Raw genomic sequence first — 57,671 nt, forward strand, 5'->3', positions numbered from 1 at the left:
TTTCACTATTATGTAAAAACCTATTATACGAGTTCCAGTCTATTTTGCGGGGTCACTAGCTTAGTGCTCTTAGTTTGTTTTTGGGCAGGAAAGAACAAGAAGGCGGTGAAGCAAAATGGCTAAAATAAGCGAAAGCGACATACGGCAGTTATTTGAGGACTGCGGCGACGTTAGCCTTGAACCTATCGGTGGTTTTCTGTTCATTTTCTGCCAAGGCATGTCCAATCGGGAGCAAATCAATGAAGTGAGCACATGCAGTGCAGACATTTTGAGGCAGCACCAAGCCACTTTAACATCGAATTGGAAGAATGAACTATCATTATATGTGTTTAGTGGCAACTTACTTCTCTTCGACATGGAAACGGAATGCTTTTATCTGCACTATGTCGCAGACCCGCCTCAAAGAGACCCGGAAGAGTCAGTGACGGAAACGTCCTCCAAGGGAGCACGCGACGGATTTACCGAAAGCATCAAGACCAATGTGGCGCTAATCCGCAAGCGATTGCTAACTCCGACACTCAAAGTGGAATCTTTTACAATTGGTGTCCGGAGTCAGACCGAGATATGTTTGCTCTACATCCGAGATATTGTTAATAAGGAGGCTGTCGATGAGGCTCGAGAAAGATTACAGAACATCCACATCGATGCGCTTATTACGAGCTCTCAGCTGGAAGAAGCAATTTCGGATAAGACTACGTCGGTGGTACCGCTTATTGACAATACCGGGCGGCCCGATTTTGCTGCTGAGTACTTGATCGGCGGCCGTTTCGTAGTTTTGCTTAACGGTTCGCCACTTGCCATTATCGCCCCCATTACACTTACATCGCTTATAAAATCACCGGAAGACGGCTATTTCCGTGCGGTGATCAGTTCTTTTCAACGGCTAATCCGAATGTTTGGCTGGTATTTGGCTTTGTTCCTGCCAGGATTCTACATCGCGCTAATCGGATTCAATTTTGAGCAGATTCCATTGCCTTTGTTAGCAACAATCGCAACAAATCGCATCGGACTTCCGGTTTCACTTCCATTAGAGGCAGTTATCGTGCTCATCTTGTTTGAGTTGTTTAAAGAAGCAGGACTGCGGCTCCCGAAATCTGTAGGCCCTACGGTAACCGTAGTCGGCGGTATCATCGTAGGCGATGCCGCCATACGAGCCGGTATTACGTCTCCTACAGTAACAGTCGTGGCCGCGACCACGGTAATATCCGGCTACACGCTGGTGAATCCGACGCTGAGCGGCATCGTATCAATTGCACGCATCGCCATTATGATCATCACCTCTTTTCTCGGGATGTTCGGGTTCTTCCTGTCTATCTTCTTCGTCATCGCCTATTTATCCGATCTCAAATCGTTCGGGATCCCATATCTCTCTCCGCTTTCACCGCCATCTTGGGCAGATATCACAGGAGCTCTGCTTAGGAAACCGGCGAATAAAATGAAAAAGCGTGCACAGAACTTACATTTGCAGGACGATACGAGGATGAGGGACGGAAAGTCATGAATAGAGTCTGGAAATCGACCTTGGTCGGCTGCATCATGTTATTCCTTTGTGGATGCTGGGACGGAAAGAACATTCAATACTTTAATTTCGTTAATATGATCGGCATCGATTATATCGACGGAAAATATAAAATCTATGCGCAAATAAATGATCTCGCGTCCATGGCGAAGCAAGAAGGAAGCGGAAACACCCCGAATCCGATTGTTGTTGGAGTAGGCGAAGGGGAAAGTATCGGGATGGCGATGTTCGATCTGCTGAAGGAAAGCCAGATGAGAATGGATTGGACACAGACAAAAGCGTTTATATTTAGCGATCGTTTGCTTGCTAAGGGGATTTTCAATATCCATGACGACTTGATGCGAACACGCGATCAACGTTATACACCCTGGGTATTTGCTACGAATGAAGACCTTAGAAAGATTCTAAGCACAAAGCCGATTACTGGAAACTCCTCGATTAACACAGTGTACTATCAACCAAATCTTTTATATAAGCAGATGCAATCCTCTTTTGAGCCATTGAATTATCAGAGGTTCATACGATCTTCAAGAGAGCCGTTCGAAACCATGCTGTTGGATCATATAAAACTCTCCGAGAGCTGGGACAAAGACGGTAAACCGTTTACGCTGCCAACCGTGGATGGTCTTGTTGCTTTGAAGAAGGGAAAAAGCGAAGTCAGATTCAACCGTAAAGAAGCTAGCGGAGTGAAATGGTTAAAAGAGAGAACATTACGCGGTATACTCCCCATCAAGGACGATCATGGCATATTTATTGGAACCGCAGCCTTAAAGAACAATAAGGTAAAGAAAACAGCCGCATATAAGAATGATAAACGAATCGTTAAGATTGAAATTAGCATGGACGCCTCCATTAGAGAGCAGAAGAAACCGCTCGAGCTGAATGAAATGAATATGTTGATTAAAAAAAACGTCGTAGATGAAATTACAAAAACCTATGAACTTGGCAAGAAACGATCTGTTGACATCTACTCCTTAAACGAAGTTTGCTATCGTAAAGGCTTGACCGTCAATGAAGATATTCCGGAGCTTGAGCTGGATATCAAAGTCAATCTCTTGGCTGCGAACATGTTCGAGTTACGGGACTAGTTCTTACGAAATGCCTCCACTTAGGCCCTCTTTATAATCAACGTCTGACTGTTTGGATATTATATTTCAACGTTGATTAAGTACAGATACTAATTTTACCATTTAATCCCTAAATTTATGACTGATGTTATTCTGATGACCCGATAACAAAAAACGAATCGTCTGTTTTGGTAGCCAGCGATCAAATATCATTACCAATGTAGTAAAAAAAGGTGGTCTCTAACAATATTCGAGTTATGCCCTCCCGCTTAGTTTATCGAGAGAGGGCATAAACCCGACCCGAAGTTCAAAATCAATTATTCGAGTATCTTAACTGCAACAATCGCAAGATCCAGAATGTCGATCTTATTATCCCCATTCAGATCTGCAGCTTTAGCAGTCACCCAATCTGCGCTTGTGGAATCCTTGCCATAATGGTAGGCAACCATCGCCAGATCTCCCACGTTTATACTTCCGTCATTATTCATGTCTGCGGACTTAATTACAGCAGCCTTGAAGTTATCCACTGCACTGCCCAGTGCTGTTGCGGCACTGTCAACCTGGGACTGTGTCGCACTTGCGTTGTCATTTACAGCTTTTGCTGCTTGGATGGCAACGCCTAACGCATCTTTGGCTGCCTGCGGATATTGACCAGGTTGTGTTCCAACCACTGCCGTGTCAAATTTTCATGTGTGGACGTGTAATATATTCATCAATGTTAAATTCGTTTAAGTGTAGAAACTGCGCTTCTTTTATTTCTTCTGCCTGCATTTCACTTCGCTGTCAGCAGAAAATAAAGTATTTTCTGGAGTTCTTGATTTAACGCCGTTATGTGGTTAGAAAATCGTCAGTTTTTGAAAAATAAGTTTTAGACTGCCCCTAGAAATTAAAACGGCGACAGCCAAGGACGAGAAAATAAAGTCCTAGACTGTCACCGTTTCATGCAACTCCATCGGTTCGCCGTTAGCTGAATGAACGTCTCTTTATGTAAAGATCTGTTCTTCAAGTTCAATACGAATCCTGTGTACCAAACAGCTTTTCCAAACTGTCTTCACTCGATTGATCTCATACTTTTTGCGTATTTCAACATCTCATTTTCATCTAAAATAAAAGATGTCATCTTACAAAGTGTATTTCCTTGTAACCACACAAGTACACCACCTTTTTACCCTTTTGAAGGAGCAACCCATTTTGTAAAGTATCCTTTATTCCCATTAATATCGACGATTTTCTCTTCAGTAAAATGCAAATTTGCACCAATTCCTACTTCTGAACTCGTTTCGATAATAGATATTATTAAATTTTCATTTTTGACATAGTGTATTCCCAAATCCTGAGGGTCATTTTCATGCTGCTTCTCATATGGATTTACAATTAGCTCCCATTCCGTATCAGTAACTTGCGGAACTAAAACCTCAAAAGACATTCTCCCTCCTACATCATCTAAAGTTGGTTCTGAACTGTTAAGAAAGTAAAAGGGTCTGCTTCAGCAATTTGTAGAGGGGCAAGAGCAAACAATAAAAATCCTATTATTAAATACTGTTTAACCATAAGGTAGCATCTCAATTATACATTTTCCTTACCTTTCCCGAGTTGTTATTCCTTATTCAACTAAACTCCCGTTAGCGCAATGAAGTTAGCTGAATCAATCATAAATTGACTTCATGCTATTTGTTTTTCCTATCCCGTTGCCTGGTTCTAAGTCATTAGAAAAATGCGATAACAAATTTTAATCCATGAACCAATACCACTTCCCGAATAACGGGACACAATAGTGAATGGATTCCTGAAAAGTGAACATTAAATATGTATTGTTCTGCTTCTTTGGAGAACATACCATTTTTTGTCCTTCTACGGAAACCTGTGCAACTTCTTGTCTTTCGGAAAGGACAAGAAGTTGTATCCATTATAATAAAAAACGCGTAAAGCGCGGCTTCTTATGCATATATGTTCTTGTCCTCCGACAACAATATATAGACGTTTTTTAAAATAACTAAGTTGTGTAATTTCGCATCAATATTCCTACTAAACGAAAAAGCAGCCGATCCTTTGGCCGGCGCCGCTGTCTTCACAGCTTTATCGCCATCAACAAGCAGATTTTCGACGACCACTCGGTCCGGTCTCTGGGGGGCAATCCGTGGCAACGGACGTCGATTTAATTAAAATCCTTTTCCTCCAAGCGGCCGAACAACCAGTGATGGCACAACTCGTTCAGAACTTGCTCTTGACCTTTAATCTTAACGGTCTGCTCCCAAATGCTCAAAGCTTAACTAGCGTTCCTCAGTCAACACAGACTTCACCGGTTGGAAATCAGCCTAAGCAAACGTATACACCGTCCAAACATACGAATACACCGGTACACGTCTATCACCGTCCTGCAAGATCTTCGGACAGAGAGAACCAGCAAGATAACTAATTCAATGAATATTGCCATAGTAATACTTTTACCATAGGCCCAAATGTTCGATACAGGCCACAAAAAAGCCTTGATTCTCTGACCTGAGAATCAAGGCTTTTTTGCTAGCAGGCTTATCAGTCTCGAGCACTTATACAAGTCTTTTTCGGCATATTAATAAAAGGACATGAATTTAGTGAAGAAAAGATGATGCAGGATATCCCTCGATTGCAGAGTTTCTGGAAGCAGCTTAAAAACGATACTTAGTTATGATCTAAACAAAAGAAAAGATAACAAGAAGCACGGATGAGTCGGAAAGGCACTATCCTTACGGACAAAGATCCTGTCGGGCAGCATATCTGACCTCCACCTCATGGACAGGTTGAATGAAGGAATGTGGGTGGGTTGACCGCCATGAGCGCATGTGGAGATCCAGAATGCCAGTTACGCGTAGTTTTTTAGTTTGGAAGAAGCTCATTTCCTTCTAATCTTTCCAGCTTGGAGAGCTTTCAAATACATATTTCTCAAGCTTTTAATTTTTCGATACATCTTTTTATCTTTGAGTTTATTAAACAGATCGTGAGATGGATAGTCAAAATTCACTTCAATGATCCATATTTTATGATGTTGATCGATACCAAAATCGATGCCAATTTGAGAAGAATATTTGTAGCGATTAAATCGATGACAAATGCGATGACTTAAATCGATTAGGTCTTTAATCGTTCTATGTTGCTGCTCATGGGTTAAACGTAGTGAAGTGTCTAACGCATGCTCAATTGGAATTACATATCCGCCTCCCCGATTTACGTTCGTAATAACACTAGACCGTCCAGCAACTTTGGCTAACATTCCTGTATACTGCCAGTTATTCTGTGAGTTTCGCATCATCATGACCCTGATATCAAAAGGCCTCGTTTTGATTTTGGCTAAATGAATCGTTTTTTGGACGATATATAGGTCTTTGGAAGTCTGTTTTTGTATCGTGTTATATGCGGACTTCAGATTCCGAAAGGATTTGACATCCCCCTTCACTTTAACGAATCGATACTCTTTATCAATAGACCAAGCTTTCATGATACCCTTGCCCATGTGAGACATATTCGGTTTTATGTAAACCGATTTATACCGTCTCATTAGGCGATAAAATGAATCCCGATTTAATACCGCTGTCGGCGGCAAATAAGCTCTGATATGAGGATCCTTTGAATAAAATAAGTGCAATCCTAACTTGCCAGGCATGCCATCCTCTCCCCCTCTTAAAGTATCTCGCGAGCCGTAATGTACCTACTTAACTAAAAAGGGCTAGTGATATCTACATTAAAGAGCCTATTGATTGACCTAAAACTCACGTATCGTTTTCCCTGGTCAGTAAGGAGGGGATCCATCCGGAAGTTAACTCCCTCTCTTCTGGCAATCGCTCTCTGTCGTGGAATAGATATGAATTCAGAACCATCAGTAGCAAACAGGAACCTGGCATTACCTCCTTTTAAATCATACTCTAGAATTTCCAATACATCGTCCAAGGCTAGGTAGCGAATTCCGTTTAGAAGGATAATTATTTAGTTTTTAAAAGTTTACGCGTATTTTCAAAAAAGCCTTTTTGTAAAATAACAATGTCAATCGTTTGTCTTTGTATAGTTTGCATAACAATCTCCACCTTTTAATCTCGGATACATCTTTATATTCCTAAAGGAAGGGATTTGAACCCTGGAAAACACCTAAAAAGAAAAGAAGAGGGTCGTTATTAACGTCCATCTTCCCGGGTTCATTTAGTTCGTATGTCTTGTCTACGTTTTCTTAGATTAAGACAATTGAAATGATTGAGTACCGTTTTTCCGGCAGAAACAATACTTCTCACCGTTTCGAACATCACACTTATCTAAACCATGTGCCCCCTGTAAATTTGTTCGCATATAATACCTCTAAATGAATGTGTAGGAGGTAGCTGTAATGAAGAAAGTGAAATACAAAATGGGCAAATTAGGCAAACATATTTTCATGCGAAACTATAGCAATATAAACACGTTATTACCTGACACAGAAGCAGCAACAAAATCTAACATCTTTAATATGATAAGTAAGTATGATTCGCTCTATTTAAAACCAGATGAGGGCACCGGTGGTCGTGGAATATATAAAATATCAAAAACCGAAAATGGGTTCGTTTTAAGAGGTGGAACTACCTCAAGAAATTATGATACCTTTAATGCGTTATACAGTTCTCTTCACAAGTTCTTATATAAAAACAAATATGTGGTTCAACAAGGTATTGATCTATTAAAACATGACGGTCGCTCATTTGATATACGGGTTATGGTGCAAAAGAACAGAAATGGACAACTGCAAACGACAGGTATAATTGGGCGGTTGGCTAAACCGAGCAAGATAGTAACTAACTTCCACAGTGGAGGCACACCATTAAAAATTGAGACATTACTCAAATCATATCTCAGAGGAGCCGATAGGACAAACTTTATAAAGAAGATTAAATCTTTAGGGAGAGAAGCAAGTATTGTTCTCGGAGAAAGTTATAGAAGAAAAAAAGCTTTCGGAGTTGATATTGCTATAGATTCAAATATGAAGCCATGGATTCTAGAGATTAATACTGGGCCGGATATGAGTATTTTTAATACGCTTAAAGACAAAACAATGTATAGAAAGATTTTAAGGTATTCAAGATTTTGAACGATGAATTCAATGAACTGAACCTATACGAATGGTAAATAATTAAGATTTTCTCCTTATCTAAGTGCTTGTGCCTATTTCAATAGCTTAAGTAGGTGCGTACTATAAATGATCTTGGAGGTGACTTTTGCAAAATGCACATAACTGAAAGTCTTTTAGCGAAAGACACGAAGTTCGAAACACCTTATTACTTGATCAAAGGTTCTTCAGTAGGGAAGAACGTAATTGTAACTGCAGGTATTCATGGTGATGAAATAGCAAGCATTCTCGCAGCTAAAAAATTTTTGGGTTTGATACAGAAGGATCTTATCCACATTAACAAAGGGAGTTTGATTATCATACCAATTGTTAATCAAAACGCCTATAAAAAGCGGATTAGGGGGATTCCTGACTTGAACCGGACTTTCCCGCGTAAACACAATCATTTGGCAAGTCATCCACTTTCGGCTGCCTTATTTAAATTGGCAAAGGAATTCCAGCCATCCTGGTATATTGACCTGCATGAAGCAAACGGTTTATCAAAAATCAACCCAAAGGTATTAGGACAAACATTAATTGTCAATCCTAAAAGCAAAATAATACCTTTTGTAAGACGAACTGTGCATCTTATGAATCTCACGATAAAACAAAAATCAAGACATTTTACGGTTCGCTTGCGGAATTTACCTACTGGTTCGGGTCGTAATGCTGCATACCGTTTATTAAATTCAAGAGCTATCACCGTCGAAACGAGTTGGAATTTACCCCTTTCTGATCGAGTAAATTATCAAACGAATATCCTTCGGAATATTCTTGATGAAACAGGCTTGCTATAAGAAGATATTTCTTGATTACCTCAACATAATGAGGAGCGGCAACCCTAAAGGGAAGGTTACCGCGCTTTCTTTGTTGATGCAGTATATGATAAGATGACTTCTACTCCATCTTTTTGGGTTGTTGTCGTCTTATTTGCATTTATACGTTCTGTTTGTTTAAGCTGATTCAACAGGACAAAGAAAGAGACGGTTACCGTGCTTTCGCTATGGCGTTAGCGAATACTACTTCATCATTATTCGTAACCGGGAAAGAGTCCTAGGTATACTATGCTCGAGGCAGGATCCGGCTATTATTGGCGTTGTACCAATCTCCAAGATGCCCTACCACAGGGGGATTCAACTAGCTACGTTCAGCAAGCCTCACCTTTAGGTGATTTGTCTAGTTTAAAAAAAATTGCTGAGGATAAACTAGGTTATGTAAATACAGGCAATTCCTCTGCTTCCAACTAGCATGGGCGAAGTCGCTTCTGACTACTTATTCGAGCACCTGAATCTTCTTATTTCAGCACCACTTAATGTTCTTATATTCATCGCTGCCATGGTCTTGCAATTCAAAGTGCGCAAATATTATCCTATTTGGAGCTAACTTCACTATGCATTCACAATTAAAAGTAACTATTTTCCTTGTTCTTAGCGTTATTTCTGTGCTTTGCTTTTTAGTGGTTGCTACCCTGTTAAAAGGGCAGCCGATTGCACATTTTGACAGCAGCGTAATCGCTGCGATTCAAGAAATGGAAAGACCCTGGCTGACTTCGCTAATGAAAGCTTTTACTTTCATCGGTTCAACGCCCGTTGTGGTTGTCATTACAATAGTCTGTTTATTCCTCTTCTTTAAATTCCTCCACCACCGACTAGAATTAGTTCTATTCCTGGTCCTTATAGCGGGCACCGCCATCTTGAATTTTATCTTGAAAATGATTTTTCAAAGGGATCGTCCGTCTCTTCACAGACTAATTCAAGAAACAGGGTACAGCTTTCCCAGCGGCCATTCCATGGAAGCTTTTGCGCTGTATGCCGCACTTGCTTTTCTATTGTGGCGACATGTCCCTACAAAACGCGGTCGAACGGCAGTCATTTTAATCAGTATTCTGATGATACTCTCGATTGGTATCAGTCGAATCTATCTCGGTGTCCATTATCCGAGTGACGTTGTTGGCGCTTATTTTGCTAGCGGATTCTGGTTCACTTTCAGTGTTTGGATCTTCCAATGGTACATGGAAAATCGCGCTAAAAGAATCCCCGCTTTCAAAGGCTTTAACTAGAAACTGACTACAAGTATGGTGAAACTTACAGAAACTAACCGTACTAACTCCGTAATCCTCTATAGAAAAATCCCAACGCATTTGAACAAGTTCATCTACATCGTCTAATGTTGCTAATCGTACAATTGCCATCTCTCATCCTCCTCGTCCTGGTCTAGGAATATTAAGAAGCTACTAGTACGGTCTCGCGGCAGCTTCTTCTGTATAGCATTAAACTATCGTTCCGCGTCCCTTGGTTTTAAGGGTTTATCTCACATATACTCACTCGTTCGCAGAATTCCATCACCTTAAATCAAGTGAATTTTAGGATAGAGAACAGGTAGACCGGTTGAGGGGGCGGGCAAGGCATGCGGAAATAGAGGACTATTAGGATGTTTCTGCAGTAATTCACTCATCCAACGGCTCAGTTTTTCAAACCCTTCAATACTAGTGGAAAACGAAAGATGACGTTTCGAAACCACTATTCCGCGGAAGTTTGTAGCTTGTGCGACATGTATTTCTTTCGCCATATCGATTCCTACAACAAGATGCGAGGTGGTATTTTGTTCGACCCGTTGATTTTGTGTATCTATTTACTTAAACTTCATTGTAAGAGCGCCTCCCTGATGTGTTGTCGACAAACCCAGAGGCGCTCCTTTTTTTACAAAGCTCATTTCTTAAGCTCTACAGGATTGTTTAGCGTAATGAACGCTGGTTCATTGTTTGCTTTAACCAATACCTTATACCTTTACCAGCTAAAGGCTCGTCCTCGAATCTAGGAATTACATGCAGATGAGCGTGAAATATTTCCTGTCCTCCAACTCTTCCACAATTCCACCCAAGATTATATCCTTGTGGAGCATATTCTTTATCTAATAACTCCTTGACCTGTTGTAATAGATCAAACGTTGCTTGCCATTCTTCAGGCGTTAATTCAAAAGCGGTATCTCTATGCATTTTTGGAACAATCAAACCAGAACCTATTAAGACTTCTTGGGGTTTTTGGACAAAGAAACAGTATTCATTATTTAGAACGATGCTCTGTTCACGGTCTTTTTCTGGAAAACAAAATGGACAACTCATCTTAAGCCCTCATTTCCATATCCTTATTCTCCTAAAATTCCCCTAAGCTTTTCAATTCTCATGCCAGTTACTAAAAAAAAACCAATTCACCAATTATTCGATAATCATTAGCTTTATATATTTCTCCTAGCGCCTCCTCAAATAATAAAATTTCCGATTCAGTTCTCATAAAGCGATTTAACTTTAGTGTCGCTATATTATCATCTAGTTTCACATATGCACCTTCCTTTGGATTCATTAATCCCCCAGTATCCCTTGTACACGTTGACTTAAATTATATCACTTATCATTAGCGTAATTTGCCCGTTAGGTGAGCGCGAAGCTGCCTCGTTCTTTTCAAGCTGCATAGGAGGATACAAAAACCCGTATGCCGAAATACAACCATATTTCTAATAAGGATTGCGGTTTGGAGAAATACTTTTATGGAATAAGACAGGAGGTGAACAATTAACATGAGTAAAACTAAAGACACTAGTAACCCGAAGCATGCCACGTCATCAGGTAAAACCGGAGAACAAAAGAAATCGAAGTAAAGCTATTTCGTACCGTCATCCCACTCTCTGCGCTTAAGCGAGCGAGGAGTTCGAACTATCAAAGCATTAACAAACCCGGTTTACTTGACCGGGTTCTTTTTTTGGAAATATAACAACAAGTCACTCCTGACGATGGAGTTGGTAAGAAACGGTAATTGCTTTTTTATGCCAGTTAATAAAAAAATAAAAAGGGGAGTTGCCGCGAAGCAAACTCCTTAACTATGGTTACCCCTTAGTTTAATCCCATGAGTATTTGTTTTGCATAAGAATCCCAGTCTGCTTTATCGGTGTTTATCTCTAAAGTGGGGATAAGCGATTGTTTAGTACACATACGAAGCTTTTCCTGATCCTCCAAAAACTTCTGACATGTCTCTGTTACTGTGGGGTGGTTTTTCATTACGTAGGATTTCCAAGCTTCGCCCCGACTTTCAATATATCTAGGCCCTACAACATCTTGGGATAAGGTTAAAAGCACACAATGTGCATTCAGCCTTAATAAACGTTTTTCCATCATTTCAATTTCTTCAGAATTTATAAAGGCCGCTCGATGATTTACATTGAACCTCTCTAAAAGAAAAAATACACCTTTGGATGGTTTCGTATGACCAAGTGAATCAATCCATGCGAATTGCTGCTCAAGATACTCAACATGACGACTTAATAGCTGAATATGTTCATCCTTGTTCATGGATCTTAATACACCTTGGTATGAATGTAAAACTTGCGAGTAGTGTTCACTAATTGCAATTAACGTCTTTTCATCATTGTTTGTTTGGCTGTGTAATCTCTTTATTGCAGAAAATACTGATGTTTTTCCTGTGGTAGACAATCCTTCAATAATTACTCCCCGAATCATACTTCACCTCACGCTATAACTTTATAAGTTCCACTATAATTGAAACATTCGATAATTGGTTAAACTATCCCGTCGTTATCTCAACGGGCAACGACAGCCAATCATATGCCAGCTGCCGTCATGTCCTTTTTGAACTGAACTGTAGTTCTTTCTATAGTTCAATTAAGTCGAATTAAAATATGAATTTTGAATATGGTTTAACACTATGTGTTATGTAATATTCGATTAAAAAATCTCGAAGCGTCTGAGGAAACTTAAGATCATTCTTTGCTTCGCTATGCTGTAAAGTTTCAATTACTGTTGATATATCCAACCATTCAAATCCAATCTGTGCAACGTCAATCTGTAAATGAGTTATCTTGTCTTCTGTTGAAAATGAACAGTTAAAGATGAATTCAATTGCATGTACTTGTTTAATTAAAAATGAATACTCGTGATTATTGGAGATATACTCCCTTACACACACCAATTCTTTAATAACCGTATATATATTTAATTCTTCTGTGCATTCACGTAGAATTGTATCATCAATCGTCTCGCCAGATTCTTGCCCGCCACCAGGTAATGTATAGTAAATACCTACATTATCAAGCTTTTTCTTAATTACCAGTAGCTTATTATCGTTTTCAATAATTGCTTTTGCTGTATTCCTAATCAAAAGCTCCCCTCCTGATGCTTGTGCCACACTACTAACGTTTATCGTTAGCTTCACGATGCCAATCCCAAAGTGTTTTAGCCTTATCAAACACCCAATTCAAGTCAATATAGCCTCGTTCCATATGAAGTAGAAGTGCATCTCCCCAAGCTAAATATTCAGCACTATTAACTTCGTTAGCCTAGTGAACAGGCTCATCCTGTTCCTCAATGGCTTCTAAAAGGAATAAGCGGACTTGCTTTCGAATGGTTAGTCCATTTTTTATGATAGGATATTCAACATCGCCAAGCGGTGAAAGAATTCTTGATTTATCTCTGTTTCTTCAAAGATTTCCCGGACTGCAGAGTCCTCCCAAATCTCTCCAGATTCCAGATGTCCTTTTGGAAACCCCACATGTCCATATCTATCGTGAATGAGTAGAGCTTGTAAACCTGTGTCTCACGAAGAACTAATCCCCCCGCAGCTCGTTCAATGAGATTCTCTGTCATAGTATACCTCCTTTGTCAATGCAAGCCGAAACCTATTATACTAAATGCTCAGATAGAATTTCATAAGAATTGAATTAAGCAGAACTGTCAGGTAACTTAAAGGAAGCTGCCGACTATGCCGGTAGCCTCCACTAGTTGTGTTTATTGCGCTATAGCTCCCCGTTTAACTAAATCGTGCAAGTCTTTCAAAAGGCCCGACTTATAACTTGTCCTCGATATTCTAATTGTATCTTGAGCCCTTGTTCTTTGGACCTCACTTAACTCAGATAAGGGCGACCATCTATATTCGGAATGTTCCGAACTAAGCTTTATTTCCTCGTTTTCAGGGAACGAACAGCGAAAAATTCCGACTTGTGCATTAATATTACTGTGATGGACTGTCTGTCATTTTTCCATTTATATCGTTGGAGGATTTTTCAAAACATAGATTAACCGTTCTTTCTTTAGACCAAGTACGATGCATAACATTACGTGGAATGGTGAATATACGACTTAATTATAATCATTCTAATTGCTTATCATTACTGCCCGATAGCTTAATGAGAGAAGGAGCAGCTGCCGCAACGGCAAACTGCTCCCTGGATCCTGTCCCTATAGCTTAATGACTTATTATTTAAACACTTACTTTGCCGTCATTCTCGTGTAATTGAGTTTACATTACCCAATTGAGCTAGGTCACAAATGTATTGCAAGCAACCTCGTCTCAAAACCCTTAAGTTCTGAATCCGATTCAAGTTTAAAAATCTCATTTGCACTGTCCAACGCGATCAAAATACAATAAGCTGCGGTCCTGAAGTCGGCCGCACCAAAAATCTGTGGTCCATTATCTAACTCAGTTACATTACCTTCTTGGTCAGTATTTAAGTATCTATTTAATGACCATATAGTCGTGTGTGCATCCTCACTGAGTTGCCTATAGGCGAGTTGATAAAAAGTTGTCATACCCGCTTTTTTAGCTAGGTCCTCGATCTTTAATTCAGGAATATTCTCTTCTTCAATCTCCTTTTTAAGACTATCCCTTATTCCCTCACTCACCTGATTCGCTATTTCTCCAAATGTATCGCTATCTTTGAGAATTACGTTTATTAATTTTTGTCGTTTACGCTTCTCATACCTAACAAAGTCCCAAGCAAAACCCTGTTCTTGGGCAATTAACTTGAGTGGAATTACTGTTTCCAATAATGAGCGTGTTAATGTCCCGCAATCCGCCGCCAGCCCTTTTCTGCTCAATAATATTACAGATTGAAAGGTGTTTGTTGCTTTAATTAGTAAAGCGGCAGTAACTACTTCTGCCAAGTTATCTTGATTGATTGCCATACGGATTCGAAGATTATTTGCAAATTGATTTAGTTCATACATGAGCTTATACCAATCTGCGTTCTGTTCAAGAATGGGCTCCATCAATTCATCAATCTGTTTGCCAAGGAAACTCATTAAGTCAAAGTCCATTGTTTCTCTCCCAAGAGATCCTCATATTGATTAGAATCAATTACATTTAAACCATCCAGTTCAAGACTGGTAGTGCATGGTGGTCACAACTGACGTATTAGTGAAGTATAGTTCCCCGTTACTTTAATGGCATTTCGTTTTGAAATAAATCCTACCGGACATACGTTGTTTGTGTGCAAGCGATTATGCGTCGTATATCATCGATATCTAATTTCATCTAACACCATGAAGGTTGAGATGATCTTCTATTGTATTTTTCATGATCCCATCGAGTACAATTTTACCGTCAATTTCACGATTGTGTAGATAATCCAGGATATCTTCTATGGTTACAATAGCATTGGTTTGAATGCCATAGTCATCATTTAATTCCTGAATCGTCGTTTTATTGCTCAGTCCTCTCTCTAGTCGGTCGACTGAAACGATTAAATTTGTAATCTTTACATCTGCAATGTTACTCAGTAAATTTATACTTTCTCTTACTGCTGTACCCGCAGTTATCACATCTTCAATGATTGCAATACGGTCGTTATTCTGAGGTATATAACCAATGATTTGTCCTCCTTCACCATGATCTTTTTTCTCTTTTCTATTAAATGTTATTGATATGTCTCTATTATACTTATTGTATAAAGCAACAGAAGCAGCTACCGCCAAGTGGATGCCCTTGTAAGCAGGACCGAAGAGAACATTTACGGATTTATCCACATTTGAGTTTAAACAATCAGCGTAATATTCGCCTAAAATAGCAATTTGTTTCGCAGTTTGAAAGTTCCCTGTGTTAATCATGTATGGTGTCTTTCTACCACTCTTAGCTACAAAGTCGCCGAAAATAAGAGCATTCGATTTAACCATAAATTCGATAAAATTTCCTTTTTTGGTCATTCCAACACATCCCCCATAAATATAAATACTTCTCTTGTATCTTAACACATATTGGAAGTAACCTGCCCGATACTTCAATAAAACAAGGGACAGCAGCCTGCCACGGCGCTCTGTCCCTTGTTTTGCACTATAATTTTACGTTAGAATAAAAAAGTTTATATTGCCGTTAAAATTTGATTTTTGTGATGGTTGTCGTGGTCGTTAAATTCGTGAATGATGTAAAGCAAGGAATATGGTGTACCAGTGTGAGGGCAAATCTCTACTCCGTTCGCGGTGACATGTTTCGCAACAATGTCAGGGTTGGCTAAGAGCATATCCACCAGTTGTAAACGGGTTGACTTAAATTCATCGAGCAGACTAGCTTTAGAGACTCCCGATCTGGCATATTCATAAGCTACTTGGTTAAACGAATTGAAGTCCGGGAATATCATGCCTTCGTCATTATTGATTGCCGGGATAATTGTAGAGATAATGTAAGTATCCCAGTTCTTAAGATGTGAAATGATTTCTCCGGCTGATGCTTTTCCTTCAGCAAGCGGTTGCAACCAAATGCTCTCGTGTAAATCACGTAGGGTATCCGTCCACTCTGTAAATTCTTTATATCGAAGAATCGTATTTTTATCCAAGCTAACAGCCATAATGGAATCCCCATTTCCTACGAATAGTAACCCACTAATAGTAACAAACATATGTTCGATAGTAAACATTGATTTTATGAAATTATGAAAAAGGGAGCAGCTGCCAGCCGAGGCGATCTGTACCCTAATTGTTCAACTATCGTTCCCAGTTAGCGCAATGAACCCGTGCTGATCTAATAACTGTATATGGTATTATGTGACATACCTACTTACGTCTCACTTTCAATGCTATCTTCAATTGCAATTTCTTTTATGATAGCTTCTACAGTATCCAGTTTAGTAATAAATGCATTCTGAATCCAATTCTCACCTTGTTTTGATGTGAAATAGTAATTATTTTTAAATAAACTTTTCTTTTTAACGTAGCTTTGAACCCACTTAATTTCATTTTCTGGATCTGTTATTCCTAAATAATATAAAGGTTTTATTGCAATTTTCATTAATGTCTTTTCAAGATCAGATCTAAAGAAGCAAAGATGAGAAATAATAGAGAAATAACCTAAAGCAGCTCCCTCACAGTTTCATTATTCGGGAGATGCTCATCCAATTCCTTCATTAGCGTAATCTGCCCGTTTAATCATTTGGAAAATACCCCCTTGGCCTTCCGTCGGGAATGAGATAAAGTTCTTGTCATTTGGTTTTGACAAGAACTTTATCCCATAAAACAAAAAAGCCGCGATTTTCGCGGCACTTAATGAGATAATGTTCTTGTCACCCGACAGAATTTTATCGGACGACAAGAACTTGACCCGTTAAACGACAAGAACTTGTCCCCTTGTCCCCATTGTTTCTCAACTCAGTCGCAAAAAAATCTTGGAGAAATAACCCAGTTCTGTGATTTTCAATCCTTTCCAATACCTGCATTCATTTATAAATAAGGAGTTTGCTGATATATGACATTGCTAATCGAACGTCAGTCTCCTCATTAATATTCCAAGCGCCATAGAAGATATTGAAGATTTGGAAGAAGCCTAGCCGATGCCGGACTTCACTTGCAGAAGCAATGACATCTGTATAAAATCCCCCTTATAAAGGAGCTGCCCGTCAGGCTCATTCCTTATATCTTCATACTTCGACAGATTGAATAAGTTCCTTCAGCTTCTGCGCCGACCGGTGAAGTTGCTCTCGTTCTGACTCCGAGAGCTCTAACTTGAGCACCTCGCGAACGCCGCTGCTATCCACGATGCAAGGGACGCCCAGATAGACATTCGATACCCCATGATAATCCTGAAGTAGCGTCGAGACATTAAGCACAGCGCCTTCGTCATGAAGAATTGCGGTACAGATGCGGTCGAGTGCGAGGGCGATCGCATAGTAGGTGGCCCCCTTTGCCGAAATGATCTCGTATGCGGCGTCCCTTGTGTTCGTGAAAATTCTCTCCTTCGTCTCTTCGTCGAACGGAATGCGGGTTCCGGCAATATTGGCCAGGCTCCACACCGGAAGCTCGGAATCGCCATGCTCGCCGATTATATGGGCGTGCACGCTGCGTGGGTCAATGCCCAGCTCTTCTCCGATCAGGTAACGGAAGCGCGAGCTGTCGAGCAGAGTGCCCGAACCTATGATCCGCTGAACGGGCCACTTTGATTTCCACCACGAGAAGTAACTCATGATGTCCACCGGGTTGGAAGCTATCAGCAGAATGCCGTCATGATTGTACTTGAGAACTTCTGTCATGATGCTCTCGAATATGGCGACGTTCCTTTTCAACAGATCGATCCTCGTCTCACCTGGCTTCTGGGCAGCGCCTGCCGTAATGATAATAATGTCGGCATCGCGGCAATCCTCGTATTCGCCCGCCCATACTTTCGTTCTCCCTAGGAAAGGAAGGCCATGATTCATATCGATGGCGTCGCCTTTTGCCTTGCCTTTGTTCGCGTCAATGAGCACCAGCTCATCCACTCGCTCCCTCAGCAACAGTGTGTACGCAGTCGTCGCGCCGACGGCTCCGACTCCAATGATCACAATCTTCGTTTTACTCATCCGAATCGCCCTCCGTAAGTTTAGTAGTTGAATCGATTTCTTCAAAATAGGGTTTGTTCACATAGTAGTACATCACGCCCATCAGCACCGCACCGCCAATGATATTGCCCAAGGTGACCGGAATGAGATTATGAAGAACGCCGCCCATGGTTATTGTTCCGGGATGATGCAGCACCAGCGCGATCGCGAACGTACACATGTTGGCAATGCTATGTTCGTAGCCGGAGATAAAGAAGCAGAACACGAAGAGAATCATGGCGAACATCTTCGCGCCGTCACCCTTGAGGGACAGGGGGATGAAGAAGGCAAGACAGACGAGCCAATTACAGAGGATGGCTCGGAAGAACAGCTCCACCATCGGCAAATTCATTTTCTTATCCACGACACTGAGCAGGAAACCGTTAACGGACGACTCGGCGAATAGCCCGGTTGTGTAGATCATGAACGCGAAAAAGGCTGCGCCGATGATGTTACCGATGTATGTATATAGCCATAGCTTCAGCAAGGTATTCCAACGAATTTTCCGTCTCAGAGCGGCGTACGTAAAGTAAAAGGTGTTGCCAGTGAACAAATCCCCTCCCCCGTAAGAGATAAGAATGATGGCCGCCCCGAAAGTTATTGCCGCCGTCGGATACGTGAGCGGAGAATTTCCCCCGTAGAAGAAGCTGCCCGTCTTGAATGCAACGATGACGCCAAACCCGATGAACATGCTCGCGAGCGCGGAACGCGCGAAATACCGTAGACGACTCTGCTTGAATACCTTGAGCTTCTTCAAGGCAAGCTGTTCAACCTTCTCGAGAGCAGCAATTTCCATTTACGCTCACCTCTAAATTAATTTTATACAGTGCAACAATCCCTTTATACCAATAAAAGGTTTAAGTAGGATCTGTTAACTCTTCCTAATGACAGAATTAATGAATAATGTCAGGGTCTTGCTGTGATGTGTATCATAAATTAGGAGTTGGGGATTTAGTGGTTGTATATAAACCAGAAAAAGTCGAGATGGCCTCATTACTCCCTTTATTGGTTAGTGAATTTTTCCACATAGTGATTTGGAAAAATATTCTTGACCCGTCTATTTCAATTAGATAACAGTGACTTGACGCATTTCCCTTTCGGCCTTTAATATAACAGCTGGCAGCACGCGTTTGATGTGACATAAATCACATGACAAATAATTCGTGCCCCGCCGAGAAGGAAATGTAGATCACATGTAGTATTTAATCACACTTATCCCCCCATTTTGGGATCTACATGTGATCTGGATCTACATGTTATATAAGATTCTGGCACCATCACTTATAAGATAAAAAAGAGATCTCCTAACAGAGGTCTCTTTTTTTCTTGAATCTTCTCACGGTATCACTAATATATTTTTAAGCTTCAGGATCTTGTAACCTAAGATACATTTTCTATGAAGACATGATTATTGAATCCTAACTACTGTAGTCGGTCTTCGTATGGGATAAATTGCTTGCAACACTTCAATTATTCTCCCATCGGGGACTCGGAAAAAAACAAAATAAACAACTACTCATGGCTTATCCCTCCTTATCTTTAGATGGTTATTTTTCAACGCCCAATCAACCTCCATCCCTAATCCATATGATTACATATCAATTGTGGAAAGGGAGATGCATTCATGGGTTCTACTTTTTATCAGGCGTTTAAGCTGAAAAATCGAATTTGGCGGAGTATGTTGGGGAGACCGGGAGTTACTGGTATTGGGGTCGGCTTCGCTGACCCGAACAAACCCGCGAAAGGTGCAGCTATTATTTTATATACCGATAAAAAAATGTCTTCGGCAAAAAAGTCCGGTTTGTATGAAGTAACAGGTAAATGGACCAAAGCATCATCCGTACCTTTCCGAGTCTACATGACGGGACAATTCAAGGAGTCTTCCGTCTCTCCGACTCAATCGGGGCCACGCGAGAGATGGCGTCCCATCCCGGGAGGTGTCAGTGTAGGAACTACGGTACCGACATCTGCGGGCGGAACCGGTGGACTAATCGTCATTAAAAATAATACCCTTTTTATTTTGAGCAACGCTCATGTGCTCGTTCCTGATAACACAACTGAGTTCCATAATACGATTCAGCCTTCTCCGGCAGATGGCGGTCGAACCGCTGATCAGATCGGCAGAGCTTTTCAATTCGTGCCACGAAGAACGACTAGCGCAAATTTTCAAGATTCGGCCATTGCTGTCGCGAACTCAAACAGTTTGCTGAATCCAAGGTATTTGATTAATGATAGAGGCTCTCTGATCACGGTCCCTGGTCATTTGCTAAGTTATCAGGTAGGGATGACATTCAAAAAAATGGGTAAAACAAGTGGCTTCGGAAGAGGCGTCGTAGAAGCGATCGGCGTGGAGCGAACGGTGACAGGCAATCTAGGTACGCTACTTTACCGTGACCAAACGGTTGTACGATTTACAGAAAATCGTTCCCTCCCAGGAGACTCCGGTTCCGTTTGGCTCAATGACAGCTCCGATCGACTGAATAACTATGCGGCAGCCGTCCATTTTGCCAGCCCTTCCGACGGAAGCAGATCCATCTGTTATCCGATAGAAAGAGCGATGAGAAGCTATGGAACATTGGTTGCTATTCCGGCAGGTAGTACAGGACGTTTCAAAGCCGGAGCCGTCGGAGGACGCGCACCAAGAAATAATTATGCTTATGTTCGTCCACTAACCCGGAAACAATTATCCCTCACTACTCCTGTCTTAAACGTTAGAAGGAAAAAATGAAAGGGCGCTCCCCTTACATCCCAGTATTCTGTCAAAAGATGACTTCTGTATTAATCAGGAATCATCTTTTTTTAAACGATTGGCCCTTTCCATCAACATATTTTGAACGGTCACTTTAAACAGTTCCATTAATCGATGTTTTTCATCAGCATACCTTAGACAATCCTGAGGGTGCTCACGTAAATAGTCTCTAAAAAGCAAAGTCATTTGCTCAGAAAAACTACCGCCTTGTCTAACATGAATATGAGTTCTTCGAGTGCCCGGCAATTCTCTAAAATATCTCTTTGTTTTGTCTGGATTTTCATCGCGAAATACAAATCCAACGCTCTCAATCTTGGTCTTATAGCTTGCTACGTCATCGTAATTTAGAACAGATATTTGGATATCAATGATTGGTTTTGCATCCAGACATTCAATCGATGTAGAACCTACATGATCAATACGAATTGCCAAATCACCTAATGAACTTCTCAATGTTAAAGCAATGTCATTGAACAGATTATTAATCCTAGATGAAAAACAGATTAGATTTATTCTGAAAATTTTTGAATAGATAGAAAGCGACCGCTAAAATTGTGCTACAGTCCTCGGGTTCAACATTTCTGATTTGCAAAAGCTCTTCCTCCTAGTCAGGATAGATAAAAATAATAATACCATTATTGGAACTGTGTTTTCTTATAGCAAAGTCATTAGTAAAATGCGATCATTATTTCAATCCATGAACCTATACCACTTCCCGAATTACGGGACACAATGGTGAATGGATTCCTGAAAAGTGGTACGCCCTGATAACCCTCAATAGCAATACACAACAAACAAAAAAGAGGCTATCCCCTAGTCATTTCCTGACTTTGTTGGGATAGCCTTTGTTTAACGTTATTTTATCTTGTTCCTCCATATACCTTGAATGGCAGATGCATCCGCGGTAGCCCCCATATATGGCAGATGATATAAATCTTCTACTGTTCGCAAAACATTTACATGCGTTATTTTCTGATCGTAAGTTACAGGTTTGACCATCGCTCCAACAAAGATCGTCGGGATATGATTATCTCTCGAAGAATCATCCTCATCCCACGTAAGTATAAGCAAGCTATTATGGCTTTGTGCCCAAGTGACATAAGGACCGATATGGGTTTTCAGCCAATTATCTGCGGATAGAATTGTTCCATCGTGCATATCATTATCCAAATTCGGGATGACGAAAGAAACTGTAGGGAGTTTGCTATAATCAGTTGGAAATTGAGAGAACGGTAAGTTACTTTCTTTCGTAACATTAGAGAAACTCACCCAAGGGCTATGTTTTCGACCGTATTGATGATTGGTACAAGCAGTAGAACCAATCCCAGGTAAATCTTCCGAATATCCAGAAAATGAAAGGCCAGCTTGAACCAGCTCGCTCGCCAGATTTGGAGTTTTAAACAAATGCCCGCAAGAGTCGTCTTTAACGCCCTGATCAGAGCCAGAGAACAGAACAAAATAATTTGGCTGACTCGGGTGGGCAACGGCATAGGAATGCGTAAAAAACGCACCTTGCTTGGTCAATGCATTGATGTAGGGAGCAGCTCGATTCCCAATTAATGTCTCATATGAGTGATTTTCTTCTACAACAATGACGACATGATCAGGTCGTGTCCCTTCATCAGCCGGGATAGTAACCTTTTGTTGCCCAGGAACTGTTGCTGCCGAACTGCTCGGTGCAGGTGTTTGCCTAGAAGTGACCATCTCTGATTGAAGTGGATGGTTTGAGCTAATTGGAGCACTTGATTGTGAAACGATAGAAGTAGCACCTGGAGACGGCTTCATTATCACTTGTTGACTTTGATCCATATTGGTGCAAGCTGTCAGTACCAAAATAAAAATAGATATGACCGCAACAGATGCTTTCATACACTTATTTTCCTGTGCCAAACTTTCGTTCGCACAAATTCATTTCCATGAATCATCGTCATCATCCTTTAATTATTTTAATTGCACATTATCATGCATTTAAAATAACTTTAAAACATGAAGATGAGAAAAATATGAGAATAAGATTAGCGGCTACTCTTTGTGCCTGCTTCATTTTTGTTCAACATACGTAGAATCTCTAATAAGATCACATTTAAACTGAACCACGTACCTCCAAATGTGCCGCCGAACAAGAAAAAAACCCGCAGCATGATGCATGCCGCAGGTCTCTACCTCGTATTACTTTAGATCGTTCCCTGCCGAAGTCTTAGGAATTGACATCCGTATCAATGATTTCATTCAGTTCTGAACTATGTTCGTTTGCGGCTGCAATAATTTCTTGATCGACCTTATTACTTCCTTGAATTTGCTCCGCGGCTTGGGCTTGATTGTTCAGTTGCTTAACAATTTGTCCTGTGCCATGAGCTCCTTGATGTCCTCTACTGGAAGTCATTGTATATATCCTCCAAATTCGAAAGTTTATCTTTCTACTATATTATGATGTTATTATCCATCATTATTTCGCATAGAGTCTCATGCAATTGCACAATCAACACCATCAGATCAAGCTATTGTTAATTAAATGGTACGCTGAAATGTTTTAAGAATCACCTGGTTGATCGTGTGTATTATTTTGTGCAGACTGGTCAGGCGATTTTCGAGTTCGAGATTGCAGTTTCTTATCAATGGATCGTTGAGATTTGGTTATCTTAGTTTTAGTTTTATGCGACATTGAGATTACCTCCTTTCTATCTTGATGAAATAAACTTAAAACATTTAGCCTGTTCTGTGGGAAAGTATCCTCAGGCTTTTTAAGGGCTTTATATGTGAACTATTTTGTTAACTAACCACCTTAATTAATATTTGCCTGATCAATTTTACCCTTTTGATTTGGTTTTTGGTTTTTTTGCTTTTCAGATTTCACACTTTTCTTTTGATTAGTCATAACTTTAGCACCCCCTTTGAGTAATGATTTGAAAACATATATATTGTACTCACTTAAGAAGCAGTATAAGCATACACATTGTGCCAATCACTTAGTTTGTAGGCGAAATTAAATAATAATTTCATACTGGGAACTAAAGCTTTTCAAATGAGATTATTCTTACATACTCATCCCTTAATCTCCACAAAATAAAGCACATTGATAAAAGGAATGATTTTATCCCATGGCAAATATCGGCAGCCTTCACTATCCCGAGGATACTACCCTGCTTTACTGTTCCAGGTCGTCTGGCCTTCAGTCGTCGTTTTTTTGTTCGAATGAATAATCTGATTGATTATTTGGAATCGTATAACAGGATGTTAATCTATCGCAACAAAGGGAGGGAACTATTATGGCTAAGCCAGACAATCGCGAAGATAACCCAGCCCGTATTCAGAATGCCATCGATAATACAATGGCCAATCTAAACGAAGCTGAGGAATATTTAGATGAACATGCGGATGAAATTTCTGCTGTAGACAAAGAGAGCATCGAATCCAAAAATGCTCGCCGCAAAGAGAGCATCAATGGATTTATCGCAGAGAAACAAGACGAATCCAACGCACAAAAATAACAGATTTTCCACTTAATAAAAGCACCCTTTAGTCGAGATTCGGATAACGGTTTAACCGAAGTCTGCTATGGGGTGTTTTTCTATGCCCGTTAGTTGTTTAAAAATGGATGCCGTTTCTTCCTCCCCTGATTTCGTGAGAGGACAAAATTAGTAAAGAATGAGAACCAATTAAACAAGGAGCAGCAAGCCATTGGCTAACTGCTCCTTGTTGCATATTACTTTTCAATTCGATCTTCCCCTGGGTGTACAAGGCAACTTATTATGAAATCCTGCGAATAGACGAGCTTGAGTGAGAAATTTAAATCATAACGAGGGAGCATCCAAATTACCAGTTAAGATACCCATTGTTGCAACTCCTTTAAATTAGATTGTACTCGGTGTTGACTCGAGAAAGTAATAACATGTTGAAGTGAAGTACTTTGACTAAACTGTTAACGTGGTTTTGTGATGGCACAAATGAAGCACTTATGTTTTTTGCCTTTTAGTTGCTGTACGTTATCACAATAGATGCATCTCATGATGTTCACCTCTGGAGGTTATTATGTCGTTGGCTATTAGTGTATATTCATGATGAACTGAATAATTCAACCACCTCAATGAATAATAAAGTGACCCACAACAACTACTCAATGTTCTGCTTAGTTCAACAGTAAAAAAAACAACAAGTTTGACTCAGGCATACCGCGGGTGTAACGGTTGAGGATCTCACGAAGCTCCAAGTTAGTTTGAAAAACATTGCTTTTCCAATGCGGTTATGGGATATTCTAGACATGGATCTTCGAGAGATCACCGATATGCAGCCTTGGGTCTAGTCCTCCTTTGGGTGGCCAAGTTTCACCAAGCCGATCGTTTCCGCAAACATCAACGAACTGCGGGACACCTCCCATGGGATGATAAGGACTTAGGTTAGATCCACCACGGCGACAACCATCTCGGTCACGTCTACCTGGGTGGCTGGGCTATCGGGATGGCCCATGCTACTGCATCCATCGCGACGACATGGAGAGCGAGGGCTACGGTAAATATCTCAATTAGATTGAGGAGGTTTAAACATGCATCAGCGCGCTATACTCGCTGGGGGATGCTTCTGGGGAATGCAAGACTTGATCCGCAAGCTTCCCGGCGTCGTATCGACTCGTGTCGGCTATACTGGAGGTGACACTCCGAACGCGACTTATCGCAACCATGGCACTCATGCGGAAGGGATCGAAATCGTCTTCGAAACAGCGGAGACGAGCTACCGGCGCATCCTAGAGTATTTCTTTCAAATTCACGATCCTACGACGCAGAACCGTCAGGGCAACGATATCGGCACAAGCTACCGTTCGGCGATCTACTATGTGAGCGACGAGCAGAGAAAGGTGGCGGAGGAGACGATCGCCGACGTGAACGCGTCGGAACTGTGGCCGGGCAAGGTCGTTACCGAAGTGTCGCCTGTCGGCGACTTCTGGGAAGCAGAGCCGGAGCACCAAGACTATCTGGATCGCTATCCGAACGGCTACACCTGCCACTTCCCGCGCCCCAACTGGGTCCTTCCCAAGCGGGAGGCCAGTGGCGCCCCGTCAAGTAAACAACAATGAAATAAGAGCATTAAGCAGCCTTAGTTCGCTACTCCACCGGACTAAGGTTGTTTAATTTTTTTGAAACTGCTTGTGGTTGTAAAAGTTTAGCAGCAAAATGTGTCTATTTAGATAGCTGCCGCCTGTAATAATGGCACTCCCCAGTTGAGCAGCTTCAATGCATATTGGCAGCAGGGCAGAACCCTGCTTCTCCTTAACAACGAAAGGGCCGCATTGTTCATACGCCCCTTTCGCCAAATCAAGAACTGTTCCTGCGATTGCTTTGTCAAGTGCCTGCTGGAGTGTATCTTTCATCTCATAACCTTCTCCATCTACCTGCTCCCTACCGGCTAAGCTTAGGAACCTGCAAGCGTTCCATTCCCTTAGAACACCCGATGCTTCCAGCCTTGCAACTTGGCAAGAGCCTCCACATAGTAATAGTCACCGTAAATCAAAGATACGTTGACATTGGCCTCTGCCGGCTTATGCCCCGTGCCTCCATGGAGAATTCCTTCATGCTGCGGTTCATCGAAAGAGGCATATTTCTCAGATAGCGACAGAAGGATACGCTCAGCAGCTAAACGGTACTTGCAGGCATCTTCTGCCCGAACGAGTTCAGCGAGTTCAAGTAACCCTGATGCTGCAATGCTCGCAGCGGACGTATCCCAAGGCGCTTCGTCCGCAATCGGAACTCGAAAATCCCAGGGAGGAACCATCTCTGCCGGCAGCGAGATAATGAAATGATGTGCGACTTGCTGCGCTGCATGCAGATACTTTTCCTGCTTCGTGAAGCGATACGTGTTCGTCATGCCGTATAACGCCCAAGCATTCCCCCTGGACCAGCACGAGTCCGGAGCATAGCCTTGCCAGCCTTTATACTCCAACAATTCACCTGAACTTGGATCAAATACAGCGACGTGGCAAGTTGATCCATCTCCTCGAATCATATGCTTAAGTACCATGTCGGCATGCGCACGGGCAATTTGAGCAAATCGCGGGTCTTCAAGCTCCTCCGAAGCCCAGAATAAGATAGACAAATTCATCATGCAGTCGATGATTGCCCATCCGTGCAAATCACGATTCCAAGCCCGAAGGAATTGCCCGGCCAGATTGAAGCGGCCCGCTAGGAAGTTGGCTGCCGCCAGCCCCCTACGTCTTCCGTCCAAATCGCCGGTCAGTTTATATTTGAGGACAGATGTCGGCAAATATTGAAATCCGACATCATGATGGAAATGGTTCTCTTCCAACAGATGACGTTCCATCCGAACATCCCAATCCCAAGCTGAATCCTTATAGCGTTCTTCACCTGTCAGATCGTAGAGAATCCATAACATCCCCGGCCAGAATCCAGAGATCCACTGATCCAGCTTCAATCCATCGTAAGCGCCTGATTTGGCCACGTGGGGCGCAAGTTCTCTATCTTGGCTCAGCATCTGATCCACTTTGCTCTGTACGCCTTTCCACCATCGTTCAAGAACAGCGGGTTCAATTACAGTATGTTTTTCCATTGTTTTGTGTTTCTCCTTTATTATCCTTTAATTGCACCGATTAAAGCGCCTTTAACGAAATATTTTTGCAGGAATGGATAGATCAAAAGAACCGGTACTGTCGCGATAATAATCGTAGCATGCTTCAACGTCTCACCAATGACAGATACTTCGCCGGAACCGGCGCCGCTCGCCATTGAACTCGCATCGTTCTGCAGTAGAAGCTCTCTGAGCACAAGCTGAAGCGGGTAAAGCGACCGATCCTGTAAAAAAATCAGCGCGTTAAACCAAGCATTCCAGTGGCTTACTCCGTAGTACAGCAGCATGACCGCGACAACTGGCATACAAAGCGGAAGCATGATCCGGAACAAAATCACAATTTCGTTCGCCCCATCCATCTTCGCGGATTCTTCAAGGCTATCCGGTATCGCTTCAAAAGCTGTTTTCATCAGAATAAGATTAAAGGCGGAAATCGCTTGCGGAATAATTAATGCCCACAGTGTATTCGCCAAGCCAAGTCCTTTAACGGTAAAATAAAACGGGATCATGCCACCACTGAAGAACATCGTAAAAACAATATAGAGCATCAGTGGCTTCCGATAACCGAGACATTTACGGGACAGTGCATAAGCACCGAGGGAGGTAAGCAGGATGTTCAGACATAGGCCCACCACAACAATGATCATCGTATTAACATAGCCATGCATGATTGTGCCGTTATCGAACACCAATTTGTAGGCCCTAAGGTTGAAATCAAGCGGTTTCCATAGGATTCCGCTATGCTGCATATATAAGGTAGGGTCGCTTAAAGAGGCGAACAAGACATATACGAGAGGGTATATTGTCGCGATAGCCAGCAGCGATAAAAATACATAGTTTACGAGATCAAACGTCCATTCTCCGAATGATTTGCGATACATGGTCATCCCCCCGTCACCATAAACTGGTATTATTCAACTTGCGGCTTAACCAATTTGACCCGATAACCAGGGTAAAGTTAATTGCCGAATTGAATAATCCGACGGCCGAGCTGAAGCTGTAATTGAATTCCTGAAGGCCCATCCGATACACATAGGAGCTAATGACATCAGCCGTGTCGTAAACAGTAGGATTATATAACAAAATAATTTTCTCCGTCCCCACGTTCATCATGCGTCCCATCTCAAGAATCAATAAGATCACGATTGTAGGCATGATGCCGGGCAGCGTGATATGGAACATTTGCTTCCAGCGCCCTGCGCCGTCGATTTTCGCAGCCTCATACTGCTCCGTATCAATGCCGGCTAAGGCTGCCAGGTAGATAATCGTCCCCCAACCAATATGCTGCCATACCCCTGAGGATACATAGATCGTACGGAAAAACTGGGCTTCAAGCAGCAGAGAGAGTCGCTCGCCGCCCAGAAAAGCAATCACATCATTGACTAATCCACTGCTGGCAGTAAATTCTTTGATCATGCCGCACACGACAACAAGCGAGACGAAATGCGGCATATAGGTAATGGTCTGGATCGATCGTTTGAAAAATGTCTTTTTAATTTCATTAAGCAGCAGCGCCAGAATAATTGGAGCTGGGAAACCAAAGATAAGATCATACAAACTGATCAGGATCGTATTTTTGAGTGTCCGCCAGAAATAAATCCCTTCGAAAAATGTTCTAAAATGTTCGAGCCCTGCCCACGGACTTCCTAAAATGCCGAGCCTTGGAGAGAAATCTTTAAAGGCGATGATCGCGCCATACATGGGGATATAATGAAACACCCCAAAAAACAAAAAGATAGGAAGTAGCATGACATAAAGCAGTTTATTTTTCTGAATATCTTTGAGAATGCCAAAACCCGGGAACACATTTGTTTTTGTTTTCACAGTTATGGCCGTCCTCGAATCTAACAGTGGTTTGGTTGACATATCGTTCCACTCCTTCCGTATCCAAACCTTAGCGGACTTCTATCTCTTGTTATATCGATCAAGCGATTTCTGATAAATCTCAACTGCACGATCAATGCCTAACTTTTTAATTTGTTCAACATATTTGTCGTAGTTCTCAAGAGGCTCCTTGCCCATAATGAACTTCGAGAACATTTCTTCTTTATAGTTGCTGACATCGTTAACGATTTTGCCAAGCTCTTTACTTTCTTCGGCAGTAGGCGTCAGAAAAGCTGGAATGGTGTGCTTCGCTGCGTCGGTATTCATCCATAGTTTCACAGCTGCGTCCTGCTGCGGGTACGTATTCCAGTTGCGTCTTTCGTCCGCTTCATAAGGACCGTTTGGCTTCGTATACTGTGAGACCATTTGCTGCAAGCTGTATTTCTCGTTTTTGACAATTTGATCCGTATATACAGGTTTCCCGTCTTTCATTGTAAAACTTTCACCTTCGACCCCGAAGTTGAACAAGAGACTGCCTTGCGTGCTGTAGGCATAATCAAGCCAACGAACCGCCAGTTCTGGATTTTTCGTCGTTGCCGAAACCGCCTTACTTGGTCCTGGATTATATTTAAAGTCCAATTGTCCTGTAAAAGGCTTCTCCCCTTTTTTGAGGGTTGGATACGGCGAGCCCACCAGATTAAACTTCGGATCTTTCGTTTTCATGGCATCCAGCCATTTCCCTAAACCGCCGCTCAGCAAGCCGACCGTTGCTCCGGTTTGACCTCCAAGTATTTTCGTATCCAAGGCTTTTCCGTCAGTCAATGCAAAATCTTTATCAAACAGTCCCTCTGCATACCACTTGCGGAACAGCGCTAAGAAATCCTTATATTGCGGGTCAACGGGACCATATTTGACTTTCCCTGCATCATCGAGGTAGAACGTATTCGAAGTATGATAAGCGCCGATAAAAGCATCGCGAATTTCGAAATTCCCATTGACGTAAGTGACACTAAATGGTGCTTTTGCTCCCTTTTTATCACGGAATGCCTTTAACGTCGTCTCCCATTCATCAATCGTCTCAGGCATTGGCAATTGCAGCTCATCTAACCAGTCTTTACGAATGATAGGTCCCCGGAATACAAGTCCGGAAGGGTTACGAATCATTGGAAATACATAATATTTACCGCTATCTGTTTTAATCATTTTGTCGAGTTCTTTATCTTCTGCCAGCTTTTTCTTCAAATTCGGCGCATACTTATCAATCAAATCATTGAGTTCCAGAATGACTTTATCGTTAATCGCCTTTTCCGGACCGCCTGGGTAAGAACCTGCGCTTCTTCCCGTCCAATCATATTCAATGACATCCGGCAGTTTATCCGCAACAATCATCAGATTGAACTGCTCTTTCGTTTGCTGATCATTCGGGTGAATATATTTCACCTCAACGCCGGTAGCTTTGGCCAGTTGTTTACCAAATGGCGTTTCAGCCAAGTTTTGATAAAACGTGGTCGCATTGTTGTTCAAACTTTCCCATGATGTTAACGTTTCCTTCGTATTCAGCGGATAAACTGCCTTCGGTGCATCCGTTGCGGATGGACTTGCACTATTCTTGGTTGTGCTGCCAGTCTCCGAGCAAGCGGAAAGTACGATACCTGTTAACATGAGAACACTTAGCCCAGCAGCGCTGTATGACCGATACTTTCTTTTTGATTTGTTACTTTCCATGTTCATCCCCCATTCCATAGTTAACCTGTCTTTTCAATTTGAAAGCGCCTACATTGCCTATTTTGCCGAATCCATTCCCAAAAAACTATCTTCAATATCGAAACAGGTATGCAAAACCTCAAATTTCAGGTTTTGCATACCTGTTTCGTTTTACATGTTACGGGCTGTCAGGTCCTACATCCGAAGCACTGAGCGGCACGCGGACGATGGACGTAGAGGAGCTGAAGTACTCATCGGCGCCAACATCGTTCGTTGAACGCGCTTGACCATCCATATCCTCAGTGACATAAGAATAGCTGCCAACAGCGGCATTAACGGCTGCACTGCCCGAGGTTAACTTTTGCAAGCCGCCAATCGTTGTGAATGACGGTGTGATATTCCGAATTTCCGAAGAAGTTCTCGAACGATTCGTAACCGTGCTGCCAAAGCCGATATTTCCTTCAAACACGGTGTTCGATGTTTTCACTTCTTCATATAGCGTACCTGCACTGTTATTAACGATGTTATTCGCTACTCGGCTATCAACAGGCGCTGATGTATAACTTCTGCCGATAATGATGCCGAAATCGCTGTTCACAATCGTATTGTTCGTAACTTGTGCTCGATACACGCGCCAATGCTTGCTTAAATCCCCACTGCTGTAGTTGGTTGAATTGGTTCCACCATCCCAATCTCCACCATCGAGATTAATGGCATCCGTGGTAAGACCCTCAAAATAATTGTTATAAATGCGATGATCCGTCCCATAGATTCGGAACCCGCCTACACCGGCTTTACTGCCATCGCCCAAAAAGAAGTTCCCATAGTATTGATTGTTATTGCCGTGTCTTGCCGTAACCTGCCCTTGCGAATTCCGAATCGTATTGTAGCGAACCGTATTGCCGCTGCTTTTCACGGAAATGATTTCCGGATCGCCATCGCTGTTCTCGAACAGATTATTCTCTACGGTCGCGTTCCCGTTTAATAAAGAGACGCCGGATAAGCCAAGACGAATGCTCTCTTTGCCATTCGTAATCCTTGGTGTGCTGTCATAAAAGTAGTTGCGGTCGATAATCGTATAGCGCGACATATACGTACTTCCATCGCCATCTACAGCAATGATTGGCCCCGGATCCGCTTTGGATACGAATTTATTCCGATCAATCCGATTGTTGTCGCTGTTAACGCCTCTGATTTTCACCCAATTGTTCGTAGCCCCGGTTTCATTCAGATTGAATTCATTGCGTGTCACGCGAATATGGCTGGACTCATCCATTTTTACCGCATTGTTGCTTGCACTCGTCGTAGTTGTAAATTTCATTCCCGAAATCGTCACATAAGACGACTGATACAAGCTGAAATAAGCTCCCCCGGAAATAATCGCTTGCCCGCGGTTCAAGGCTTTGATGACGATTTCCTGGCCATCTTGACCGTGAATCCCATTGACTGTAAATGGACCGGATTGTGAGTAGGTGCCATTTTGCAAATAAATGATCCTGCCGGGAATAGCCTGGTCGATCGCAGTCTGCAGCTGAGCCGACGTCGAAACCGTCACTGAATCTTCAACGGGAGTGCTGCCTCCATTTCCATAAACCTCGACTTCCAAATAGCTGTTCCAAGCGCTCGCCGAATTCCCATGACCAATAATACGCACATACCGGACCGATGCGACATCCGGAAAATCGAAGGTTTGCAGCCCGTCTACCAAGCTGCTTGTTACATTGGAAAGCTGCGTCGTGAACGTCGCATTGTCCGCAGAAGTCTGAATATCAAAAGATGAAGTACGCGTAGAGCCATTTAAAAAGGCAATTTTAACAAAAGCTACCGTTACGCTGGAGCCAAGATCGAATTTGATCCATTGGCCATCCCCACTTGCTGACCAACGGGTACCCATATCGCCGTCAACCGTATTCGCTGGAACATTGCCATCGTTGGAGCTTGCGGTCACGCTGGAACCCGATACGGAGAACTTCGTATCTGCTGCAGCAACGAAACTAGGAATCAAACTCATGAACAAGAGTACGCATAACAGGAAGGCCGCAGCCTTCTTCGGTGACATTTTCATGTAACTAACACCGTCCTTTTTTTACTGAATGTGATGAATCACTTTGAAACGAAAGCGCTTACTAAATTATTCCTTCAGGACGCGTTCCTCACCTCCCTTCCACATCAAGTCGTTTTTTTTGTCCAATTTCATGATTATTGAACCTCATTTGGCTTCGTTTGTGAAATATGCAAAAGTTAAAATGACATGCAAAACATAAACTCACTCCCTATCAATTTCGCGAATGAACGACAGTCGCTGAAAAATGCGCTCACATCGCTTTGTTTGTTGATAAGCAAAAGCTAAATCTTCTGATACTTCCCAGGCGTCATTCCTTCAAATTTCTTGAAAATACGCAAGAATGTGCTCACATCTGCATAACCGACACGCCATGCGACTTCGTTGATCGTCAGGTTGTGCTCAGACAGCAGCACTTTTGCCGCTGACAATCGCGTATGGTTAATGAGATCCAGCAGGGATTCTCCCGTATGTTCTTTAAATATTTTGGACACGTAGGAAGGTGTCAGCGAAAAAGATTCCCCAATCATCGAGATATTCAAATTGACATCTCGAAAATGCGTCTGAATATAATCGCGTATATCATCGATCAGATAAGTATGTTGATTCTTCTTGTCGGTTTGAATCCATTCGCAGACCTGTTCAAGCACTCGATTCATATGGGCCATCATGTCCTGAACCGTGTCACAGTTCAACAGCCGTTCCACATCTTCAGCATGAGCTTCAAAATTTCGTTTGCTGATCGAGCTCACCTCGTCGAGCGTTTTCAGCATTGTGCTTGCCAAATTAAATAGCAGACATTTTGCAAGCGGCACTGAAACAGGATGATCCTTGAAATTCGTCTCGTAAATTTCTCCAAGCAGCGCCCGCGATTTGGACAAATTCCCCGTCTTCACGTAGTAAACGAGCTGCTGTTCAACGCTCAACGGATAATAGTAATTCCGTCCGGAGCACGCTGCCTCCATGCTGATTTCCTTGTACAAAATCACCTGCCCATTGCCGCGCACGATGCGATGCTCAAGAGTTTCCAGTGCCTCTTGGTAAGATTGTGAGATGCCATACACGTCATTATGAACACCGCTCACAGCAATCGTCATTTCCGCATGGATGTGTTCCTTAATGAACGCTTGCGTTTGGGTGGCCATTCGGATTAATACCAAGTCTTCTTCCTCATTCGAAAGAAGTGGTTTCAAATTAACGATACAGGCTGTCAGCTCATTCATTTCTGTGGAATAAACCGTTGCATCGCCACCAGCAAGCTCCTCGATCACATTGCTAAGCACAAAATGAAGCATCTGTGTCTCCTGCCCGAATGATGCATCCGCTTCATCCGTTTGCAGCTTGCCGTAAGCATCAATGCTGAACAGCAGCACCGCAAACCGATCCGTAACAAAGTGGACATTGTGGGCGGCAAAAGAATCCGTAAGCGAAAGCTTTTTCTCCAACTGCCCCTTCAATAAACGTGTCAGAAAATGCGCTCTGATCGTATTATTATGCAGCTTTAACAGCTTGCTAATTTCATCTTTCTCGATAAAGGTATGATGAAGTGCATTTTGCAAAAAGGAATACTCATTCGATTTTCCATCAAATCGGAATCCGGACCGCTGCGTCATATTCTGGAGTAGTACTTGAATTGGCATATAATTTTTTCTCAAGAAAATAATCGTAACGATAATGCCTATTAACAAGCCTAGGGCAATACCCATTCTTGTTATCGCTTTCAAATATTCCATCTTCTCATTGAAGATTTCTGCCGGGAGAACAGACACATATTTCCAGCCCGTCAGTTCGGATGTAACATAAGACAAAGCCGCTTTGTCATGATTCATCTCAGCGTACACCAAACCTTTTTTCCCTAACAAACGCTCTGATGGCAAGTTCTCTTGCAGCTCCTGTTTATCTTTGGACGCAGCAATGAAGCGATTATCTCTATCCAAAATCAGTAGCGATGAATCATTGTATTTCGGAATGCTTTCCAGCAGCTTATTCTCATTAATCAAAATGATTAGAATGGGATAAGGCTGAAGCGGATTATTCAAAACGAGAGACCGGGCAAACATCACCCCAGACATCGCCGTACCTTCGTTCCAATATTTCATTGGTGAATACTTATAGACATACTTTTGATCAAATAGCCGTCTCCACTCCTCAAAAGAAGTCTCCTTCCCCGGCTTCATGAGGGTGAACAGCCCACGGGAATCGGTGTGATTGAACGTGGATACAACGGTATCGCTGTTCGCATACATCACGTAAATTTGCTCAATATAGTCATTGGCTCGTTGGTAAGTTCTCAGACTTTCGGCAATATTAAACAGTTGATAATAATGATCGTCGAATAACGGCTTTTCAACATTCGCGAAAGAAGAGACATTTTTGTTTAAAGCAACTTCCAAGCTTAATTGTTCCAAGCCTTTTAACTTACTATCGATAGACATTTCGATCTGCGTGAGAAGCAGCTCGTTCGCCCGATTTATTTCTTTCTCCACCAGACTGTGCGTTGCCGAATAAAGAATCATACTTATTACAATAGGAACCAACAGCACAGACAAATACGAGATTAGCCATGTGGTTATAACACTCCTATTATTTTTCCGAATCTTCTGCAGCATACGAATGACCTCCCGGCACGATGAGAACGGTTACAATTATTACTTCATGAGGCTTTTGAAGGATCCCCTTTATTATTAGGGAAAGGGCGATCTTAGTAAATCATCAAAATATAAACACATATGCAATTTATAAAATGAGCCAGTGTTCCAAATGCTACAACATCAATTCCCAATCGTATGAAACAGTATGAATCCATGAATGAAACTGCCGTAGTTACTAAATAGAAATAACCCGCCCCCATAGATAGGAGCGGGTTAAATGCTATGAAATGGAAGACCCTGCTGCCTTGAATCGACTTTTGATAAACACGGTCAGCTTATTTTTCTGCTTTCATAAGTTATATAAACATCCCGCCGTCTACTTTGAGGATCTCTCCTGTCACAAAATGCGAATGCGCAATTAATGAATAAGCGACTTCAGCCACATCTTCCGGAGTTGCAATTCTACCAAGCGGTGTTCCCTCTGCCAGTCGCTTGATATGATCCTCCTGCCCCTCAACCCATCGGGTTTGTACAATCCCAGGCGCAATACTATTGACGCGAACTTCAGGGGCCATGATGCGGGCAAGCGATTTCGTTACACTAATAGCAGCGGCTTTCGAGGCGGCATAAGCGATCGAACTGCCTAGCCCCGTCAACCCTGCGACCGACGTAATGTTTACGATACAGCCTTTCTGCTTTTTTAATTCGACCGCTGCGGCCCGGCTGCAAAAGAAAAGCCCCTTTACATTGACATCCATGACCCTGTCCCAATACTCCTCTTTCAACCCTTCAAGATCATCATGGCTAACAAAATCGGTCACTCCTGCATTATTGACTAAAATATCCAACTGTCCGAATGAACCTACGGTTTCTTTAATCATTTGGCGTACCTGAAGATCATCGGAAACCGTAGCTTTAAACAACAGACATTTTACTCCTAAAGCCTCAATTTCTTTTTGGGTCTCCAATGCTTCATTTTCCGATTTGGAATAATTGATTGTAATATGGACGCCTTCCCTTGCTAAACGAAGAGCGATGGCTTTTCCGATACCGGTTGCAGAGCCGGTAATAACAGCTACATTTCCTCTCATAATTCACCTTATCATTTTTTTTATTTTGCTATTATCTTATTGATCATCCATCTCGTTCATTATTATGAACATTGTTCTAAATGTTGCCGTAAGAAAATATTCCCACAGTTTTCTGCTTGTGTCAATCGAATTTCAGAAAAATATATGAAAGAAAAAATCCCTATTCACCAGAAGTGAACAGGGATTTCTATTCTATTAGTGCTCGAACGTGACGATAAAAACCAAATTTTTGTTCTGTTGGAGAGGCTGTGTAAATCATTAGGCTAGCCCTACGTAACTAAATTGCCAGTCGAAGTAGTACCTCTGACAGAGCTTGGTGTTTCTAGCCTCTCATCTGAATCTCATAATCTGTAACAATCTTTCCATCGTATTGGATAATTTGACCATTTTGAATCTTATCAGACAGGATAATGTCGGTACTTATCTGCCCAGCGGCTTCGGGAGACTTGACGAATCCGCCGTGCGCACCAACTTCCATACCGTTCAAATCGGTTGCGACTGCGCCAGGCATGATGCCGAAAATCTGGCGATGGCTGCCCATTTTTTCAAACTCGTAAGCGTAAGTCAGTGTCATCACGTTGAGTGCTGCTTTGCTCGTAATGTAAGCGAGCGGGTGCCAAAAGTCGGTCGGCGAAATCGGAACGGTGATATTGACGATTTTCGCGTTGTCTGTCAGAGATGACAGCAGACTTTTGATGAGCTCATGCGTGCCGAGAAAATTCGTTTCCATCGTCGTACGTAAATCCTCTGTTGTATAGTCAAATGTGCGCTTTGCGAGGTCGAGCGCCGCGCGCCCAGGCTTGACACTATCAGGAATTCCAGCATTGTTGACCAAAATATCGAGCGAATCAACCATTTTAGCCGCTGCGTGCAAGCTGTCAAGATTATTTAAATCAATCTTGATGAACGTTGCTGATATGCCTTCTGCGGCAAGTTTTTCGACTGCTGCCTGCCCACGGGCTTCATCACGCGCTCCAACGAGAATGTCATAGCCACGCTTACCAAGACTTCGAGCGATTTCGAAACCGATTCCTTTATTTGCGCCAGTGACGAGTGCTTTCATAGTGAGCTCCTTTTCGTTTTTTATTTGATACAAGCATATTATAACTTAACGATAGAATCATCAGTATCCTCAAAAAATTCTTAATTCCTCTGATACGATGCGTTTCTGTGTTTTCATGTAATTCCTTTAAGTAATTCAGTTAAGTCATTTGTTTTTGGGGCCTTTATTAGAGCTCCCAATGGATTAAGGCCTGTCTTCAGCTTTAGCTCGAAATAATAAAATCGCTAGAGATAAAAAGACACGATTGAAATCGTCCTCTCCAAAAATCGTTCCCATATATTCAAATCATCAAAATAAGTATCAGAAATACGCATTGACATCTGAAATTCATCCTGTAACTTTTTCTGGATCTCAGCTATTATCGGTCCATCATAAATCGAGCATACCGATTCCTTATTAAGATAAAAGGTGCGAGTATCAAAATTCGGGGTGCCCGTCATCACATACTTTCCATCAATGCTCAACAACTTTCCATGAAAAAAACCGTTCTGATATAAATAAATTTCTGCCCCATGTTTCAAAAGCTTTCTTAAGTACGGGTATGCAGCTTGTTTTATCATAGGGAAATTACTATTAAGCGGAACTAAAATTTTGATAGCAACACCTCGTTTTCTTGCCTCAAGCAGCTCATCCACCATTTTCTTTCCAGGTATAAAATAAGGTGATGCAATCACGATCGAATGACTTGCCTTCATTATCCAGTCTTGATATCGCTCCGCCAATCCTTTCCCATCTGTAAATAAATAATCATAAAACGTATATCCATTTATAGGGAAGCTGGTATGAACAGGAAAACTGTCACCCGTGTTATTTTTCCAATCAAGCAAAAATTGTCTTTCCATTTCTTGAGCGCCGTCACCACTGATACGAAAGTGATAATCCTCCCAATGGCCCACTCGTTTATCTTGATCTAAATGTTCCTTTCCCATATTAAAACCGCCAATATATGCGGTCGTCCCGTCAATCACAGTAATGCGGCGATGATTCCGATTTTGTAAAGTATAGAAGAAATGTGGAAGCGTAGGCTTTCCGCTAAACGTAAATTGCACCCCAGCTTTTCGTAATCTTTCTCGCATCGATTTCTTAAAAAGAAAGCTTCCCATTCGATCTGTCGATAACTTAACATCGACCCCTAGTTTTGCCTTATCCTCCAATAAAGCAAGAAATTTATTACTAATTTCATCATTTCGAATGATAAAAAAATGTATATAAATGTACTCTTTCGCATTTTGAATATCGGAAAAAAGCGAATCATACAAATCCTGTCCCGCGTTATACATCTGAAAATCGGCATAGTGGTAAGAACTTTGTTTTGCCGCATCAGCTTCTTTTACGCCTTTTTCAATGTCTAGATAAACCCATCCTATGAGTAGAAATAGTAATAAAGGTGTAAATAATACCTTTCTCACACAAAATTCACCTTTTTTGTGATTACTATTATCCGGGAAGGGCATTTTTATACAATCTAAAATTTCGCGGTCTTAGTTTATCACAAACAAAGGTGGCATTTGAAAAAACATTTGGGGTCAAAGAGCATGCCTTTTAAACTCATAGTGAGCACCCTTACGTCGAAATAATCACTAATATTGGCATTGACATGGTTATTTTTTTCTTACTTGGTTAACATACTAATAGTTTGAATGATTGATCTTGAACTGCTCTTGTCAGCGAACTAATGATATTATTAATCATATGAAGTAATATGAAAAGTACATACTTTTTTGTTACATAGTAATTAAATAGTTACAATTAGAATGGAAGGTGTTATATCAAATATGAAAACATATTATTGCGACCTAGAGATTTCATTGGAGGTTATTGGAGGTAAGTGGAAGGGACTTATTTTGTACCATTTGATAAAGGGGCCAAAACGAACAAGCGAGTTAAAAAAACTTATTCAAAGCATTTCTCAAAAAATGCTAATTCAAACACTTCGCGAATTAGAGACTGACGGGCTCATTCACAGGGAGACGTATAAACAAGTACCTCCTAAAGTTGAATATTCAACTACTGAACTTGGTCAGTCGCTCGAACCTATGCTGAGAGCACTTTGTTCCTGGGGTGGCGATTATGCAGCAAAAAGATTCTCAGAGGATGAGTATCAAATTCTATCCGTAGAATAGTGTCAATTATATCTATTAAACTTTTAATAACTTAAAATGCAGTCCTGTGAACACTGGCTTTGGTGTTTACAGGACTGTTTAAATTAAAGCTGTCACAGCAATTCTAAGAATAATCAAATAAAGCATTATAAGTTGAATTACTATCTTAATTGTTCCGAAAAATAAAATCCGCTTTTTCAGTAGCTTCTATTATGTACCTCGTATAGGTTCCTTACTGCGCTTCCGGATCATTGCAAATACTGCTAATAATATCGGAAAGATAATACAGGGAAGTAGTGATGAAATAGGAAAAATTTTATCTCCATATGTAAAGTGATCAGCCGTTCGAATAAAGCTTCTACTGGCATGTGCAAAAAATAGCAAACCGACCACAAATACAAAAGGTTTTTTTTTCTTAATATTAAAAACATTTCCTAATATAAGAGTAAATACATACTGCAAAACAATGGAATATATTAATGTGAGAACCGTCCATAATCCAATAAGAATGACCTCGATTCTTTCCAAATATTCTCCGAATTTCACCAATTGTAATGTTGAAAAAAATGGAAAGGTTGATGCTTTCACATAATTTAACCCTAATGAACCAAGAGTCAAATATGTAATAATTAGCATATAGAGCCCTGACATAATAATTGCAATCAAAGAACTTGAAAATAATTTTTGGGGTTGTTCAACTCTTGACATTAAAAAGCCAAATGTAATTAATTCAGAAAATGTAAATGTAAATAAGTGCAAACTCTGCACAATGATTTCGGAAAATTTACTTTGAAAAGGAGGAAGGAATGGGTTGGTTTGAATCTCAGGAAATACAAATAGGCAAGTAGCAAGAAAGCCAATTAAAAAGAATGGTAAAACAGCGAAATTAGTTCGTACTAATGTGCCAAGGCCTATGTACACACCATATGTAGAACAAATAACACAAGCCAATATCATAATATTCGCATTTGTATTGGGCAACAAAATCGTCGTATAGAACATTGACAACGCTCGAAAACCACCAGAAGCGTTCTCAAGATTATTGAGTAGATAAATACAAAGCATGGCTTTACCGACCCATTTTCCGATTAAATGATTACAAATTTCAGCCAAACTTTTTTGTGGAAACTGACGTTGAACATAACAGATGAGCGACAAAACACCAATTCCCATAAAAATATTCACAACATTAGCGATCCAAACGTCTTGTTGTAATACTTTTGCTTCGGATAGGAATAGTCCTTCGAATCCAGTTATAAAACCGAATATTAGAAAACTGAACTGTATATGCGATATCTTTTCTAAGCCTGCCATTCAGATCCCCACCTGTTTATTTTCTAATGGTTGAAGTTGAAATAATCGGATATAGGTGAATATAATGCATAGTATACACTTTCTACTGTTGGCCATTTTTCTCCAATATGTGGAGTAAAATAACCCGTGATCACACAACATAATACCAATATCAATATAGCATCCGATACATAAGACTTTTTGAGTAAATGTACAAATAATACGATTCCATAACAGAGAGAACCAACCATAAAAACGGCATTTACCATTAATCTCTTCCTCCGATGGATGTAGTCATACCAGTTCTTTCTATTTTGACTGAGACATGAGTCTGAATTGGCATTGTAGGATAAATATTCTCCCAATCCCTTTGAATAACTTTCCATTCGTTAGGATGATGCTGTATCAACACATCCGAAAATCCAATAATATCCACTTTCAAATCTTTTTGAAAATAGTTTAAGGTAGTTTTTATAACTTTTTCAATATGCTCAGCAGCGGCTTTCTCCATCTGATTTATGTTTGCTGAATCTAAAACTTTTGTATCCTGATTCACACTTTCTACAGCTGCATCTAATTTCATATTTAGTCTGATTACTGGATTGCCGTTGCTAAACTCACTGTGAATTTCTGAATTCGACACATGAAATACAGAAGTAAAATCGAGGCCAGATTTCAATTCAATATTTTCAGGAAATTCAAGATTTCTCCATATTTTTTTGTTGGTTAAGATGTTTACCACCAAGACATCGTTTCCATTCAACCAACCAGCCAATTTTTCTTTGTAGATTACTGCACCCCCGCTCAATAAAGGAACGTCTCTGTTTTTAGATTCGGATGGTTTCAAAATTAAACTGGCTGCAACAAATCCCCGATAAGGATTCGGGAATAAGTTAACAAAATCTTTTAAAAGGATTGGAGCACTCTGACCGAGAAGTTTATTATTCCGAATTTGACCTAATAAATCATTCGAAACCATGTCTCCAGATTCGGGTTTTAGTTTTAATTTGTCTGAAGCTAGACCTTTCGTAATGATCGGGAAAGATGTAATTCGGAACTCACGTTTCCTTGTTAAATAATCTACTACTTCGTATAAAGAATACCGTGCAGCATCCTCACCAACGATAAAAAATTTATTGTGCTGATATATGGCATTTTTACCGGCATGAGCTCGCATTTTCTTACCTGCTTCTAATAGCGTACTTCCCGTTTCACTTGAGATTTTTTGAGTAAATGATCCCGCTTTTTCTTGGCTCGAGTTGGTCGGCAAAACGCAATATGATGTAAATGTATATTCTTTGGATTTAATATCATAATCTAGGGCTACTGCTGTATCTATTGCAATATCTCCGATTTCGTTAGCATCCCTCGAGCAGCCTCCCATTAAAACGACAACTATACATAAAAGTATAAACTTTTCAATATCCCTCATATTAATCCCATTCTTTCGTAGGCACATAATGGATTGAACGCTTTGAAGAATCCACCAATCGCGCTTCTTGTCGAGAAGTTGCTTTTCTGAACTTAACTGGAAATAGAATAATTTCTTTCAAAGCTTTCTTCCAATCATCCGAACCAAGTGGATCAAGAAAAAGAACGCCACAAGATCTTAAGGAGCATAAGTGGTACACGATTAGAAACAGGCCTACAGATACGCCGAACACACCTAGATTGGCAGCAAGAACCATTAGTGGAAATCGTAATATGCGCAACGAAATACCTGTGCTAAAGGATGGTATAGTAAAGGATGCTATGCCTGTCATAGCAACAACAATCACCATCGGACGAGACACAATACCTGATTGTACGGCAGCTTCTCCAATAATAAGAGCCCCAACGATGCTTACTGATTGCCCAACAACCCGTGGTAACCGTAAGCTCGCTTCCCTTAATATCTCAAAAGATAATTCCATAATGACTGCTTCAATAAAAGTAGGAAAAGGTATTCCTGCTTTTGCCGTAAGAAAAGTCATCATCAGTGGTGTTGGAATCATCTCCAAATGAAACGTTGTTAATGCTATGTATAGAGAAGGCCCCATCAAAGAAACAAACAATGTAATCAATCGTATGGCACGGATAAAATTAGCGAAGTAAAATCGTTCATACAGATCTTCCGAGGGATGAAGCATTTCAAAAAATGTACTAGGTGCAATTAGAGCGTTTGGTGACCCATCCATCATAATTACGATTTTCCCTCGATTTACTGCTGTAATGACACGATCGGGTCTTTCGGTATCTAGAATCTGTGGAAATGGTGAAAACGTACTATCCTGGATCAATTCTTCAATTTGCGTACTATCCACCAGCGTATTGATTTCGATTGCATCAATTCTCCGCATCATCTCATTCAGAACTCCGCTATCGACAACATTCGCGAGGTAAAGGATCATCACTTTGGTTTGACTCTCTTGCCCAATATGAACCATTTTCGCTTTCAAATTAGAAGATTTCATCCTCCGATAAACCATACCTAGATTTATCTGCAAATCATCTGAAAAGGCCTCTCTCGGACCGCGTACGTTAAGTTCAAGCTGCGGCTCACCTATGGGTCTTGTCTCATAGCCTGGTAGACTCATGGCATATCCTTCAGTACGCCCGTCCATAAAAACAACAAAATTGGCATCAGCAACATGGCTGACGACCTCATTCATATCCGTAAGCACTTGCACATCGCCTAGAGAATAAAGAGTTTCAAGAATCGTTTTCTGGGCATGTCCATGATCATTATTTCCGGATAAATCCAATTTTATTTTACGGACGATTTGTTCATTTAATCTTTTCTCATCCACGAGAATCGTTAAATATACGATGAATGCTCCACAGTTCAAGTCCGAATGACACAGTTCTCTGATGCTTAATAATTCATTCTCGGAATAACATCGCTGAAGCTGCTCTAAGTTCATAGCCGCAGATGTAGTCAACGGTACTTTGTGCAATTCTATTCTCCCTCCTCCCATAGTTCTAATGAACATTGGATGTTTATCCAAATATTAGTGTCATGTGTATTATTAGCATTAGCACGAAGAACTATGTCACATGTTCATTCACAAATCAAAATATTTTTATCTTGTTTATGACAAAGCCACATCTTCATTTCATTTACTCAACTTGACTTTTTCAGTCAATACTATACAGAATAATATTTCAAAGTAAAGAAGGGAATCTTTAGGAAAGACTGATTATGAAAGGTGTTTTGATTGATGATGGATAAATTATCGTACTTATCTAAAATTCACATTTTTGAAGCACTTCCACCTGAGGATTTAATGGAAATTGATCAAATGACGCCTATGACTCATTTTAGTGCCATACCAAAAGGAACAATTGTACAAACACCAGACTCTAACCGGGATGGCTTATTTTTTATTAAAACTGGGAAACTCCGCGTGTACAAAATAAATTCAGAAGGCAAACAATACACAGCTGCAATACTCGGAGCAGGTAATATGTTTGGTGAAATCGATGCATTTTCGCTTGGAACAAGTGATGGTTATATTGAAACACTGGAGGAAACATTACTTTGCTCGGTTCACAAAGATCAGTTCGAGCAATTTCTACTCCAAAGGCCAGAATTAGTTTTGCGCTTTTTGAAGGAGGTCAGTAAGAAACTAAACGAAGCCTCTGAATTACTAGAAAGACTAGCATTAGGAACTGTACATGAACGTGTACTGTATTTGCTACTACGGCTTTCTAGTCAATTCGGCATCCCTGAGGAGCATTTTGTTAAAATCGATCTCCCTCTAACCCACATGGAGTTAGCTCATATGATTGGAGCCACAAGAGAATCCGTTACTAACTCATTAAACGAGCTTTCCAAACAGGGGATCATCAGATCAGGAAGAAAAAAAATACTAGTAGATCAAAAGAAAGCTAAAGAAAGTTTCGCACTAGACAACCATTAAAGAAAAATGAGGAGTAATTCGCATAGCGAACACTCCTCAATTTAACTTCTTCTATTCTCAATTTACTGTGTTAAGATATTCGCGTACTTGTGTAGGGGTTTTTGCAAGTTTACTGTGTAAATGACCAATTTTCTCTCCATTTTTAAAGACTAATAAGCTAGGAATCCCACGCACATCATTTTCTTCGGCTATTTGTTGAAACGCCTCAGCATCAATTGCATAGAAATCCTTATCCGTTTGCTCTTCAATAATATCCCCAATAAAGCGGTCCATGTTTTTACAGTCAGGGCACCACGTTGTATCAAATTTCATAACTGTAAAAGCATCTCTTGCAATAAGTTCTTGATATTGATCTTTTGTTTGTATTCTATTCATGTCTATATTCTCCTCATTTATGTTATTTAATTAATTGAAATAAATCATTTAGAGATTCACTCATCGTGGGATGTGTGAAGATGTGATCTCTTAAATAAGTGTAGGGTTGACCTGTTTCCATGGCTATCTGAACAATATTAATCATTTCATGAGATTCTGAACAAAACAATGAACAGCCGAGTATCTTGTCTGTCTTCGCATCAACGATTGCTTTTAACAGCCCGTCCGTTTCTTCCGTCAACTTTGCACGCGGTATTGCTGCGGCAGGCATTGTGGCTACTTTTATTTCATAACCCTTAGCAAGTGCCTGCTCTTCGCTTAACCCCACACGGGATAAAGGAGGGTCAATAAATACGGAATATGGCACATAAAGCCGGTCTTCCGTTGTTCTTTGCTTTGAGCCATACAAGTTATCTAATATAATACGTTGATCGTCCAATGAAATGTAGGTGAATTGTAATCCGCCAATTACATCCCCCATGGCATAAATGTGAGGTATTGTCGTTTGTAATCGCTCGTCAACCTTGATAGCTCCTCGATCAGTAACAACGATGCCTGCCTTTTGAAGCTGCAAACCTTCCGTATTTGGCTTTCTTCCAGCGGCGATTAAAACAGCATCTGCATAAACTTCATGAATGTTATTGTCCTGATCTCGGTAAGTCACAACCACGCCATGCTCTACGTCACGAATAGATTGGATTTCAGTACCCAACTTAAAGTCGATTCCTCTTTTCTCAAGTGTTGATTGAACCATATTCGCAATGTCTCGATCTTCCCTTGAGAGAAATTCACTATGCTTATCTAAAACCACAATTTCTGAACCAAAATTCGCATAGATCGATGAAAATTCCAATCCGATGTAGCCAGCTCCAAGAACAACCATCTTTTTAGGCAGATTAGTTAATTCCATTAGGGATGTACTTGTGTACACATGTTGACTACTAGAAACCCCTTCAATAGCAGGGATAACGGTTGAAGCTCCTGTATTTATATAAATCTTCTCACCATAAATCGATGTAAGCTCTTCGCCACTTTGAATTGCTATTTCATGTGATGATTCAAATTTTGCCTTCCCCGTATAAATCGTTACCTTATCAAGATTGTCAAGGTTATCGTAATTCTTTTGACGAAGGCCAGTGATCAAAGTTGTTTTTTTATCTATAGCTAGTCGATAGACTGCGGATTTATCATCAAAATCTTTTAAATTCATGAGTTGTGACTGCTTAGAAAAATGAACTAATGCTTTTGTTGGAATACAACCAATATTAATGCATGTACCTCCATACATGAGTTCTGATTGTTCAATGACGGCTACTTTCTGACCTTTCTTAGCTAATGCAGCAGCCAGTGTTTTACCACCTTTTCCGAATCCGATAATAACGGCATCATAGTGTATCATTTCACACATCCTGTCTTTTAAACATTCTCATGCTAATGTTAATAGAGTTAGACATGGGATCTAACCTCATTTTGCCGTTAACGTACTTCCCCATTCTCCTTTAGGCTCAAGCCAACTAACCATTCTGTCCTCAATCAACTCACCAAGGGTACCTTCATAATCCTTCCGATAAGGTTTCGTAAATTCTTCCTGCAACCAACTATCCCTTGTTCCCTGCCATATCTCATAGATGACTAAATCATTGGGTTGATCCAAATCATCAGATAGTATAGCGCTAATGAATGCTTTCTCTACAGACATAACTTGGATCAACGAAGATAACTGGGTACGGAATTCCTCTTTTTTCCTGGTTTAATTTTAAACCGAATATTCAATACGACTTGTTGGTTATCTAGTGACATTATCGATTTCTCCTTTTGTAACCTAATTCACAAATCCTTTTGCACAATAGATTTAACAAGTATCTCCTATTGCTGTATACTCACTAATTTTTTGTTTTAAAAATGCTTTACTCTGAATGCCAACAAATGTTTCTAATTTATAACCATCTTTAAAAATCATTAAAGTAGGAATACTTTTCACATCATACTCAGATGCAATATCAGATTCTGCATCTATATCCACTTTAGCAATTGTAGCCTCACTCTTCAGTTCTTTAGCAATTTCTTCTACTATAGGCAACTGTATTTTACAAGGACCACACCAAGTTGCATAGAAATCTACAAGTGTAACTCCATGTTCAATTTGCTTATGAAAGCTATCCTTAGTTAACGAAATAACATCCATTATTTTAACCTCCGAGTGTTTGATAAATTCATCATAATTCTAATTATGAAATATAGAACCCTCAATGAACTAACCTAACTTAATACCGATCGAAGCATTATCTTCCGGTGTTCCGAGCCAATACCCATAAGCTATCGCAACTTCAACAAAGCGTTGTAGTACCTCTAATGAAGGTGGTCCTGGTGGCACAGTGTCAACAGGGCGGCCAATTTCATTGAAAAACTCCCCCATTTTTACTGTCGATACGACTAACAAAGTTACTGTCTCGTTAGAGGAATTCCTCCAGGCATGTTTTACATCTCCTGGAATATCAACGGTCTCACCAGCTTTTACTGTCTTCCAGCTGTCTTCCGTGAATGCTTCAAGTTCCCCTGTGAGAACAACAAACGTTTCACGATCATCATGACTGTGAACAGGAACGATAACTCCTGCTGGGACTTCAGCCTTCATGAGGGAATAATCCTTATTTTCAATTAAATCCGTTACGAGTTGAATACGTGGTCCCATGACATCTAATACTTTTGAATTCATATATTGTGCCTCCTAATTTATAATGTTTTCAATGTTTGCAGCAATTTTTTGCAATGATAGCAGCAATATGATGATCCGGATTTATTGAGTCTTTCAACTCAATTGCAACCCGTTTTCCTTTCTCCTATTCTGCTCCCCTATTATAAGGCTAACCAATTATTTTAATCTGTAATCTATCTTACAGAAGTATGATGTGCTCGATTTTAGTTCAAAAATAAAATAATAGTAAAGAAGGCAAGACTTATGAGTAATACGATCATATATGGACTGACCTTATTTTTGCTTGTTCTCTCCTATTGGAAAGACAAAGGTAAGACCAAACGATCTTCAATGAAAGCATGGAAGTCATTCGAAAATATTTTGCCTCAATTACTTGGGATCATATTTATCATGGGCATTTTACTATCCATCCTTCATCCAGAAACAATCAGTCATTTCATCGGCAAGGAAATCATAGTGAAGTACATGGGTTAAACATCAGGCTGGAAGGGAATCTTTCTAGCTTTTCTTATTGGTTCTGTTGCTGCTGGTCCGCTCTATGCATCTTTTCTGGTAGCTGCAGCTTTCATGAAAAAGGGTGTCAAGTTCAGGTCAACGTTCCAGCCATTATCCCTGCAGCAGCTTTCCACTAATTAAGTGTTTAATAGTCCGAATAAAAATAATAACAATAACAAATGTAGCCAAGATAAGGATAAATGCTGCAATGACCTTCGTCGGCCATGTGTTTACATACAGTGCATACTTCAAAGCTGCATTGCTAAGAACAGCCAATGGAAAGCTTACTGCCCACCAAGCCGTACTAAACGGAATGGATTTATTAACTGCCTTGAAAAACAATACCATGAATAAAAAAAGTCCAAAATAAAACAAAATTGATGCAAACATATCAATAGATTTTGTCATAGATACATATGCAAGAAAGCCAACCTCAAAAGGTGCAATCAAAATTAACAAAGAGGGATTCATGCCTGCTGCCATAGGCTCGTGATGGATCAATCGAGTAAAAATCATAGTCAAGAAAATGAGGGATGAAATGCCCCCAATGGCTAAACAAAACAGGTTGAATTCATGAATCCAAGCAAACGGCATTGCAACCCCCGTAACGGGTACATTCAAAATGGCAACAGCAGGAATTAACATGGCAGGAACAGCATGTAGTGGATCCTGTTTAACTTTAAATAAACGAGATACCATGAAGTAGCTTAATAAGATGGTTAGACTTGTACCTATTATCCAAATCGATTGCCCAAGGATTATGCTGTAAGGTAAAATAACGGATGAAAGAAGTAGGATAGCAACGGTGATCGCTCCATAGAAATTACCGCCAATTGGGCTTGAAAACTCTGAATAAACAACACTTGGGAATTTCAGCAGCTTTATGACGAAAAAAACACTTAGAAGCACAAACATTATGATACCCATCAAACCAATCAATTCTGCAATCAGCGAGGAGGTTCCAAACAGATTATGGGATAACCTTCCAGCAAGCGAAAGTCCTGATATGCCCATAACCGAGCCAAATGAGTTAACAGATAAAAATTTTAGTCGATCCATTCTAGATGATCCCACGTATGATATTCCTTCTTTACTACATATTTTTTACCGATTGAGCCAATTATAAGAAAAGGAACAGCTTCTCAATTTTCAAGTAGCTGAACCTTTTCATGAAATCCTTTAAGTTGATTTTAGGAAAAATGTTTACCAGCAGTAATCGTAGTTCCCCATTCTCCGAATGTCGAGTAGAAACCAAGCTCTCTACCCAACAAGAATTCTGCTGCACGAGTGTATGGACCTTGGCGATAAGCTTTCGTTTCTTCCTCTGCTAACCAAGTTTCCTTAGAACAATTCCAAATTTCGTATAGCACAACTTCATCAGGATCATCAACGTTTTCATGTACAATCCCATTTACAAAAGTAGGTTCTTTGGACATTGTATCAAAGAGCGGCTTTAGGTTATCAAAAAAGGATTGTTTATCTGAGTTAGCTTTCAACTTAAAACGGGCAATAATTACGGTCTGTTCTGTTTTATTCATTTTAAATCCTCCAATAATAATTTTATTTTTTCGTTCATTCTTAGTATTAGAAATTCACACCATTAAATTTGAGCAACCCCGCCGTCTACGAATAACTCTATTCCATTAATATAACTACTTTCATCTGAGGCGAGGAACATCACAGCATTAGCAATTTCTTCAACGGTTCCAACCCTGCCTAGTGGAGTTATATTTTTAGCATGTTCTAGAACAGAATTAGTATTCTCAGCGAACAAGTAATCATACGCAGGCGTATGAACAAATCCAGGGCTTAGGACGTTTACACGAATTTTTGTCCCTTTTAAATCAAGGATCCAGTTACGAGCCATCTGCCTAATGGCAGCTTTTGAAGCTCCGTAAACACTAAACGCTGGATCGCCAATAGAACCCGCCGTTGAGCCAGTCATGATTATAGTTCCAACTTTATCAGGGAACAAAGGCAGAGCTTTTTGAACAGTGAAAAGCGTTCCTTTAACGTTAACATCAAAGGTTTTATCGTAATGCTCTTCAGTAATTTCTCCCAATGGAAGCATATAACCCAGCCCTGCATTCGCAAAAAGAATATCTAAATGACCACTTTGCTTCTTGACCAAAGCATAGAGCTTGTCCAAATCCTCCAACTTAGAAATGTCCCCTTGAACGCCAGTTACGTTGTTCCCTATTTGTTTTACCGCTACATCAAGCTCCGCTTGTCTGCGCCCTGTAATATATACATGAGCACCTTCTTTTGCAAACTGCGTGGCTGCTTGGAGACCAATTCCGCTTGTGCCTCCTGTTACTACTGCTACTTTCCCATCAAATTTCCCCATATTCTTTTTCCCCTTTACTAACGTTTATATTGAAATGATTAATCTGAAGTTGGCTTGTCTACAAATACAGTCAAGGAATGAATGGAACCATTCTCTACAGCAATGAAGTCTTGCCCAGTAATCACGATTGGATTCTCAGATGATTCGTACCTCCAACTAAATCTCGCTTGATCATGATGTTCGTCTACTGTGCCCGGAATAACTGTGAACACTTTTCCTGGATTTTTGGCTTGTACTTCATCAATAAGATTATCCAGAGCGTCATGACCAACAATTACCTCGGAGAAAAACGGATCAAACACCTGGCAGTCTGATGTGTACGCTTCTTGGATCTTAATTCTTCTTTTCTTGGAGTCTGTTTCACTCCAAATTTCAATGTGTTTATTTATTAATTGATCGATTATTGTACTCATATACTTTTCTCCTGGATACTTTAATTAATAATGCACATTGGTTAGTATGTTTTACATTGACTCTATCATGCAATCAGCTGATTTTTATCAATTAAGTTAATGCGTCGTGGCCACAAGAGTCATTATGGAACAAAAGTAACTAAAAAAAAAGTACTTACTTTCTGGTTATATAGTATGCAAAAAGTAATATTTTAGCCTTAATGCCGTATACGATTTAAATGGTAATTAGTTCCAGAAGACTTTCATTCTATCAACTTTTCTCCGGCAGCGCGGGTACTCATTAGTTAAATTAGACAGCTTCCGCTCCTCTGCGCAGATCCGATCCTAACACCACCAATTTTACTATCCCACAAAAAGAAAAGTCCCAGCTTTCGCCGAGACCTTCCTTTTTACACATCGTATTCTAACTGTTTTTTCGCTTGTACGATAAACTCCAGGGGATTATTGATATCAGCCGCATTGTACTCAACTGCACCCATTTTCAAAACAAGTTCCACCCTGTATTTCTCCGCATATTCGCCGCGATTACGTTCTTCAACACTTTTTCTCAAGCGCTCAATGACGATAGATGCCCCTGGCCGATCCGTAAATAGCAGCATGCCCCACATCGGATTCTCTTTATTGAGCAAATAAAGCGAATCGTTCGTGCGAATATTCGTTTGGCTCATTCTGGATAGATCGAGGACCGCTTCCATCAGCTGATCTTCACCAATCATTCGTTTAATTTCATCCCAATACTTCACACTGATCACCATCAAAGTTAAGGGAATATGATACCGAACAGAAAGTGCCATAAATACGGTTGCATCGGCTTGAAAAGAAAGCGTATTTTTCAAACTTGTCTTCAAGTCGACGGTTGCCAAGGATTGATTCTCTTTGATTAGCTGTTCGTTCTCCGACTGCAATTGCCGATTCCCCAGCGTCAAGAGCCAAGTTGCAAGTGTAAAGATCGGAGTCACAATGAGCCAAAAATAATTCTGCGTCCCGATTAAGCCGCCAGCGACAACCGTTTGGTACAAGGTGTACGTCCCATAGCCGAAGATGAACAGAATGTTTAGAATCAAGCCTGTTGTAACATTCGTAAAGTACGTAATAACGGCAATGAGAAAAGCCACATTGAGAAAAAAAATATTTTGCAGGTACAGATTCGGATTGCCCGCGGTGAAAATAATGCTTACAAAACACAATAGTAAAAACAGCAGGAAGCCGCCGTCCGAGATCATACTACTTCGTAATCGACTCATCGCAGATCCCTCCGCTTCTTCTTCGCATATTTACGAATCATTAAAATCAGCGAGAGGATAACAAGCAAGGCGACAAGTCCAGCCGCGGCCATAAAGCCGAGAACATCTTTACGCGCCAGTATATCATCAAGCGCAGTAGATGGCGCTGAGGCAGCTTCTTTCTTAAAGCGATAAGCCTGGACGTTGCCATCTGCATCCGTGATTGCGCCATCGCCGAACACTTGCCATAGCGAGCCTTCCGAGCCGATGAGCTTGGAGGCCAAGTAAGCATATTCCGGACGACTGCCCGTCACTGCCATAAGGCCAAAACCGCTTTGATAGGGAGAATCAATCAATTGTAAAGAACCGATTCGTTTGCCATAGCCGGATTCAATGCTGAGTTTTTCGTTAGAGATAAAACCTTGTCCCCCAGCTCCATAGCGGAAATAAAGCTTATCATTGTTCGCCGCAATCACAGCGTTATCTTCATAGCTGCCGATCGCAATAATTTGACGACCTTTGAGCTGATCAGGTTGGAGGTTACCTGCTAAATATTGTACATTGCCTGTATTCGTCTGCGCATAGCGGCCCAGCAGATTAAATACATTTGTTAACGATTGATACATGTACACATCTCGTGTCGTCGGCAATACAACCGTAACTTGGTTATAGCTGCCATCACGTAGAAACGGATACGGATAGTTGTTGAACAACAGCTCCGTTCTGTCTTTTGTATTCAATTGAAGCAGCGAATCCTTCTCGACAAAGGCCCATGGCATCTGATCTTCATTTGCAAGACAGCTATTATTTTTAAGCTCAAGGTCAAATGCTGCTTTTACTGTAAAATTTCCTGAAATATTCAGGGTTTTCGGAATCGTAAGCTCCATATGATCGCCGTCGGCGAGCTCTGTGGAAAGCCTTTTACTCCCGATCGGCGTATCATTCACGAGAATCGTGACCAACGATCGGTCAAAATCGACATTCCGCGCATAACGAAAGTTGATGCGCAGCTTACTGCCGTCTGCAATGGAACGATTGCCCGGCAGGGAAATAAAATACGCTTTTTCCCGGTGACGGTCACCGACAAGCTTATCTCCGGACTCCGTCAGCGGCAAAGTACGGCTAACATTGACGGCCGGCGTGTCCACTTCCGTGGAAGCCAGTACTTCTTTCAGCGGCGCATTAATTTGCGTAAGCAGCGTTTGATTGGCTGCCAGCCGACCGGCCTTTATGAGGAGCGTGGCGTCGTTCGAAGTGATGACCAGCGTTTTGACTCCATTCAGATCGAGGAGCTGAAGAACGGCTTTTTGCGCCACGTCCCCTTCTTTGATCACAGCCTTCACTTCCGCAGGCAAATGCTCATAGAGACTGACAAGAATGAGTGCTTTCTTGGTTTTCGTCATATCGCTGCTATAAGTCGTAAGCGGAATCGGTTTATCCGTCACTTGATTTACTTTAGCTAAGCCAGATAACGCATAGGTTGCAGCCTCCAATTCAGGAGCTGTGTTTTCCGGTGCAACAGCTATCGCAATTTGACCATTGGTAACCGAATCTTGCCCAATAAAATGGCGTTGAAAATCCTGAATACTGTCTTGTATCGGCACACTGGAATAATTCACGGCAATTCTTGAGGATTTTGCGATTTGCAGCCAATTATCGCGATTATCGGTAGGCAGACAAGCATTCTGTACGGTTGGCGCATTCGTCTCAAGGTGCCCCTGTACCATGAGCGTGTTGACGCCTTTAATAATCATTGAAGCCGGCACGGTCAGATCCAGCTGCTGCTGCACCTTCTCTCCCAGCTGCGGTCGAAAAGAATGAAACGGCGTTCCATTCATATAGAGCGTGACGGAGGAGCGTTCATTTTGCAGGAGCTGTGACATCTGGTAGTCGAGATGAATGTCAACGCTGGTCACATTCCAATAGCTCTCTACACGAAAAAACTGCTGCGTATATGTAATGCCGCCGGTTAAAGATGTATCGGACAAATGCGTTTGCATTTGCCCGGCGGCAGGTGACTCGTTCTCTGCTTGAACTGTCGGTAGAAATAACCCCAGAAATAGAAAAACACCTAATGCTACTCGCACAACACTACGATTCCACATCGTCGTCAACTCCGATCCTTACTGCCCTAGAAGCGTTCGGTTTTATACCATTTTGCTTCTCGCTTAAAAATGACGTCCTTCAGATAGGTGTACATGCCGTAAGCCGCCACGACCATCCACATTTGGCAGTAAGACACGTACATCAAAACAATAATCCACACGTTTGAGAGCCGCATTTCCCCTTTTTCCGTGATGAGCGTAATGAAAGTGCCCACGATAAAGAGAGTAATCGCCAGTACCCACAAAAATGAGCTAAAGCTTGCAATGGTGGTGCTAACATAGCCCAATGCGTGTAGAATCAGCAGCAAATCCGACATGACAAGCGAGGTCAGCAATAAAAAATAAATAGATAGAAAATAGCAAATATCAAATCGTATACGGCGCGCATCCGGATGGAACAGCAGCGGGATATTTTTTACAATGACGTAAATGTTCCCTTTCGCCCACCTTGTCCGCTGTTTGAACCATACTTTGACCGTCTGAGGCTCCTGCTCCCAGGTAACGGATTTAGGCTGGAACTTAATTTTGTAACCCATCAAATAAATGCGGAATGAAATTTCCGTGTCCTCCGCAATCGCCTTCACGTCCCAACCGCCGATTCGTTCAACGATTTCGCGGCGCATCAGAAAGTTTGTACCCGGGATCGTACATAGCTTAAACAGCTTCCAACGACCCGCCTGAGCCATCCATTGGAATGAGAGCGTTTCAATATTGATAAAACGCGTCAACAGATTCGCATTACGATTCCGAGTGCGAAATTTGCCGATTACCGCACCAAGTCCTGGATCCTGCGTGATTTCAGCGACGAGATAAAGCAGCGCTTTCTTCTCCGGGGTATTATCCGCATCGTAGATGGCGATCAACTCGCCACGGCTTAGCTTGAAACCCAGATTCAAGGCGTTGGATTTGCCTTTACCACCCGTGACAGCATCCGTGTTCAACACAATCAATTGACGCTCGGGATATTTCGCTTGAAGTTTAGCAAGCAGTTCTCGGCTATTGTCCGAGGAATTGTCATTAATCACAATTATTTCGTAGCGATCATGCGGATAGTCTAAAGCGAGCAGTGATTCAACGGTTTGCGTAATCACTTTGCCTTCATTATGAGCTGGCACCATGATGGAAACGAAAGGAGGTTCCCCTTTAATCGGAGGAACCGGTTGATTCTCAATCTGCATGTAATACAGATAGCCTGCCACAATCAGGATGATATTAATCAGCAGGAGTGACCAGATACATATCACAGCAATCAGCATTAGTATGTCGGCAAGTGTCATCATTGTCTCCACGATTGCATGTATTTTCGTTTGTACATTCGGTGTCCGATGATAAGGAAAAGACCGAATAAGAAAAGCGATGTTCCGATTAAAACAATGAGTATTTTATTTTGCACGGAGAAAAGTCCGCTTAAACTTTTTACTTCTTGCTGCACATAGACATGTGCCGGATCAATATCCTGAATGCGATTATTAAGCTGAATACTCTGACCATTGATTAGCAAATGCCCGTTCTGTGAGCTAAATTTACTCGCTGACGTTTGAACGGAGTGCTCCCCATTTTTATAATCATCATACGTTGTCCAGCTAGATGTTAATGTCGTAAGCAGAGTCTCCAGCTTCGATGGATCGTTAGGAAATCTGTACACTATGGCCGTATTCATCGGCAGTGGATTCAGGCTATTACCTTCATCCGAATAGCGCAAAAGCTCTTTGGCATCAATCGTATATACTGTTGAGTGGAATGCAACAGCAGTATCGGAAGGATCCCGGTATTGAACGGCTTTGTTAGGAAGAATAAGACCTGAATCAAAAAAAGAAAGTCCATCTGAAGCATAATGCTTATCATAAGTCCAATACATCTCAGCACTGACGCCAAGCGGTACGATCCCTGAGCTTGCTAAATGATCAAGAAAAGAGCCCAATTCATTCCGAAGCTTACTCACATCCGGAGAATCTGTAGAGGCAACAATCGGCGTTTGAACAATTATGCTGCCATTGCGGGCTTGCAAATGCTTAAGCGTCTCCATATAACGCTGCATCGCCGGGTAATCCCAATTACTGAATACCGGCTGTATGCTGGCTACAAAAGGAATGCCTGCTTCATACAGCTGATCCGCCATCGCATTCACGAGTTCCAGATTTGAAAACGGAAAAATATCGCTAATTAATACATAATGCTGCGGGGCCGCGGAAACTTCCAGCCAATCTTTCAACACATAGGAAGCTGCCAGTTCTGACACGTTGCCTTTGGACAAGTACGGGATATACCCATAGTTGCCGTTTGCAATACTATATGGTGCTTCGGACGGATGCTTGGAGGATTTCACTGTCCCATATGATTTTCCTTCAAAAGAGGTCACCCATGCCATGTTGCTAACAGGAATGGAGGTTTGGTTCAGATCACTAATCTTCAAGTTCATCGTATCATCCACCGTATGCTGCTCTTGAAGGTGCAGTGCTTGCTGAATCGATGTTGGAAGGCCGCTTCCAATTTGCATATACTTACCAGAGTAAGCTTTCAAGTCTTGTAAAAAAGCATCAGGAAGAATCCATTCATCCGATTTATTTCGTACGAGGATTACTTTATTAAAGCTGTGCAGCTTTCCCTCTTTATATTGCTCTAAGCTCAGCAGTGTAACTGGTGTAGAGAAGCCAGCTAAAAGCCGCTGCAGAGCTTCAACATTTCCTTCCTGCGGTGTCTTAAGCGCTTTGCTGTCATAGAGAAGCAGTACAG

General features: G+C 41.2%; 54 protein-coding genes and 2 pseudogenes (1 of these 56 running past the window's edge). 13 read left to right on the forward strand and 43 right to left on the reverse strand.

Annotated features, from left to right (window positions below; translation table 11 throughout):
• The first annotated feature begins 115 nt into the window (after positions 1-115).
• Together PCH02S_RS21970 and PCH02S_RS21975 are read left to right on the forward strand one after the other, a co-directional pair.
• The gene (locus PCH02S_RS21970; protein WP_127456101.1) at positions 116-1,501 is read left to right on the forward strand and encodes a spore germination protein; all 1,386 of its coding nucleotides are present in this window, start codon (positions 116-118) and stop codon (positions 1,499-1,501) included.
• Positions 1,498-2,607, forward strand: a complete 1,110-nt coding sequence (locus tag PCH02S_RS21975; protein WP_127456102.1) for a Ger(x)C family spore germination protein — start codon at positions 1,498-1,500, stop codon at positions 2,605-2,607. The genes PCH02S_RS21970 and PCH02S_RS21975 overlap by 4 nt, the downstream gene beginning before the upstream one ends.
• A gap of 296 nt (positions 2,608-2,903) precedes the next feature.
• Here the strand turns inward: PCH02S_RS21975 and PCH02S_RS36475 are convergent, their stop codons facing one another.
• The 3 genes and pseudogenes from PCH02S_RS36475 to PCH02S_RS21990 all read right to left on the reverse strand — a co-directional run bounded on the left by PCH02S_RS36475 (position 2,904) and on the right by PCH02S_RS21990 (position 4,012).
• Positions 2,904-3,257 carry a dockerin type I domain-containing protein gene (locus PCH02S_RS36475; protein ID WP_127456103.1) on the reverse strand — a complete coding sequence of 118 codons (354 nt, stop codon included), beginning with the start codon at positions 3,255-3,257 and terminating at the stop codon, positions 2,904-2,906.
• 13 nt (positions 3,258-3,270) lie between these two features.
• A pseudogene (locus PCH02S_RS21985) lies at positions 3,271-3,360 on the reverse strand (DNA mismatch repair protein MutT); the annotation flags it as partial.
• Positions 3,361-3,751: 391 nt separating this feature from the next.
• Positions 3,752-4,012 carry a hypothetical protein gene (locus tag PCH02S_RS21990; protein ID WP_127456104.1) on the reverse strand — a complete coding sequence of 87 codons (261 nt, stop codon included), beginning with the start codon at positions 4,010-4,012 and terminating at the stop codon, positions 3,752-3,754.
• 711 nt (positions 4,013-4,723) lie between these two features.
• Here PCH02S_RS21990 and PCH02S_RS21995 point away from each other — a divergent pair.
• Positions 4,724-5,002 carry a hypothetical protein gene (locus PCH02S_RS21995; RefSeq protein WP_127456105.1) on the forward strand — a complete coding sequence of 93 codons (279 nt, stop codon included), beginning with the start codon at positions 4,724-4,726 and terminating at the stop codon, positions 5,000-5,002.
• A gap of 453 nt (positions 5,003-5,455) precedes the next feature.
• Here PCH02S_RS21995 and PCH02S_RS22000 read toward each other — a convergent pair whose 3' ends face one another.
• Positions 5,456-6,223, reverse strand: coding sequence for a YheC/YheD family protein (locus tag PCH02S_RS22000; RefSeq protein ID WP_127456106.1), 768 nt, complete (start codon positions 6,221-6,223; stop codon positions 5,456-5,458).
• Positions 6,224-6,934: 711 nt separating this feature from the next.
• Between PCH02S_RS22000 and PCH02S_RS22005 the strand changes: the two genes are divergently transcribed.
• The 3 genes from PCH02S_RS22005 to PCH02S_RS22015 all read left to right on the forward strand — a co-directional run bounded on the left by PCH02S_RS22005 (position 6,935) and on the right by PCH02S_RS22015 (position 9,746).
• Complete coding sequence (locus PCH02S_RS22005; RefSeq protein ID WP_246069201.1) at positions 6,935-7,669, forward strand: YheC/YheD family protein; 735 nt, start codon at positions 6,935-6,937, stop codon at positions 7,667-7,669.
• A gap of 134 nt (positions 7,670-7,803) precedes the next feature.
• On the forward strand, positions 7,804-8,484 hold the full coding sequence (locus PCH02S_RS22010; protein ID WP_246069202.1) for a M14 family metallopeptidase: 681 nt from the start codon (positions 7,804-7,806) through the stop codon (positions 8,482-8,484).
• Between the two features lie 593 nt (positions 8,485-9,077).
• Entirely contained in the window at positions 9,078-9,746 is a 669-nt protein-coding gene (locus PCH02S_RS22015; protein WP_127456107.1) for a phosphatase PAP2 family protein, read from the forward strand.
• A 675-nt stretch (positions 9,747-10,421) separates the two neighbouring features.
• Here PCH02S_RS22015 and PCH02S_RS22025 read toward each other — a convergent pair.
• From PCH02S_RS22025 to PCH02S_RS22075, 10 genes are all read right to left on the reverse strand, one after another.
• Entirely contained in the window at positions 10,422-10,808 is a 387-nt protein-coding gene (locus tag PCH02S_RS22025) for an HIT family protein (RefSeq protein WP_127456108.1), read from the reverse strand.
• A gap of 765 nt (positions 10,809-11,573) precedes the next feature.
• On the reverse strand, positions 11,574-12,197 hold the full coding sequence (locus PCH02S_RS22030; protein ID WP_127456109.1) for a hypothetical protein: 624 nt from the start codon (positions 12,195-12,197) through the stop codon (positions 11,574-11,576).
• A gap of 172 nt (positions 12,198-12,369) precedes the next feature.
• Complete coding sequence (locus PCH02S_RS22035) at positions 12,370-12,909, reverse strand: NUDIX domain-containing protein (protein WP_164819683.1); 540 nt, start codon at positions 12,907-12,909, stop codon at positions 12,370-12,372.
• Positions 12,910-13,113: 204 nt separating this feature from the next.
• Positions 13,114-13,245, reverse strand: a complete 132-nt coding sequence (locus PCH02S_RS37035) for an NUDIX domain-containing protein (RefSeq protein ID WP_164819684.1) — start codon at positions 13,243-13,245, stop codon at positions 13,114-13,116.
• 770 nt (positions 13,246-14,015) lie between these two features.
• Complete coding sequence (locus PCH02S_RS22050; protein ID WP_127456111.1) at positions 14,016-14,789, reverse strand: DUF5677 domain-containing protein; 774 nt, start codon at positions 14,787-14,789, stop codon at positions 14,016-14,018.
• A 213-nt stretch (positions 14,790-15,002) separates the two neighbouring features.
• Positions 15,003-15,674, reverse strand: coding sequence for an orotate phosphoribosyltransferase (gene pyrE / locus PCH02S_RS22055; protein WP_127456112.1), 672 nt, complete (start codon positions 15,672-15,674; stop codon positions 15,003-15,005).
• Positions 15,675-15,829: 155 nt separating this feature from the next.
• Positions 15,830-16,312: a DinB family protein gene (locus PCH02S_RS22060; RefSeq protein WP_127456113.1), complete on the reverse strand. Its 483-nt coding sequence runs from the start codon at positions 16,310-16,312 to the stop codon at positions 15,830-15,832.
• A gap of 209 nt (positions 16,313-16,521) precedes the next feature.
• Complete coding sequence (locus tag PCH02S_RS22065) at positions 16,522-16,752, reverse strand: hypothetical protein (RefSeq protein WP_127456114.1); 231 nt, start codon at positions 16,750-16,752, stop codon at positions 16,522-16,524.
• Between the two features lie 625 nt (positions 16,753-17,377).
• Positions 17,378-18,292 carry an L-lactate dehydrogenase gene (locus PCH02S_RS22070; RefSeq protein WP_127456115.1) on the reverse strand — a complete coding sequence of 305 codons (915 nt, stop codon included), beginning with the start codon at positions 18,290-18,292 and terminating at the stop codon, positions 17,378-17,380.
• On the reverse strand, positions 18,285-19,106 hold the full coding sequence (locus tag PCH02S_RS22075; protein WP_127456116.1) for a formate/nitrite transporter family protein: 822 nt from the start codon (positions 19,104-19,106) through the stop codon (positions 18,285-18,287). Before PCH02S_RS22075 ends, PCH02S_RS22070 begins: the two co-directional genes overlap by 8 nt.
• 828 nt (positions 19,107-19,934) lie before the next feature.
• On the opposite strand from PCH02S_RS22075, the gene PCH02S_RS22080 reads away from it, so the two are divergent.
• A complete protein-coding gene (locus PCH02S_RS22080; RefSeq protein ID WP_127456118.1) occupies positions 19,935-21,038 on the forward strand; it encodes a chymotrypsin family serine protease in 1,104 nt (367 codons plus the stop codon).
• A 54-nt stretch (positions 21,039-21,092) separates the two neighbouring features.
• Here the strand turns inward: PCH02S_RS22080 and PCH02S_RS22085 are convergent, their stop codons facing one another.
• The 3 genes from PCH02S_RS22085 to PCH02S_RS22095 all read right to left on the reverse strand — a co-directional run bounded on the left by PCH02S_RS22085 (position 21,093) and on the right by PCH02S_RS22095 (position 23,442).
• Positions 21,093-21,512 (reverse strand): GrpB family protein, encoded by a 420-nt coding sequence (locus tag PCH02S_RS22085; RefSeq protein ID WP_246069204.1) that lies wholly within the window; start codon positions 21,510-21,512, stop codon positions 21,093-21,095.
• A 402-nt stretch (positions 21,513-21,914) separates the two neighbouring features.
• Positions 21,915-22,928, reverse strand: coding sequence for an alkaline phosphatase family protein (locus PCH02S_RS22090; protein WP_246069205.1), 1,014 nt, complete (start codon positions 22,926-22,928; stop codon positions 21,915-21,917).
• 328 nt (positions 22,929-23,256) lie between these two features.
• Positions 23,257-23,442 carry a hypothetical protein gene (locus tag PCH02S_RS22095; protein ID WP_127456120.1) on the reverse strand — a complete coding sequence of 62 codons (186 nt, stop codon included), beginning with the start codon at positions 23,440-23,442 and terminating at the stop codon, positions 23,257-23,259.
• A gap of 883 nt (positions 23,443-24,325) precedes the next feature.
• On the opposite strand from PCH02S_RS22095, the gene tlp reads away from it, so the two are divergent.
• The 3 genes and pseudogenes from tlp to msrA all read left to right on the forward strand — a co-directional run bounded on the left by tlp (position 24,326) and on the right by msrA (position 26,127).
• Entirely contained in the window at positions 24,326-24,547 is a 222-nt protein-coding gene (tlp, locus tag PCH02S_RS22100; protein ID WP_127456122.1) for a small acid-soluble spore protein Tlp, read from the forward strand.
• 821 nt (positions 24,548-25,368) lie between these two features.
• A pseudogene (locus PCH02S_RS36870) lies at positions 25,369-25,582 on the forward strand (peptide-methionine (R)-S-oxide reductase); the annotation flags it as partial.
• Positions 25,583-25,599: 17 nt separating this feature from the next.
• Entirely contained in the window at positions 25,600-26,127 is a 528-nt protein-coding gene (gene msrA / locus PCH02S_RS22110) for a peptide-methionine (S)-S-oxide reductase MsrA (RefSeq protein ID WP_127456124.1), read from the forward strand.
• A gap of 51 nt (positions 26,128-26,178) precedes the next feature.
• Here msrA and PCH02S_RS22115 read toward each other — a convergent pair whose 3' ends face one another.
• The 10 genes from PCH02S_RS22115 to PCH02S_RS22160 form a co-directional block, all read right to left on the reverse strand.
• Entirely contained in the window at positions 26,179-26,421 is a 243-nt protein-coding gene (locus PCH02S_RS22115; RefSeq protein WP_127456126.1) for a hypothetical protein, read from the reverse strand.
• Between the two features lie 68 nt (positions 26,422-26,489).
• Positions 26,490-27,614, reverse strand: a complete 1,125-nt coding sequence (locus tag PCH02S_RS22120) for a glycoside hydrolase family 88 protein (protein ID WP_127456128.1) — start codon at positions 27,612-27,614, stop codon at positions 26,490-26,492.
• Positions 27,615-27,634: 20 nt separating this feature from the next.
• Positions 27,635-28,513 carry a carbohydrate ABC transporter permease gene (locus PCH02S_RS22125; protein WP_127456130.1) on the reverse strand — a complete coding sequence of 293 codons (879 nt, stop codon included), beginning with the start codon at positions 28,511-28,513 and terminating at the stop codon, positions 27,635-27,637.
• Between the two features lie 13 nt (positions 28,514-28,526).
• Positions 28,527-29,381 (reverse strand): ABC transporter permease, encoded by an 855-nt coding sequence (locus tag PCH02S_RS22130; RefSeq protein ID WP_246069212.1) that lies wholly within the window; start codon positions 29,379-29,381, stop codon positions 28,527-28,529.
• Positions 29,382-29,537: 156 nt separating this feature from the next.
• Positions 29,538-31,181: a type 2 periplasmic-binding domain-containing protein gene (locus PCH02S_RS22135; protein WP_127456134.1), complete on the reverse strand. Its 1,644-nt coding sequence runs from the start codon at positions 31,179-31,181 to the stop codon at positions 29,538-29,540.
• Between the two features lie 157 nt (positions 31,182-31,338).
• The gene (locus PCH02S_RS22140) at positions 31,339-33,225 is read right to left on the reverse strand and encodes a chondroitinase-B domain-containing protein (RefSeq protein WP_246069206.1); all 1,887 of its coding nucleotides are present in this window, start codon (positions 33,223-33,225) and stop codon (positions 31,339-31,341) included.
• A gap of 281 nt (positions 33,226-33,506) precedes the next feature.
• Complete coding sequence (locus PCH02S_RS22145) at positions 33,507-35,831, reverse strand: helix-turn-helix domain-containing protein (RefSeq protein WP_127456136.1); 2,325 nt, start codon at positions 35,829-35,831, stop codon at positions 33,507-33,509.
• A gap of 338 nt (positions 35,832-36,169) precedes the next feature.
• Complete coding sequence (locus PCH02S_RS22150; protein ID WP_218033173.1) at positions 36,170-36,904, reverse strand: SDR family NAD(P)-dependent oxidoreductase; 735 nt, start codon at positions 36,902-36,904, stop codon at positions 36,170-36,172.
• 322 nt (positions 36,905-37,226) lie between these two features.
• Positions 37,227-37,967 carry an SDR family NAD(P)-dependent oxidoreductase gene (locus PCH02S_RS22155; protein ID WP_127456139.1) on the reverse strand — a complete coding sequence of 247 codons (741 nt, stop codon included), beginning with the start codon at positions 37,965-37,967 and terminating at the stop codon, positions 37,227-37,229.
• A 224-nt stretch (positions 37,968-38,191) separates the two neighbouring features.
• Positions 38,192-39,376: a phospholipase D-like domain-containing protein gene (locus tag PCH02S_RS22160; RefSeq protein ID WP_246069207.1), complete on the reverse strand. Its 1,185-nt coding sequence runs from the start codon at positions 39,374-39,376 to the stop codon at positions 38,192-38,194.
• Positions 39,377-39,742: 366 nt separating this feature from the next.
• Here PCH02S_RS22160 and PCH02S_RS22165 point away from each other — a divergent pair, with 366 nt between their 5' ends.
• A complete protein-coding gene (locus PCH02S_RS22165; RefSeq protein WP_127456143.1) occupies positions 39,743-40,090 on the forward strand; it encodes a winged helix-turn-helix transcriptional regulator in 348 nt (115 codons plus the stop codon).
• Between the two features lie 189 nt (positions 40,091-40,279).
• On the opposite strand, the gene PCH02S_RS22170 is transcribed toward PCH02S_RS22165, so the two are convergent.
• The 3 genes from PCH02S_RS22170 to PCH02S_RS22180 form a co-directional block, all read right to left on the reverse strand.
• Entirely contained in the window at positions 40,280-41,383 is a 1,104-nt protein-coding gene (locus PCH02S_RS22170) for a GerAB/ArcD/ProY family transporter (RefSeq protein WP_127456145.1), read from the reverse strand.
• 247 nt (positions 41,384-41,630) lie between these two features.
• The gene (locus PCH02S_RS22175) at positions 41,631-42,794 is read right to left on the reverse strand and encodes a Ger(x)C family spore germination protein (RefSeq protein WP_164819686.1); all 1,164 of its coding nucleotides are present in this window, start codon (positions 42,792-42,794) and stop codon (positions 41,631-41,633) included.
• A gap of 1 nt (position 42,795) precedes the next feature.
• Entirely contained in the window at positions 42,796-44,298 is a 1,503-nt protein-coding gene (locus PCH02S_RS22180) for a spore germination protein (protein WP_164819687.1), read from the reverse strand.
• A gap of 264 nt (positions 44,299-44,562) precedes the next feature.
• Between PCH02S_RS22180 and PCH02S_RS22185 the strand changes: the two genes are divergently transcribed.
• Positions 44,563-45,264, forward strand: a complete 702-nt coding sequence (locus tag PCH02S_RS22185; RefSeq protein ID WP_127456149.1) for a Crp/Fnr family transcriptional regulator — start codon at positions 44,563-44,565, stop codon at positions 45,262-45,264.
• 57 nt (positions 45,265-45,321) lie between these two features.
• Here PCH02S_RS22185 and PCH02S_RS22190 read toward each other — a convergent pair whose 3' ends face one another.
• From PCH02S_RS22190 to PCH02S_RS22210, 5 genes are all read right to left on the reverse strand, one after another.
• A complete protein-coding gene (locus PCH02S_RS22190; RefSeq protein ID WP_127456151.1) occupies positions 45,322-45,639 on the reverse strand; it encodes a thioredoxin family protein in 318 nt (105 codons plus the stop codon).
• A gap of 22 nt (positions 45,640-45,661) precedes the next feature.
• Positions 45,662-47,038, reverse strand: coding sequence for an FAD-dependent oxidoreductase (locus tag PCH02S_RS22195; RefSeq protein WP_127456153.1), 1,377 nt, complete (start codon positions 47,036-47,038; stop codon positions 45,662-45,664).
• A gap of 66 nt (positions 47,039-47,104) precedes the next feature.
• On the reverse strand, positions 47,105-47,338 hold the full coding sequence (locus PCH02S_RS22200) for a hypothetical protein (protein ID WP_246069208.1): 234 nt from the start codon (positions 47,336-47,338) through the stop codon (positions 47,105-47,107).
• 153 nt (positions 47,339-47,491) lie between these two features.
• On the reverse strand, positions 47,492-47,824 hold the full coding sequence (trxA, locus tag PCH02S_RS22205) for a thioredoxin (protein ID WP_127456155.1): 333 nt from the start codon (positions 47,822-47,824) through the stop codon (positions 47,492-47,494).
• A gap of 69 nt (positions 47,825-47,893) precedes the next feature.
• On the reverse strand, positions 47,894-48,355 hold the full coding sequence (locus PCH02S_RS22210) for a cupin domain-containing protein (RefSeq protein ID WP_127456157.1): 462 nt from the start codon (positions 48,353-48,355) through the stop codon (positions 47,894-47,896).
• A 243-nt stretch (positions 48,356-48,598) separates the two neighbouring features.
• Here PCH02S_RS22210 and PCH02S_RS22215 point away from each other — a divergent pair, with 243 nt between their 5' ends.
• Complete coding sequence (locus PCH02S_RS22215; protein WP_127456159.1) at positions 48,599-48,829, forward strand: hypothetical protein; 231 nt, start codon at positions 48,599-48,601, stop codon at positions 48,827-48,829.
• A gap of 132 nt (positions 48,830-48,961) precedes the next feature.
• Here the strand turns inward: PCH02S_RS22215 and PCH02S_RS22220 are convergent, their stop codons facing one another.
• The 8 genes from PCH02S_RS22220 to PCH02S_RS22255 all read right to left on the reverse strand — a co-directional run.
• Positions 48,962-49,909 carry an SLAC1 anion channel family protein gene (locus PCH02S_RS22220; RefSeq protein WP_127456161.1) on the reverse strand — a complete coding sequence of 316 codons (948 nt, stop codon included), beginning with the start codon at positions 49,907-49,909 and terminating at the stop codon, positions 48,962-48,964.
• 131 nt (positions 49,910-50,040) lie between these two features.
• Positions 50,041-50,388 carry a putative quinol monooxygenase gene (locus tag PCH02S_RS22225; RefSeq protein WP_127456163.1) on the reverse strand — a complete coding sequence of 116 codons (348 nt, stop codon included), beginning with the start codon at positions 50,386-50,388 and terminating at the stop codon, positions 50,041-50,043.
• 62 nt (positions 50,389-50,450) lie between these two features.
• Positions 50,451-51,197, reverse strand: coding sequence for an SDR family NAD(P)-dependent oxidoreductase (locus tag PCH02S_RS22230; protein ID WP_127456165.1), 747 nt, complete (start codon positions 51,195-51,197; stop codon positions 50,451-50,453).
• A gap of 38 nt (positions 51,198-51,235) precedes the next feature.
• Entirely contained in the window at positions 51,236-51,610 is a 375-nt protein-coding gene (locus PCH02S_RS22235) for a nuclear transport factor 2 family protein (protein ID WP_127456167.1), read from the reverse strand.
• Between the two features lie 389 nt (positions 51,611-51,999).
• Positions 52,000-52,854 (reverse strand): GGDEF domain-containing protein, encoded by an 855-nt coding sequence (locus PCH02S_RS22240; RefSeq protein ID WP_127456169.1) that lies wholly within the window; start codon positions 52,852-52,854, stop codon positions 52,000-52,002.
• On the reverse strand, positions 52,851-54,938 hold the full coding sequence (locus PCH02S_RS22245; protein ID WP_127456170.1) for a cellulose biosynthesis cyclic di-GMP-binding regulatory protein BcsB: 2,088 nt from the start codon (positions 54,936-54,938) through the stop codon (positions 52,851-52,853). The genes PCH02S_RS22240 and PCH02S_RS22245 overlap by 4 nt, the downstream gene beginning before the upstream one ends.
• A gap of 26 nt (positions 54,939-54,964) precedes the next feature.
• Positions 54,965-56,215 carry a glycosyltransferase family 2 protein gene (locus PCH02S_RS22250; RefSeq protein WP_127456171.1) on the reverse strand — a complete coding sequence of 417 codons (1,251 nt, stop codon included), beginning with the start codon at positions 56,213-56,215 and terminating at the stop codon, positions 54,965-54,967.
• Positions 56,215-57,671: the 3' portion of a hypothetical protein gene (locus PCH02S_RS22255; protein WP_127456173.1), read on the reverse strand. It continues 94 nt past the right edge of the window; 1,457 of the gene's 1,551 nt are visible here — the last part of the coding sequence; its start codon lies beyond the right edge, outside the window; its stop codon occupies positions 56,215-56,217. The genes PCH02S_RS22250 and PCH02S_RS22255 overlap by 1 nt, the downstream gene beginning before the upstream one ends.

This window comes from Paenibacillus chondroitinus NBRC 15376 (assembly GCF_004000765.1).
Taxonomy (GTDB): Bacteria; Bacillota; Bacilli; order Paenibacillales; family NBRC-103111; genus Paenibacillus_E; species Paenibacillus_E chondroitinus.

Excerpts from the sequence above, each read along its gene's own strand:
- PCH02S_RS21970 (WP_127456101.1), top strand. The coding sequence starts at position 116 with ATGGCTAAAATAAGCGAAAGCGACATACGGCAGTTATTTGAGGACTGC.
- PCH02S_RS21975 (WP_127456102.1), top strand. The coding sequence starts at position 1,498 with ATGAATAGAGTCTGGAAATCGACCTTGGTCGGCTGCATCATGTTATTC.
- PCH02S_RS21990 (WP_127456104.1), bottom strand. The coding sequence starts at position 4,012 with ATGTCTTTTGAGGTTTTAGTTCCGCAAGTTACTGATACGGAATGGGAG.
- PCH02S_RS22000 (WP_127456106.1), bottom strand. The coding sequence starts at position 6,223 with ATGCCTGGCAAGTTAGGATTGCACTTATTTTATTCAAAGGATCCTCAT.
- PCH02S_RS22005 (WP_246069201.1), top strand. The coding sequence starts at position 6,935 with ATGAAGAAAGTGAAATACAAAATGGGCAAATTAGGCAAACATATTTTC.
- PCH02S_RS22010 (WP_246069202.1), top strand. The coding sequence starts at position 7,804 with ATGCACATAACTGAAAGTCTTTTAGCGAAAGACACGAAGTTCGAAACA.
- PCH02S_RS22015 (WP_127456107.1), top strand. The coding sequence starts at position 9,078 with ATGCATTCACAATTAAAAGTAACTATTTTCCTTGTTCTTAGCGTTATT.
- PCH02S_RS22025 (WP_127456108.1), bottom strand. The coding sequence starts at position 10,808 with ATGAGTTGTCCATTTTGTTTTCCAGAAAAAGACCGTGAACAGAGCATC.
- PCH02S_RS22030 (WP_127456109.1), bottom strand. The coding sequence starts at position 12,197 with ATGATTCGGGGAGTAATTATTGAAGGATTGTCTACCACAGGAAAAACA.
- PCH02S_RS22050 (WP_127456111.1), bottom strand. The coding sequence starts at position 14,789 with ATGGACTTTGACTTAATGAGTTTCCTTGGCAAACAGATTGATGAATTG.
- pyrE (WP_127456112.1), bottom strand. The coding sequence starts at position 15,674 with ATGACCAAAAAAGGAAATTTTATCGAATTTATGGTTAAATCGAATGCT.
- PCH02S_RS22060 (WP_127456113.1), bottom strand. The coding sequence starts at position 16,312 with ATGGCTGTTAGCTTGGATAAAAATACGATTCTTCGATATAAAGAATTT.
- PCH02S_RS22065 (WP_127456114.1), bottom strand. The coding sequence starts at position 16,752 with ATGAAAATTGCAATAAAACCTTTATATTATTTAGGAATAACAGATCCA.
- PCH02S_RS22070 (WP_127456115.1), bottom strand. The coding sequence starts at position 18,292 with ATGAGTAAAACGAAGATTGTGATCATTGGAGTCGGAGCCGTCGGCGCG.
- PCH02S_RS22075 (WP_127456116.1), bottom strand. The coding sequence starts at position 19,106 with ATGGAAATTGCTGCTCTCGAGAAGGTTGAACAGCTTGCCTTGAAGAAG.
- PCH02S_RS22080 (WP_127456118.1), top strand. The coding sequence starts at position 19,935 with ATGGGTTCTACTTTTTATCAGGCGTTTAAGCTGAAAAATCGAATTTGG.
- PCH02S_RS22090 (WP_246069205.1), bottom strand. The coding sequence starts at position 22,928 with ATGAAAGCATCTGTTGCGGTCATATCTATTTTTATTTTGGTACTGACA.
- PCH02S_RS22095 (WP_127456120.1), bottom strand. The coding sequence starts at position 23,442 with ATGACTTCCAGTAGAGGACATCAAGGAGCTCATGGCACAGGACAAATT.
- tlp (WP_127456122.1), top strand. The coding sequence starts at position 24,326 with ATGGCTAAGCCAGACAATCGCGAAGATAACCCAGCCCGTATTCAGAAT.
- msrA (WP_127456124.1), top strand. The coding sequence starts at position 25,600 with ATGCATCAGCGCGCTATACTCGCTGGGGGATGCTTCTGGGGAATGCAA.
- PCH02S_RS22115 (WP_127456126.1), bottom strand. The coding sequence starts at position 26,421 with ATGAAAGATACACTCCAGCAGGCACTTGACAAAGCAATCGCAGGAACA.
- PCH02S_RS22120 (WP_127456128.1), bottom strand. The coding sequence starts at position 27,614 with ATGGAAAAACATACTGTAATTGAACCCGCTGTTCTTGAACGATGGTGG.
- PCH02S_RS22125 (WP_127456130.1), bottom strand. The coding sequence starts at position 28,513 with ATGTATCGCAAATCATTCGGAGAATGGACGTTTGATCTCGTAAACTAT.
- PCH02S_RS22130 (WP_246069212.1), bottom strand. The coding sequence starts at position 29,381 with ATGCTACTTCCTATCTTTTTGTTTTTTGGGGTGTTTCATTATATCCCC.
- PCH02S_RS22135 (WP_127456134.1), bottom strand. The coding sequence starts at position 31,181 with ATGGAAAGTAACAAATCAAAAAGAAAGTATCGGTCATACAGCGCTGCT.
- PCH02S_RS22140 (WP_246069206.1), bottom strand. The coding sequence starts at position 33,225 with ATGAAAATGTCACCGAAGAAGGCTGCGGCCTTCCTGTTATGCGTACTC.
- PCH02S_RS22145 (WP_127456136.1), bottom strand. The coding sequence starts at position 35,831 with ATGCTGCAGAAGATTCGGAAAAATAATAGGAGTGTTATAACCACATGG.
- PCH02S_RS22150 (WP_218033173.1), bottom strand. The coding sequence starts at position 36,904 with ATGAGAGGAAATGTAGCTGTTATTACCGGCTCTGCAACCGGTATCGGA.
- PCH02S_RS22155 (WP_127456139.1), bottom strand. The coding sequence starts at position 37,967 with ATGAAAGCACTCGTCACTGGCGCAAATAAAGGAATCGGTTTCGAAATC.
- PCH02S_RS22165 (WP_127456143.1), top strand. The coding sequence starts at position 39,743 with ATGAAAACATATTATTGCGACCTAGAGATTTCATTGGAGGTTATTGGA.
- PCH02S_RS22170 (WP_127456145.1), bottom strand. The coding sequence starts at position 41,383 with ATGGCAGGCTTAGAAAAGATATCGCATATACAGTTCAGTTTTCTAATA.
- PCH02S_RS22175 (WP_164819686.1), bottom strand. The coding sequence starts at position 42,794 with ATGAGGGATATTGAAAAGTTTATACTTTTATGTATAGTTGTCGTTTTA.
- PCH02S_RS22185 (WP_127456149.1), top strand. The coding sequence starts at position 44,563 with ATGATGGATAAATTATCGTACTTATCTAAAATTCACATTTTTGAAGCA.
- PCH02S_RS22190 (WP_127456151.1), bottom strand. The coding sequence starts at position 45,639 with ATGAATAGAATACAAACAAAAGATCAATATCAAGAACTTATTGCAAGA.
- PCH02S_RS22195 (WP_127456153.1), bottom strand. The coding sequence starts at position 47,038 with ATGATACACTATGATGCCGTTATTATCGGATTCGGAAAAGGTGGTAAA.
- PCH02S_RS22200 (WP_246069208.1), bottom strand. The coding sequence starts at position 47,338 with ATGTCTGTAGAGAAAGCATTCATTAGCGCTATACTATCTGATGATTTG.
- trxA (WP_127456155.1), bottom strand. The coding sequence starts at position 47,824 with ATGGATGTTATTTCGTTAACTAAGGATAGCTTTCATAAGCAAATTGAA.
- PCH02S_RS22210 (WP_127456157.1), bottom strand. The coding sequence starts at position 48,355 with ATGAATTCAAAAGTATTAGATGTCATGGGACCACGTATTCAACTCGTA.
- PCH02S_RS22215 (WP_127456159.1), top strand. The coding sequence starts at position 48,599 with ATGAGTAATACGATCATATATGGACTGACCTTATTTTTGCTTGTTCTC.
- PCH02S_RS22220 (WP_127456161.1), bottom strand. The coding sequence starts at position 49,909 with ATGGATCGACTAAAATTTTTATCTGTTAACTCATTTGGCTCGGTTATG.
- PCH02S_RS22225 (WP_127456163.1), bottom strand. The coding sequence starts at position 50,388 with ATGAATAAAACAGAACAGACCGTAATTATTGCCCGTTTTAAGTTGAAA.
- PCH02S_RS22230 (WP_127456165.1), bottom strand. The coding sequence starts at position 51,197 with ATGGGGAAATTTGATGGGAAAGTAGCAGTAGTAACAGGAGGCACAAGC.
- PCH02S_RS22235 (WP_127456167.1), bottom strand. The coding sequence starts at position 51,610 with ATGAGTACAATAATCGATCAATTAATAAATAAACACATTGAAATTTGG.
- PCH02S_RS22240 (WP_127456169.1), bottom strand. The coding sequence starts at position 52,854 with ATGAGTCGATTACGAAGTAGTATGATCTCGGACGGCGGCTTCCTGCTG.
- PCH02S_RS22245 (WP_127456170.1), bottom strand. The coding sequence starts at position 54,938 with ATGTGGAATCGTAGTGTTGTGCGAGTAGCATTAGGTGTTTTTCTATTT.
- PCH02S_RS22250 (WP_127456171.1), bottom strand. The coding sequence starts at position 56,215 with ATGACACTTGCCGACATACTAATGCTGATTGCTGTGATATGTATCTGG.